Source organism: Catenulispora subtropica (genome assembly GCF_039531675.1).
Classification (GTDB): Bacteria; Actinomycetota; Actinomycetes; order Streptomycetales; family Catenulisporaceae; genus Catenulispora; species Catenulispora subtropica.
The window spans coordinates 55981-112922 of the sequence record NZ_BAAAQM010000020.1 but is presented as its reverse complement, the minus strand read 5'-3'; the positions used below and the strand labels follow the sequence as shown (position 1 = coordinate 112922).

The following is a 56942-nucleotide window of genomic DNA, read 5'->3' as shown; positions in this document are numbered from 1 at the left end:
GGTTGCTGATGACGACGTCCTCGGCGTAGAGGTCGGCGAGGTCGTCACGGGTGCCCTCGGTGATGGTGCGCAGAAGCAGGTCGACGGTCTCGCGGGTGCTGCGGACCGGGCTGGAGACGGGCTCGGACATGCGGATTCCCCTTGTCGAGAGATAAGTGGGGCGAGCGCCCCGTTTCCCGGGGAGGACGATACGGGGCGTGCGCCCCGGTTGTCGAGGGGGATACGCTGAGCTCCGTGAACGCCGAGACCGCGCCCGCCGAACGCCCGCTGCGCGCCGACGCGCGCCGCAACCGCGAACGGGTCCTGGCCGCGGCCGACGAGGCCTTCGCGCTGGAGGGACCCGGGGTTCCGCTCGACGAGATCGCGCGGCGCGCGGGGGTCGGCGCGGGGACGGTGCACCGGCACTTCCCGACGAAGGAGGCACTGCTGGAAGCGGTGCTCGTCGGACGCCTGGAGGCGATGCTGGCCGAGGTCCGGGAGGCTTTGGCCACCGCGGACCCGGGGTCGGCGTTCTTCGGGTTCTTCGAGTCCATGACGGACTACGCGCAGAACAAGATGGATCTGGCCGACGCCCTGGGACGGCACGGGGTCGATGTGATGGCCGCGACGCGGAAGGTGTCCTCGGTGCTCAAGGAGGCGCTCGGCGAGCTGCTGCGGCGAGCGCAGAAGGCCGGAGCGGTGCGCACCGATGTGACCGTCGACGATCTGCACGCACTGGTCGTCGCGACGGTGGCGGCGGTCCGGGCGTCGGCACCGGAGGAGGCGTCGCGTGTGGCCGCTTTGCTGTCCGACGCACTCCGCCCCCGAGCTGCCCGCGCGTAGGGTGAGGTCATTCCCGACAGGAGGGTGGGGCTATGACCACGGATCCGATGTTCACCACGCGTCCGGAGCTGAAGGGCACCTACGGGATGGTCTCCAGCACGCACTGGCTGGCGTCCTCCAGCGGGATGGCGGTGCTGGAACGTGGGGGCAACGCGTTCGACGCGGTGGTGGCCGCCGGATTCGTGCTGCAGGTCGTGGAGCCGCACCAGAACGGGGCCGGCGGCGATCTGCCGGTGCTGTTCGCGCGGGCCGGTGACCCGCGTCCCACAGTGCTGTGCGGGCAGGGTGTGGCGCCGGCCGGGGCGAGTGTGGAGCACTTCCGGTCGCTGGGGCTGGACCTGGTACCGGGATCGGGGTTGCTGGCCGCGGCGGTGCCCGGTGCGGTGCCGGCGTGGCTGACGCTGTTGCGGGACCACGGGACGATGGAGCTGGCGGACGTGTTGGCGTACGCCATCGGATACGCGCGCGACGGGTATCCGGTGACACCCGCGCTGGCGCAGTGCATAGCCGACATCGCGCCGATGTTCCGGGAGCACTGGTCCACCTCGGCCGAGGTCTATCTGGCGGGCGGCGCGGCCCCGGAGGCGGGGTCGGTGTTCCGGAATCCGGTGCTCGCGGCGACGTATCAGAGGCTTGCGGACGCGCCCGGCGCATCGCGGGAGGCGCGGATCGACGCCGCCCTGGCGGCGTGGAGCGAGGGCTTCGTCGCCGAGGCGGTCGACGCGTTCGCGCGGACGGCGTGGCGGGACTCGTCCGGCGCCGATCACGCAGGAGTGATCACGGGTGCCGACATGGCGGCGTGGCGGCCCTCCTACGAAGAGCCGGTCGGCTATGAGTTCGCCGGACACACGGTGTTCAAAACGGGGCCGTGGGGGCAGGGACCGGTGCTGCTCCAGCAGTTGGCGTTGTTGCAGGGACAGGAGCTCATACCGGGCACGGTGGAGTTCGTGCACCGTGTCGTCGAGGGCGCGAAGCTGGCCTTCGCCGACCGGGAGGCCTGGTACGGCGATGGGTCCGATGTGCCTTTGGCGACGCTGCTCTCGCCGCGGTACAACGACGCGCGCCGGGCGCTGATCGGGGCGCGGGCGTCACTGGACCTGCGGCCGGGGTCGCCGGACGGCCGCACGCCGCGGCTGCCGGTGCGGCCGGAGTGGGCGCCGGTGCCGCGCGACGCCTCGACCGGGGAACCGGTCGCAGCCGGCGGCGGCGCGGCGCGCGGGGACACGGTGCACGTGGACGTGGTGGACCGGTGGGGCACCATGGTCGCGGCGATGCCGAGCGGCGGGTGGCTGCACTCGTCGCCGGTGCTTCCCGAGCTGGGGTTCTGCTTGGGGACGCGAATGCAGATGATGTGGCTGCAGGACGGGCTCGCCAGCACCCTGACACCCGGTCTCCGCCCGCGCACCACGCTGTCTCCGACGATGGTGGTGCGCGACGGCGAGCCGGTGCTGGCGTTCGGGTCGCCGGGCGGGGACCAGCAGGATCAGTGGCAGCTGCTGTTCCTGCTGAACCACCTGGTCGGCGGGATGGATCTGCAAGCCGCGATCGATGCTCCGACGTTCCACACGTCGCACTTCCCGGAGTCGTTCTACCCGCGGCCCGCGTACCCGGGACGCGTCGTCGCTGAGGCGCGGCTCGGGGACGCGGTGCTGGACGGACTGCGGGGACGGGGACACGAGGTGGTGGTGTCGGGCGACTGGTCGCTGGGGCGGATGTGCGTGGTCGGGAGGGATCCGGAGCGAGGGCTGCTGCGGGCCGCGGCGAATCCGCGGGGGATGCAGGGGTATGCGGTTGGGCGGTAGTGGTGGGCTTTAGCGGTCGGCTTTAGCGGTCGGCTTTAGTGGTCGGCCTTAGCGGTCGGCGTCCAGACACCGGTTACGCGACAGTCGTCGGCCGCACCGGCTACGCGACAGTCGTCGGCTGCCAGTCCGGCCTACGGCCGAGATAGCGCAGAACGCGGTCGAGTGCGGTGCCGTCCTCACCGCCGTCCAGCGCGGGTACGAAAGCGGCACCGGCGGCCAGCCGGTTGTCCTCGTTGGGCACGGCCAGCGCCACGCGCACCGCCGCGTCCTCCAGCTCGGGCCGCAGGACATACGGCACGCCGAGTGTGGCGGCGACATCCCACGCGTGCACGACGTAGTCGATGAAGTGGAACCCGATGGCCTGCCGCGCCGGGAAGCGTGGCGGATCGATCTTGAACTCGGGCAGGTCGAAGACGAAGTCGAGACTGTCATCGAGCTCTGCGAAAGCGGCGATCACCTCCTCCGACGCCTCCGCATACCGCGCCACCGCGTCCTCGCCGGCCGGCGCGAACTTCCACCGCGCCAGATCCGCGCCCTCGCCCCGTGCCGCCGCTGCGAACCCGTGGTGCTGCACCGTCATGTGCCCCAGCAGATCAGCGAGGGTCCACCCCGCACACGGCGTCTCCCGTCCCAGGTCCGCGACCTGGACCTGCGCGACGATGTCCACGCTGTCCCGCACGGCGACGGCGTTCATGTCCCTGATATCGGTCATGGTCCGATCATCGTGCGGGGCGGGGGTGGTGGTCTACTGGGATTGCTGAGTGCGGTCGACCTCGGCGGCGACACCGACACTGTGGCGGGTTCCGCGATACACGGATCTCGTCGAGATGGCGGAGCGCCTGGCGGCTCAGGCCGGCCCGAGATAGACGCGGACTTCGGCGGGGCGTCCGTTCGGGGCGATCCAGGCCGCGGTCGCGGAGCCCATGTATTGCCAGCCGGTGTTTTCGTACAGGGCGATCGCGGCCGTCGCGCCTGATTCGACTTCGAGTACTGGCTGGAGCTCCATGGCGTGGGCTGTCTGTGCCGCGTGGGCCAGGAGGTCTCGGGCCAGGCCGTGGCCTCGTGCCGAGACGTCGACGAAGAGCCGCGCGACGGCCGCGAGACGCTCCGAGGGTCGGCCCACGGCTTCGGTCAACTCCGGGTCGGGCCGGGAAAGGGCCACGTGCCCGAGCACCGTCGCATCCTCGGCGGCGACCCAGGCGCCCAGCATCCCCCGGGGCGTCAGCCAGCCAGCTGGATCGGCCGGCCAGCGCGCGGGATAACGGTCGGCCTCGTGCACCGTGGCCAACGCCTCGACGCAGGCGGGGAGGTCGGCGTCGGCGCGGGGGCGGATCGTACGGGGGGTGTGGGGCGGGCGGATCGCGGGGGCGGGCATGGGGCGATCATGGCATGGGCGCGCCGACCGGCTTCTGCGCGCCGACCGGCTTCTGCGTGCCGACCGTCTTCTGCGCGCCATGCTCACGCGGCGTTCGGCGAGTTCGGTCAGCAGGTGCGGGTCTTCGACGGCGCGGACCCCGTGGGCGATGCGGGTGGCGCCCAGGGTTTCGACCGCGGTGCGGACGCTGTCGGCCTTCGGCAGGGTTCTGATATCGCGGCGGCGCGGGGGTTCCGGCATCCCGGTATCACCACTGACGCGCCGCCGCGGCAGCTGCTTACCGGGGCATCGGGACCGCCGCCGCGCGGGCCGCGTTCGGCCGGGTCGAGAAGCCGAGCGGAGACGACGCGGCGGCGCGGAGCGCGGCGGACGTCGCGGCCGAAGCGGCGTCCGGCCCCGCGTCGGGCCCGACGGCCGCGGCCGACACCCCCAGCGGGGGAATGGCGTGCCCGCCGACCCGCGTGATCACCGCACGCTCCACGCCCGGGCTCACCGCGTTCGTCCCGCCGAAGATCTCCACGACGCTCACCGTCAGCTTCTCGGACGCCAGGTAGTCGGCGGTCGGGCCGGACAGCTGGAGCGGATCGGTGAGCAGCAGCGGGGAGTCGAGCACCCCCATCAGCGCGCCGCCGGTGAGGGCGTCGGCGTAGGTGGCGCCGGTCGCCACGCCGGTGAAGACCGGCTGCGGCAGCCCGGCGGCGGAGTGGACCGCGGAGATGCAGTCGGCGACGGCGGCGCTGGTGGCGTAGCGGTCGTCGCCGGCCAGGTCGCCGCAGGCGGCGCCGGGGCGGGGTGGGAGGCCGACGGCCCGGTAGGCCGGGCCGCCGACCGGCAGCACCAGTTTCCCGCTCAGGTAGCCCGCGGTCGCCGGGTCGAGCCGGTCGCCGTCCGTCAGCACGATCGGCGCGCCGCCGATGGTGGCCAGGGGCCCGGCGGACAGCGCGTCGGCGAAGTTCTGCCCGGTCGCCACCACCGCGAGCGGGGTCTGCCCGGCCGGTGTCGGCTCCAGGCGTCCCACCTCGCCGGCGATGCGCAGCGAGGTGCCGAAGCGGTCCTGGCCGCCGAGCCGCGTGACGTCGTACCCGGCCCGGACCAGCTGGTCGTCCACCGCGGGGCTGATCGCGCTGGTGCCGCCGAGCACGTACACGGTGCCGTGCGGCCCCAGCACCCGCTGGATCTCCTCGAACGTCTCCAGGGTCAGCGAGCCCGGGTCGGTCAGCAGCAGCGGTCCTCGCGCGGCCGCCGCGAGCGGCCCGCCGGCCAGCGCGTCCGGGAACGCCTTCCCGGTGGCCAGCACCACCGCCTTCGCGTGCAGCGGCGCGTTCTGCGTCGCACTCGGCCACAGCAGCTTCGAGGTCTTGACGCCGGTGTCGTACCGGTCGACGCCCGCGATGCGCTGCACCAGCGGCGCGCCGGGCGGGCGCGTGGGCGGCGGCGACGTCGGCGGTGTGGTGGGCGGGGTCGTCGGCGGCGTAGTCGGCGGCGTCGAGGGAGGGGAGGTGGGCGGAGGAGAGGTGGGCGGAGTGGTGGGAGGGGTCGAAGAAGTCGTCGGCGACGGCGGCTTCGGCGCCGAGGGATTGATCGGCTGCCACGCCGGGTGCACGCCGCTCCCGGCCAGGGGCGTCTCCACGCCGGTCGCGACGTCGAGCACCGAACTGCTGGCGTCGTTCGCGAAGGCGATCTTCGTGCCCGACGGCGACCAGACCGGCGTCTGGTGGTCGACGCTCGCGCCGTTGGTCGTCAGCTGCTTGACGCCGCTGCCGTCGATCGCGGCGGTGAACAGATCCCGCGACCCGGGACGGGTGAACACCAGCGTCGTGCCGTCGGGAGAGATGTCGGCGAACTGCGCGTTGTCGACCGCCAGAGTTGTCGTCCCGGTCTTGACGTTGTGGATCCAGACCTGCGGAACCGCGGAGGCGGTGCGCGCCGTCCGTGTAAAGGAGATGAGATCCCCGGACACCCGGGGGTACGTGTCGTTGAACCCGCTGTCGCCGGTCCCGAGCAGGTAGCTCACCGAGCCGCTGCCTGCCAGGACGGGGACCCGGTACAGCTGTTCGAGCGAGAGGTCGACACCGCCCGGTCCCGTGGCTCCGGGTCCCTGGAACACGATGTGCTGGTTCTGGGCGAAGTACGCGGGCCACGTGCCGTAACACAGCGGCCCGCTCGCGCCCCCCACAGCCCTGGCATCGGTCAGGTCCGGGGCGCTGGTGTCGATGCCACAGGCTCCCGCCATGTTCTCCCACACCGCCCGCGAGCCGTCCGAGGACCAGTTGATCTGGTCGACGTACAGCGCGGTGCCGCCCGCCGTGCCGCCGAGGGTTCGGAGACCGCTGCCGTCGGCGAACTCCTCAACCGTGAGATGGCTCCCGTAGAGGTGGGTCGAGATGTAGCCGTCCGTCCCCGTCTCCGTCGCCCGCGCCGACCCGGCGGACATCGACAGCACTCCCGCGCCGCCGGCGGCCACCACTCCCAGCGCGGACACCGCCGAAGCGGCGATCCGGCGAGAACGTACGCCTGACATCCGTGACCCCCCCATGAGACCCCTGGAAACTGATGAGCGAGCAGGTTGTACAGCCTGGGCACCACGGCGTCAACACACGCCTCAACGGAATATTCTTGGGCCCATGAACGACTTCGCCGCCCCCGGTCCCGTGCAGTTCGCCGACGCCGCCGTCACCGTCGTGGGGGCGCGGGTGGTCGGGTTGTCGGCCTCGGCGGCGCTGCTGGCCCGCGGGGCGCGGGTGACGCTGGTCGACCGCTACGCCGACGAGGCCACCACCGCACGGGCCGCGCGGGCGGAGGCGCAGGGGGCGGTGCTGCGGCTCGGCGACGACGAGACCCTGCCGGAGGGCACCGAGCTGATGGTCGTCACCCCCGGGCTGCCGCCGAGCGCGCCGATCGTGGCCGCCGCGCGCGCGGCCGGGGTGCCGATCTGGGGCGACGCGGAGTTGGCGTGGCGGCTGCGGGCCCCGCTGCCCGACGGCTCCTACGCGCCGTGGCTCGTCGTCACCGGCACCAACGGCAAGAGCACCACCGTGCGGATGGCCGAGGCGATGCTCAAGGAGGCCGGCAAGAACGTGGCAGCCTGCGGGAACATCGGCTACCCGGTTCTGGACGCGGTGCTGCGGGGCCAGGCCGGCGGTGAGGCCGGCGACCCGTTCGAGGTGCTGGTCATCGAGCTGTCCAGCTACCAGCTCTACTGGAGCGCGACCATCTCCGCGCTGGCCTCGGTCGTGCTGAACCTGGCGCCGGATCACCTGGACTGGCACGGCTCCTACGCCGACTACACCACCGCCAAGGGGCGCGCCTACGAGAACTGCCAGATCGCGGCGGTCTACAACGCCGCCGACCTGGAGACCGTGCGGCTGGTGGAGGAGGCCGAGGTGGTCGAGGGCTGCCGGGCCATCGGCTTCACGCTCGGCGCGCCCGGGCTGTCCATGCTCGGCGTCGTCGACGGCATCCTGGCCGACCGGGCCTTCGTGCCGGACCGCCGGACCAGCGCCGCCGAGCTCGGCACCGTCTACGACGTGGAGCCGCACGCCCCGCACAACGTCGCCAACGCCCTGGCCGCAGCCGCGCTGGTCCGCGCCTACGGCGTCGAGCCCACGGCGGTCCGCGACGGCCTGCGCGCCTTCCGCCCCGAGCCGCACCGCATCGCGTGGGTGGCGACGATCGACGGCGTGGACTTCGTCGACGACTCCAAGGCCACCAACCCGCACGCCGCCTCGGCCTCGATCGGCGCCTACGACCACGTGGTCTGGCTGGCCGGCGGCCTGGCCAAGGGCGCGGACTTCGACGAGCTGGTGGAGCGGCACGCCAAGCGGCTGCGCGGCGCGGTGCTCTTCGGCGCCGAACGGCACCTGGTCGCCGAGGCGCTGCGGCGGCGCGCGCCGGAGGTGCCGGTGGTGGACCTCGGCGGGCCGGGGCCGGAGGGGGCCGGCGACGTCATGGCCGAAGCGGTGGCCGTGGCGCGCGGGATGGCCGTGTCCGGGGACACGGTGCTGCTCGCGCCGGCCTGCGCGTCCATGGACATGTTCACGTCCTACGGCGAGCGCGGCGACGTGTTCGCCGCGGCGGTGCGCGAGCTGAAGGACAAGCTGGCGGCAGAGGCAGAGGAAGCCGAGTAAGACTCAGGCCTGCTTCTCGAGGAACATGCGCGCGAACGCGGCGCCGGTCGGCGTCACCTCCGGATCGTTGACGATCATCCGGTAGATGAGCGTCGCGGCCGGCAGGTCGCCGCTCGCGCCGTAGAGCCCGGCCTTGTTCAGCAAGAGCATGGTCTTGGTGTCCGGGTCCGGCCCGCCGGCCAGCCCCCGGTCGAGCGCCTGCATCCGCTGCGCCGGGTCGGTGAGCAGGTTCGCCAGCTCCATCCACGCCGGCGGGAAGTCCGGGAAGTCGCGGGTGACGCCGATCAGGACCTGCCGCTTCCGCTCCGGCTCCATCCACTCCAGCCGCATGAACGCCTGGGAGAAGCCCGCGGGCAGCCGCCCGGCGTGCTCCCGGCGCAGCATGTCCAGTGTGGTGCGGCAGGTGAAGAAACCGCTCGGCGACAGCGCCGCCACGCGTTCGTACATCGCCTGCGCGCCGTGGGTGTCGCCGCTCAGCAGCAGCGTGAACGCGGCGTCGTAGGGCGGGTAGGGCCATTCCGGGGCCAGCTCGGCGGCCCGCGCCAGCAGGGCCAGCGCCTGACCGTAGTCGCCGCGTCCGCCGGCGGCGCGGCCCTCGGCGTGCAGCCGCTCGGCTTCGGGCGGTATCTCATAGGTCATGGTTCGAGAATCTATACGAACTCTGCGACGTCCTGACAGGCCGCGTTGATCCTTCGCGCAGATCAGGCGGGTGCCCGTGCGGCCGCTCGCGACGCCCCGCCCGCGGCCGTGTTCGAACACACCGCCGCATGTCCGCAAAGCTGACGGTCCGTCCGGCGCGTGCTGGCTACCCTAAGGACCATGAGTGAACAGGCCGCGGGCCCGCAGGCGTCGCCGTGGAGGACCGCCGCGCGCGCTCTGCGGGCCCGCCGCGCCACCCTGAAGTCCCTGTTCGACCTCGAACTCACGTCTTACTACCTGCTGGTCGGCTCGGTGCTGCTGCTGCTCGGCATCGGGCTGCTGGAGGTGTTCTCCGCCTCCAGCGTCAACAACCTGGTGAACGGGCGGCCGATGCTGTCCTCGATCCGCAACCAGGCGGTCTCGGCGACGCTGGGGCTGGGCCTGATGTGGACCGCGTCCCGGCTGCCGCCGCGGGTGTACCGGGCGCTGGCCTACCCGGCGCTGGTCGGGACCGTGCTGTTGCTGCTGCTGGTGCTCGCGGTCGGATCGTCGCACAACGGCAACAAGAACTGGCTGATCATCGGCCCGCTGACGGTGCAGCCCAGCGAGTTCGCGAAGCTGGCGCTGGTGCTGTGGGGCGCGGACCTGCTGGTGCGCAAGGAGAAGCTGCTCACCACCTGGGACCACCTGCTGGTGCCGCTGGTGCCCGGGGCCGTGCTGATCATCGCGCTGGTGATGATCGGCGGGGACATGGGGACCTCGATAATCATCGTCGCCATCGTGTTCTGCCTGCTGTGGACGGCCGGGGCGCCGGGGCGGCTGTTCTCGATCCTGCTGGCCTCGGCGGTGGGGCTGGCGGCGCTGGCGATCGTGATGCGGCCCTCGCGGGTGCGGCGCTTCACCAACTTCCTCAGCCCGGACGCCGACCCCGGAGGCACCGGCTACCAGGCCATCCACTCGTTCCAGGCGCTGGCCAGCGGCGGCTGGTTCGGCGTCGGCCTGGGCGCCAGCAGACAACGCTGGGGACAGCTGCCCGAGGTGCAGACCGACATGATCTTCGCGATCGTCGGCGAGGAGCTCGGGCTGATCGGCACGCTGACCGTGCTGGCGCTGTTCCTGACCCTGGCCTACGCCGGCATCCGGATGGCGCTGCGCACGCCGGACCCGTTCGTGCGGCTGGTGTCGGCCTCGGTCACGGTGTGGCTGGCCGCCCAGATGATGATCAACCTGGGGGCGGTGACCGGCGTGCTGCCGATCGCCGGGGTGCCGTTGCCGTTCGTGTCCTACGGTGGATCGTCGCTGCTGCCGTCGCTGACCGCGGTCGGGATGCTGATGTCGTTCGCCCGGAGGCGCCCCGAGCCGCTGGACCCGGTCCGGCTGGCGGGCCCGGCCGGTCCGGTCGGCTCCGTCGGCTCTGTCGGTTCGGTCGGCTCGGCCGGCTCCGGTTCCGCCGGCCCGGCGCGCGGGCGGCCCGCCGCCGAGCCGCGCCCGGAGGGCGCCGAGGGCGCCCCCGCGGACCGATAGGATCGCCGGGTGCATGTGGTCATCGCCGGCGGCGGCAGCGCCGGGCATATCGAACCCGCCCTGAACACCGCGGACGCGCTGCGCCGAGCCGATCCGTCGATCGGGGTCACGATGCTCGGCACCGAGAAGGGCCTGGACACCAAGCTGATCCCGGCGCGGGGCTACGACCTGCGCCTGATCCCCGCGGTCCCGCTGCCCCGCAAGCCCTCCGGCGCGCTGCTCACCCTGCCGTCCCGGCTGCTCGGCACGGTCAAGGCCGCGCAGCAGGTGATCACCGACGTCGACGCCGACGTGGTGGTCGGCTTCGGCGGCTACGTCGCGCTGCCGGCGTACCTGGGCGCCCGCCGGGCCCACCGCCCGATCGTGGTGCACGAGGCCAACATCCGGCCGGGCCTGGCCAACCGGGTCGGCGCGCGCTTCACGCGGAACGTGCTGACCGGCAACCCGGCGGTCCCGATGCGCGGCGCGACCTGCGTCGGCATGCCGCTGCGGCCCGCGATCTCCACCCTGGACCGTGCGGCGCTGCGGGCGCAGGCGCGGGCCGAGTTCGGACTGGACCCGGAGCGCCCCACGCTGCTCGTCTTCGGCGGATCGCAGGGCGCCCGGCGGCTCAACGAGACCATGCAGGCCTCGGTCGCCGCGCTCCGCCGGGCCGGGGTCCAGGTGCTGCACTCGTACGGCGACAAGAACACGGTCGCCATAGCGGAGGACCCGGACGGGCCGCCTTACGTCGCGCGCCCCTACATCGACCGCATGGACCTCGCCTACGCCGCCGCCGACCTGGCGCTTTCGCGCAGCGGGATGATGACGTGCAGCGAGCTGGCCGCGGTCGGCCTGCCGTCGGTGTACGTGCCGCTCCCGGTCGGCAACGGTGAGCAGCGGCTGAACGCCGCGCCGGTGGTCGAGGCCGGCGGCGGGCTGCTGGTCGACGACGCCGCGCTGACGCCGGACTGGTTCGCCGCGAACGTGGTGCCGCTGCTGCTGGACGCGCCGCGGCTGACGGCGATGAGCGAGGCCGCCGGGCGGTTCGGGATCCGGGACGCGGACGACAAGATCGTGGAGCTGGTCTACGCGGCGGCGGGCAAGCAGCGGCCGGCCGCGCCGGCCGGGCAGGCCACGCCGGCCGGACAGAGCGTGCAGGCCGAGCCCACCGAGCCCACTGAGCCCACTGAGCCCACAGAGCCCACCGAGCCCACCGGGCCGATGCAGCCGACCGAGCCCGAGGAGGGTGAGAGCCGATGACCCGCCGCACCCCCCGCTTCCCCGCTCCCGACCAGGTGATCCCGGCCGCCGAGCTGGGCCGCATCCACTTCGTCGGCATCGGCGGGGTCGGGATGGCGCCGTTGGCGCGGGCCATGCTCGGGCGCGGGCTGCCGGTCAGCGGCAGCGACATCAAGGACACCGCGACCGTCCGGGCCCTGCGGGCGCTCGGCGCCGCCATCGCGATCGGTCAGGCGCCGGAGAACCTGGACGGCGTCGACACCGTCGTGGTCTCCACCGACATCCCCGCGACCAACGTCGAGGTCGTCGAGGCCCGCGCCCGCGGCCTGCGGGTGCTGCACCGGGCCTCGGCCCTGGCCTCGCTGATGCCCGGCACGCGGTCGGTCGCGGTCGCCGGCACCCACGGCAAGACCACCACCACCTCGATGATCGCCGTCGCGCTGCGGCACGCCGGGCTGGACCCGACGTTCGTCATCGGCGGGGAGCTCGGCACCACCGGCGAGTCCGGGCACGCCGGGGCCGGCGACGTGCTGATCGCCGAGGCCGACGAGTCCGACGGCACCTTCACGCACTACCGGCCGGACATCGCCGTCATCACCAACATCGAGCTCGACCACCCGGACCACTTCGCCGACGTGGAGCAGGTCCGTGCCGAGTTCCAGGACTTCGCCGACCGCCTCGAACCCGGCGGAACGCTCGTCGTCTACGCCGACGACCCCGCCGCCCGCGCCATCGCCGAGCGCACCGCCGCGCGCGGGGTCCGGGTCCTGACCTACGGGGTCGCCGAGGACGCGGCCATCCGCGTCACCGACGTCGCCAGCGCCGGCGGCTTCCCGACCTTCACCCTGGTCACGGCGGCCACCGATCTCGCTGCGGCGGACACCCACGGCCCGCTCACCCTCGGCATCCCGGCGCGCCACAACGCCCTGAACGCCGCCGCCGCCTTCGGCGTCGCGCTGGCCCTCGGCGTGGACGCCAAGCCCTACCTCGAAGGCGTCGCCGCCTTCACCGGCGCGCGCCGCCGCATGCAGCTGCTCGGCGAGGCCGGCGGCGTCCGCGTCTACGACGACTACGGCCACCACCCCACCGAGATCGCCTCGATCCTGTCCGCCGCCCGCGAACTGGCCGGCGACGGCCGGGTGGTCGCCGCGTTCCAGCCGCACCGCTACTTCCGCACCAACACCTTCCTCCACGAGTTCGGCCCCGCCCTCGGCGCCGCCGACGTGGTGCTGGTCCTGGACGTGTACGCGCACGGTGAGACGCCCATCCCCGGCGTCGGCGGCGACGTCATCGCCGCCGAGACCGGCCTGCCGCCGGAGGCCAGCGTCTTCGAGCCGGACTTCGACCGGGTGCCGGAGCGCCTCGCCGCGCTGGCCCGTCCCGGCGACCTGGTCGTGACGGTCGGCGCGGGTGACGTGACCGAGATCGGGCCCCGGCTGTTGAAGCTGCTGGGGTAGCCGTCGACGGGACTGAAAGAACACCAGCTCAGGGCGTCCTCTTCGGAGGGCGCCCTTCTTCGTCCGCGGAGAACTAGTTGTACTAACACTAGTTTCCATGAGACTATTCAGTCATGTCAGCCATCAAGAGCGCCCTCGTCATCGGCGGCGGCATCGCCGGCCCCGTCACCGCCCTCGCCCTGGCCAAGGCCGGGATCCAGGCCACCGTCCACGAGGCCCACAGCCGCGGCGACGACGTCGGCGCCATGCTGACCGTCGCCCCCAACGGCCTGGCCGCCCTGGAGACCGTGGGCCTGCGGGAAGCCGTCGAAGCCGTCGGCAACCCGCTGCGCACCATGGTCATGGAGAAGGGGAACGGTAAACCCCTGATGAACGTCCCCGGGCTGCCCGGTCTCCCGTTGAGCCGTGTCCTGCGCCGCGCCGACCTGTTCGCCGCGATCCGCGCCGGGGCCGAGGCCCAGGGCGTCGTCGTCCACGACGGCCAGCGCCTCACCCACGTCGAGGAACACCCGGACGGCGTCACCGCCCACTTCGACGACGGCACCACCGCGCACGCCGACCTGCTCGTCGGCGCCGACGGCATCCACTCCACCGTCCGCGGCCTGATCGACCCCGCGGCCCCGGGCCCGGAGTACACCGGCCTGATGAGTTTCGGCTTCGGCGACATGCGGGCCGGCTTCACGCCCGGCGACCTCGACTCCATGCACTTCGCCTTCGGCAAGCGCTCGTTCTACGGGTACTGGACGCAGCCCGACGGCTCCGACGTCTTCTTCAGCAACCACCCGCGGGAGCAGCCGATGACGCTGGCCGAGGCGCGCGCCGTCCCCAAGAGCGAGTGGCTGGCCGAACTGCGGGCCGCGCACGTCGGCGACCGCCCCGGCGAGCGGCTGTTCGGCTCGGTGACCGAGGAGCGGATGCTGGTGGCCGGGCCGATGGAGCGGATGCCCAAGCTTCCGCACTGGTTCCGCGACCGCATGGTCCTGGTCGGCGACGCCGCGCACGCGCCCTCCTCCAGCTCCGGCCAGGGCGCCTCCCTCGCGCTGGAGAGCGCGATCGAGCTGGCGCGCTGCCTGCGGGACATCGACGACCTGCCCGCGGCACTGGCGAAGTACGTGAGCCTGCGGCGGCCGCGCGTCGAGGCGATCTCGGAACAGGCGGTGAAGACCAACAACGGCAAGACCGCCGGCCCGGTGGCGGCGTTCGTGTTCGGTCTCATCATGCCGATCGCCACCCGGACGTTCCTGCGGCCGGAGAAGATGTTCGGCCCGGTGCACCGCTTCCGCGTCGACTGGGACGAGCGGGTCACCGCGTGAACGGGGCCGGCACCCGCGAAGGTGCCGGCCCCGTCCGTCCGTCAGCGTGCTGGTTCACCGGGGTCCGGCGTCAGAACGCCCCGAGCCCGTTCGGTGTCCCCATGCCGGTGGGACCGTCGTACCCGACGGCTCCGTTGCACTGATAGTCGCCGCCGCAGTCCTGGAAGATGCCGTTGTTCCCGCTGACGACGTCGTACAGGCCCGCCTGCGCCGAGGCCGCGTAGAACGGCGAGGCGTCGGCGAACTTCGCCGGGTGCCCGCCCAGCGCGATCACCCCGGCGAGGAACGGCGAGGAGGCGCTGGTGCCGCCGACGATGATCCATCCGGGAGCGCCCTGCGCCACGGTGTAGACCGCCAGGCCGGTGTTCGGATCGGCCACCGCCGAGACGTCGGAGGTCATCCGGCCGGGGCAGTTCGGGTCGCTCTGCCACGCCGGCTTGTCCACCCACGCCGAACAGCCGCTTCCGGCGCCCTGCCACGCGCTCTCACTCCACCCGCGTGCGCTGGAGTCCTTGGTGAGCGACGTGCCGCCGACCGCGATGACGCTGCTGAACACCGCCGGCTCGCTCGGGATCCCGTAGCCGTAGTCGCCCGAGGAGGCCAGGATCGCGGTGCCCGGGTGCTGGTAGTGCTTGGCGTTCCCCGGAGTCAGGCTGGACTCCGTGATGCCGTAGCTGTTCGACACCTCGTCGGCGCCCAGCGCGACGGCTTCGTCCACCGCGGCGGCCAGGTCGGTCCCCAGCGCGTCGTCGGACTCCACCAGCAGGATCTTGCACTGCGGGCAGGCCGCGGAGACCATGTCCAGGTCCAGGGCGATCTCCACGCCCCAGCCCCGGTCCGGGGGCAGCGGGGTCGCCGCGCCGCGCTGGTTCACCTTGTGGAAGCAGCCGTTGGCCGTGGTGCAGGCCGGCAGGCCGTACGTGCTCCGGTAGACCGCGAGGTCCGCCTCGGCGGTGGCGTCGTCCCCGGCGTCCACGATGGCGACGGTCTGGTCCGTGCCGCCGGTGGTCGGCAGGTGGTACGCGGCGTGCAGGTCCGCCGGGCCGAAGCCGTTCGGCGCCGTCGTGGCGTTCGCGGCCGCGTGCTTCGGGGCGGGCGCGTCTGTGCGGATCTCGGCGAAGCACCGCGCGTAGCCCGCGGGCACCTTGCCGCAGACGTCCTTCACGCCGCTCGCCACACTGCTCGCGGCGGTCCTGGTGCCGTGGCCCTCGGTGCTGCCGGCGTTCGCCGGGCCCGCGACCGCAGCCAGGGAGGCCACGGTCAGCGCCGCCGCCCCCAGCACGGCGAACAGCCGGTGGCTGGATATCCGACTCATGATCCTGATCCCCCTCAGCCGATGGTGTAGGCGTTGGCGACGGTCTGCGTGATGGAGCCGCCCAGCGCGTCGGTCGCGCCGACCTTCAACCACGGCGTGCCGCCCTTGGGCCCGCTGTTCGGCCAGAGGGCGAGGAAGTGGTTGTCGAACGTCGGCACCACGGTGGCCTTGGTCCAGGTCGCGCCCTTGTCGAAGGACACCGACACGGTGGCGCCGGTGGCCCGGGCGTTCGCGCCGACGCCGCTGTAGCTCTGGTGGCCCACCTGCAGGTCCAGGGTCTGGACCGGACCGTGCGAGGTGTTGGTGTCGTCCGTCGCCAGGCGGTAGCCGAGGTTCAGCACCGGGAGGATCGAACACGGCGTCGTGCCGCCGCCCTGCGCTCCGCAGTAGTCGGCCGCCGGCAGGTTCCAGTCAGGGTTCGCCTTCGGGGTGTACGGCACGGTGAGGTCGGTGTGCGTGGCCGTGGACTGGGTGATCGGGAACCTGCTCAGGTCCAGGTCGAACACCAGACGGTAGGTGCCGGGCGTCTGGGCCTGGCCGGTCAGCTCGGCGCCCGAGGTGTTGTCCTGGGAGAAGACCTGCGTGCCGTCGCGGTAGATGGTGGTGTGGCCGGTCGCCGGGCCGAGGAACAGCGAGGTGGTGTCCGGCTCGCTGTCGACGAACGGGTTGACGCCCAGGTCCACGGTGGAGCCGTCGGCGCAGGCGCGGCACGAGGTGCCGTCCTTGTACTGGCCGACCTGTGCGGTCATCGGACCGTGGCCCCATGTGCGCCACTGCTCGCCGGGACCGGAGTAGGTCGTGCGGTCCGCCTGCAGCATGATCATCGCCGGGATGTCGTTCCCGGTGGGGCTCGGAAGCGCGGTGAACACGCTGCGGTTCCAGATCCAGCCGTCCTGCGGCGCGCCGATGTACGTGGTGAGGTGCGTCGGCACCGAGTACACGTGGCCCATCTGGAAGCCGCCGGTCGCCGGCGAGTAGGGCCCGAACATGTACTCGCCCATGCGCCGCGGGCTTCCGGCGTCGGTGTCGATCGTGTTGTGCACCGTTTCGAGCTTCGAGGTGTCGACGGCGTAGGTCTGGTTCGCGTCGATGTGGTCGGTGGCCGGGAACATCACGTCGTAGCGGTACGGCTGCGGCGTGCTCGCCGGGCTCGTGGCCCCCCAGGAGAGCAGCTGGAACGTGAACCCGCCGGCCTGCGGCGCGGCCGCGGGGGACACGGCGATCGACGTGTCGCTGATCACGCCGAGCGAACCGGTCACGTGGTTCTGGTCCATGCGGCTGAAGGACAGGTACTCGGAGTCGGTCGCCGTGGGCTTCGGCGCGGTCGCGTTCACCTGTGAGGTGGCGGTCCGCTCGTCCGCGGTCAGGGCGGTGACACCGGTGTCCGCGACCGTGAGGTCGGTCTGCGTGACGACGCGCATGGCGTCGGTCCGGGTCGCCGGGTCGAAGTTGTCGAAGATGGTGAAGGCCGTGTAGTGCCCGGCCGGCACCGCGACCCGGCCCACGCCGCCCGCCACGGCGATCGGCTGGGACCACTTCGTGACGTCGTCGGCGTCGATGAGGAACGTGGTCGCGTCGGCGGGTGCGCCGTCCAGCCCGGTGGTGCCGATCTGCAGGATGTGCAGCGGATAGTGCGGGATCACGGCCGCCGTCTTGACCGCGGTGTGCAGTGCGGGGATGTCGTATAGGGACGGGTCGTAGCTTCCTGAAGCCAGCACCGAGTTCGGGATGACGTAGGCGTGGTCGGCGTTCGGCGCGTAGCGGATCGCCGGGACGCTGTGGCCGTCGGGGGAGAAGACCGCGATGCTCGCGGCCGGGCCCGAGCCGGTGACGGACAGCAGGTCGCCGTTCGGCAGGGTGCTGACCTGGGGGGCCAGGGGCTGGGAGAACGGGGCCGGACCGAGCGGACCGGTCGCCGGGGCGGTGGTCGCGGCCGCGGCCGTGGCGGCGGTGGTTCCGAGGCCGAGGACCGCGGCGGCGGCCAGGGCGGCCGGGACGCGGCGGGCTGGGATTAGCACAAGCGGTTCCTCCGTGTCGTGGGACGGGCTTCGGTCACGCTGGGTGAAGCGGTGAAGCCGAGGCGTTCCACAGGGAGGACGACACGGGGGGCCACTCTAGTTGTACGTGTTCTTAAATTCGTGTCCTGATTCTCATATACTGAGACGCCCTGCCGGGAAATCGCAGGCGAGGGTGGGTGCCGGCGGCTACGGTGGGAGCGATGACTTCCGAGACCACGACTCCCGACCCCCTCGCCGTCGCCCGCGCCCTGCTCGCCGGCGACGACATCGCCGGACTCATCCGCCACCTGCGGGTGGCCGGCGACCAGCTGCCCCTGACCGCCGTGGCCCGGCTGCTGCACGAGGCCGCGCTGCGCTCCGGGTTCGACGACCTCGCCGAGGCCGCGGCCGGCGTGGCGGGCGGGGACGGCGACCCCGGCGAGCGGGCCCAGGCGCTCTTCGACTTCGGATACGCCTGCGTCGAGCGGGGGATCGCGTTCCTGGCGATCCGGCCGCTGAGCGCCGCGGTGGAGCTGGAACCGCGGGTCGTGCCGATCCGCACGGAGCTGGCGGCCGCCTACGAGCGCGAGGGCCGGCACCGGGAGGCGGTCGGCGTGCTGCGCGGATACGACGGCGAGCTGTCGTGGCTCGCGCGGTTCCAGCTCGCGTACAACGCGATCCTGGCCGGGGACCTGGTCGAGGCGGAGACGGCGTACGCGGCGCTCCCGGTCCCGGACGAGGCGGGCTGGGCGCCCGCGCGGGACAAGGTGCGCGCGATGCTCGTGCGTGCCGCCGCGGCGCGTGTCCAGGACGGGGGCCTGGGCCCGGAGGACCTGCGCGGGTGGCACTTCGCGCTGACCGGCGGCGTGCTCCTCACCATCTCACCGTGGGGCTTCGACGCCGGGATGACCGGGCGGTGGGCCATGGTCGGGGACTCCCACGTCAGCTGCCGCGAGGTGCTGCGACGGGTCGGCGTCGTGCTCGCGGCGCGCGGTCTGCGGCCGCGGAGCGTCTCGGTGCTGCCGGACCGGGACAGCGAGATCCTGGGACGGGCGGCGGCCCGGCACTTCGGCCTGCCCGCGGTGCCGTTCGCGGAGGACCGGGCGGACACCCTCGTCGTCGCCTACGACCTGAACGACGCCGACACCGGGACGCTGGGCGCGCTGCGGGAGCGGACGCCCGGCCAGATCCTGTTCGAGCGGGCCACGAACTGGACCGATCCGCCTCTGGTCTCCGCCGACATCTGCGGGTTCCTGCGTCAGGCCGTGAAGACGCCGTGGGACGCGGAACCGCGGATGGCCGACGGGGAAGCGTTCCAGACGGAGGCGGACGCGCGGCGGGTCGAGGAGATCGCCGCGTCGCTCGCCGGAACGGAGCCGGAGGCCGACCCGGGCGACGGGGCGACGCCGCCGGATCCGGACGACGTGCTGCTGGGGTTCGTCAACGGCGTCGCCGAGACGTGGATGATCGCGCCGCGCGAGTACGTCGGCTCGCCGGGGCCGGTGCCGAGCTCACGTTTCCTGTAGGCCCGCCGCCGCTGTCGCGGATCGGTCTGTGAATCCGCCACGGCATTGGACCGTAGCGGTGTTCGATCACTTCCTGGAGTTGTCCACGGAAGCGAAGGAAACGTATTAAAAAGGGGTCAATCCCGTGAAAAGGAACCACCCTTCTCCACCGGCCCTGAAACGGTCGAAGACGACTACCTAAGGCTGAAACGCGGCCACGGCTGATCTGGGGCACGCCCCCCATCTGCGAAACTGGGCCCCATGAACGCCACCGGCACCGACCAGAACCGGGTCAGCAGGGTCCTGGTCGAGCGCTACCTCGACCGGTTGCGCAGGCGGCGCCGGTGGCGGCGGCTCTCGGTGACCATCACCGTGTTCCTGTCGCTGCTCGCGCTGAGCGGGTACGCGGTGCTGTGGCACACCAAGGTCTTCGACGTGCGGAAGACCCCGGTCTCCGGAATCAAGGTCCTGACCAGGCAGCAGGTGCTGGCCACCGCCGCGATCCCGGCGCACGCCCCGGTCGCGGGGGTGGACACGGGGGCGGTCAAGGCCCGGCTGATGACCCTGCCGCGGGTGAAGAACGCGTGGGTGGAGCGCAGCCTGCCGCACACCGTCTCCATCACCGTCGTGGAGCGCGTCGCGGCCGCCGCGCTTCCGGACGCGGACGGTTCGTACGTCATCGTCGACGCCGACGGGGTGGCCTTCGACACAGCGGCGACGTTCTCCGCGATCCCGGCGCACGTTCCGGTCATCCACTTGGAGCAGTTCACCGATCCCCGGCCGAAGATCCGGGCGGCCACCGTCACCGGGGCGCTGGCCGCGCTGCGCGCGCTGCCCGATCCGCTGCGCTCGCGGGTGCTCACCGTGTCCGCGACCGGCCCCTACGCCATCACCCTGACGCTGAAGCCCTCCACCTCGAAGCAGCAGGCGGTGACCGTCGTCTGGGGCGGCCCGGAGCAGCCGGATCTCAAGGCGCGGATACTGGTGGCACTGATCGGCCGACAGGCCGAGCATTATGACGTGAGCGCCCCGGACGCCCCGGCCTATTCCCAGGGTTCCGGCTAACGGTTCGAGTCCGGCAGTCGCAATCCGCTAAGATCGGGCGCGCTATCGGACAACATACGTATTCCCCTCATCGGATCGCGCGGGATCACACGGGGGTCGTCGGACCACGCTGAGAAGTAAAACCTGCCGACAGTTTCGGCGTGTTCGTTGAACCTCACAGGTCGCGGGACCTAATGTCCTGTAAAGACTTCACAGTCGCACGACCCCGCCGTGTCCCCGCCCGCCGTGGGCGGGGCTAAGGTGATCACGGGGTTTTCGATAAACAGTCCAGATTTTCGATAAACAGTACAGATCACCGCACACCACGGAGAGGCCGTCGGACGTGGCAGCACCGCAGAACTACCTGGCCGTCATCAAGGTCGCCGGCATCGGCGGCGGCGGCGTCAACGCCATCAACCGGATGATCGAGGTCGGTCTGAAGGGCGTCGAGTTCATCGCCGTCAACACCGACGCCCAGGCTCTGCTGATGAGCGACGCCGACGTCAAGCTGGACGTCGGCCGCGAGCTCACCCGCGGGCTCGGTGCGGGCGCCAACCCGGAGGTCGGGCGGAAGGCGGCCGAGGACCACGCCGAGGAGATCGAGGAGGTCCTCAAGGGCGCGGACATGGTGTTCGTCACCGCCGGCGAGGGCGGCGGCACGGGTACCGGCGGCGCGCCCGTGGTGGCCCGGATCGCCCGCGAGCTCGGCGCGCTGACCATCGGCGTGGTGACCCGGCCGTTCACCTTCGAGGGCCGGCGCCGGGCGAACCAGGCCGAGGACGGCATCGCGGCGCTGCGCGAGGAGGTGGACACCCTCATCGTCATCCCGAACGACCGGCTGCTGTCGATCTCCGACAAGAACGTCTCGGTGCTGGACGCCTTCAAGGCCGCCGACCAGGTGCTGCTCTCCGGTGTGCAGGGCATCACCGACCTGATCACCACCCCGGGCCTGATCAACCTGGACTTCGCGGACGTGAAGTCGGTGATGAGCGAGGCCGGCTCGGCGCTGATGGGCATCGGCAGCGCGCGCGGCGACGACCGCGCGGTGGCCGCGGCCGAGATGGCCATCTCCTCGCCGCTGCTGGAGGCGTCCATCGACGGCGCCCGCGGCGTGCTGCTGAGCATCTCCGGCGGCTCCGACCTCGGCCTGTTCGAGATCAACGAGGCGGCGCAGCTGGTCAGCGAGGCCGCGCACCCGGAGGCCAACATCATCTTCGGCGCGGTGATCGACGACGGGCTCGGCGACGAGGTCCGGGTCACCGTGATCGCCGCCGGCTTCGACGGCGGGGAGCCGGCCAAGCGCCGCGCCCCGCACGCGGCCCAGGCCGCCGGCGGCACCCGCTACGACGAGACCAGCGTCCGGGACGGCATGCGCGAGCAGGTGCTGGGCACGCTGCCCAAGCCCCCGGAGAGCACCGGGCCGGCGCACGACCCGATGGCGGACACCCAGACGGTGACGGTGATCCCGCCGCAGCCGGCCCCGCTGCCGGCTGACGAGCTCGACATCCCCGACTTCCTGAAGTAGGGCCGGCACCCGTGGCGATATGGCAGCACACCGGTCCGGTCGGCAACGGCGGCACCGCCCGCTTCGCCTTCTCCGACCGCTGGGGCGGCGTCTCGAAGGCCCCCTACACCGCGACCAACCTCGGCGGGCACGTCGGCGACGACCCCGAGGCGGTCGCGGCCAACCGCTCGCTGGTGGCGTTCGAGCTGGGGTTCGCCGACCCCGGCAACGTCGTGTACATGAACCAGATCCACGGTGCGGACGTGGCCTACGCCGCCGCGCAGTGGCAGGGCCGCGCGCCCGACGTGGACGCGCTGGTCACCGACCGCCGGCACCTGGCGCTGGCGGTGCTGGTCGCCGACTGCGTGCCGGTGCTGCTGGCCGACGCCGAGGCCGGCGTGGTCGGCGGGGCGCACGCCGGCCGGCCGGGGATGAAGGCCGGCGTGGTGCCGGCCACCGTCGAGCGCATGCTGGCCCTGGGCGCGGTGCCGGAGCGGATCGTCGCGGTCACCGGGCCGTCGGTGTGCGGGCTCTGCTACGAGGTCCCGGAGCGGATGCGCGCGGACGTGGCCGAGAAGGTGCCGGCCAGCCACGCCGTGACCCGCCAGGGCACCCCGGGCCTGGACGTCGCCGAGGGCGTGTGGTCGCAGCTGGAGGCGGCGGGGATCGATCTGAAGGAGTCGGTGCGGCTGCGGGTGTGCACCCAGGAGTCCGCGGACTACTACTCGTTCCGCGGCGAGGGCACGACCGGCCGGTTCGCCGGCTTCGTCTGGCTGGACTGAGCACGATGGCGGAACCGACGCGCGTGGAGCAGATCCGCGCGAACCTGGCCGTGGTGCGCGAGGAGATCGCCGCCGCGGCGCGCGAGGCCGGCCGCGATCCGTCCGAGGTGACGCTGATCGCGGTCACCAAGACGTACCCGGCCTCCGACGTCCGGATCCTGGCCGAGCTCGGCGTCCTGGACGTCGGGGAGAACCGGGACCAGGAGGCGGCCCCCAAGGCCGCGGCGACGGCCGGGCTCGGTCTGCGCTGGCACTTCATCGGGCAGCTGCAGACCAACAAGGCCGGATCCGTGGCCGCGTACGCGGATTTCGTGCATTCCGTGGACCGGCTCCGACTGGTCTCCGCGCTCTCCAAGGCGGCTGTCCGGTATGACAAAGAATTGACTTGTTTGGTGCAGGTCGATCTGGGTAACGCAGAGCCCATGGACGCAAACGCCGCGCGCGGCGGTGCCCTCCCCGGCGAGGTGCCCGCCCTGGCGGACGCGATCGCCGAAGCCCCCGGTCTCTCCCTCGGCGGACTCATGGCCGTCGCCCCCCTCGGCGAGGAGCCGGGACCGGCCTTCGCGCGGTTGCACGAGCTCGCATTGAGCTTGCGATCAGCACACCCTTCGGCCACCATGATCTCGGCGGGGATGAGTGGGGACCTGGGGGAAGCGGTGGCGGCCGGCGCGACACACGTGCGCATCGGCAGCGCGATACTCGGTATCAGACGGTGATTCCGGTAACGTCGCATCTATCGAACATCGGATACGACGAAGACCGCACGCCTCGCACACTCATCGACCGCGATCGGGAAACCTCCGCGGCACCCATTTACGTTGACAGATGCAAGACAGCCGTAACAGGCCCAGTCCGGAGGCGAACACCATGGCCGGCATGATGCGCAGAGCAGCGGTCTACCTCGGGCTCACTGACGAACAGCGGTTCGAGGACGAGCGGTACTACGACGACTACGAGGACGAGTACGAGCCGGAGCACACCGAGCACGCCGCGGCGGCTCCGGTCGAGCCCCGCCGCGAGCCCGAGGACCCGTCCTCCGGCGCGCTCGTCGTCGCGCAGAACGACCGCCGCGCGTTCGCGGCGCCTTCCAACGTGACGGTGATGCCGGACCGCTCCGAGCGGTCGCCGCGCACCGACCGAACCGACCGAGCCGAGAGAGGTGGACCGGTGATGTACAGCGTCCCGATGGACCGGTCGGCGGACCGCGAAGCGTCCTACCGCATCACCACGCTGCACCCGCGGACCTACAACGAGGCCCGCACGATCGGCGAGCACTTCCGCGAGGGCGTGCCGGTGATCATGAACCTGACCGAGATGGAGGACGCCGACGCCAAGCGCCTGGTGGACTTCGCGGCCGGGCTGATCTTCGGCCTGCGCGGGAACATGGAGCGGGTGACGCAGAAGGTGTTCCTGCTGTCGCCTGCTAATGTCGACGTGACGGCCGAGGACAAGGCCCGGATCGCCGAGGGCGGGTTCTTCAACCAGAGCTGACGCCGGCAGGCGAGCACTTCGGGTCCTCCGGCGTCTCGTGGGCGGTGACGATACCGCACACGGCGGGGCGCCGGAAATGGTGGGAAGGGGAGAGCGCTATGAGCGTTGTGGGGGCGTTGCTCCTGTGGGTGCTCTACCTCTTCGCGCTGTGCATGATCGTCCGCCTCATCATCGGCTGGGTTTTGCAATTCGCCCGGTCATGGGAGCCGCGGGGTGTCATGCTGGTCGTCGTGGAGACGGCGTACACGGTCACAGATCCTCCTCTGAAGCTGCTGCGGCGCTACATCCCGCCGCTGCGGCTCGGCGGGGTGGCACTTGACCTGGCGTTCATGATCCTGGGGATCATCGTCTTACTGCTGATCCGGGTCGCGGCTACGCTGTGACCGGGTAATGTCTGTGCGAATGCCGACGACCACGCCACGCCTGAGGTGAATGAAAGATGCCGTTGACTCCCGAGGACGTCCACAACAAGCAGTTCACGACCGTACGCCTGCGTGAGGGCTACGACGAGGAAGAGGTGGACGCCTTCCTCGACGAGGTCGAGGCCGAGCTCACCCGCTTGATCCGCGAGAACGAGGAGCTGCGCGCGAAGCTGGCCGCGGCCACCCGTGCCGCGGCCTCGGCGGCGGCCGCGCCCGTGCCGATGCGGCGGGAGCCGACCCCGATACCCGCGCCCGCCCCGGTGCCGGCGCCGCTCCCGGCTCCGCTTCCGGCCCCCCTGCCGGTGCCGCAGGCCCCGCAGTACCAGGCTCCCGGCGGTGACTCCGCGGCGCGCGTCCTGGCGCTGGCGCAGCAGACCGCCGACCAGGCCATCGCCGAGGCCCGCAACGAGGCCAACAAGATCGTCGGCGAGGCCCGCAGCCGGGCCGACGGCATGGAGCGCGAGGCCCGCGGCAAGGCCGACGCCCTGGAGCGGGACGCGCAGGAGAAGCACCGCGTGGCGATGGGGTCGCTGGAGACCGCCCGCGCCGCGCTGGAGCGCAAGGTCGACGACCTGCGGGCGTTCGAGCGCGAGTACCGGCAGCGGCTGAAGAGCTACCTGGACGGCCAGATGCGCCAGCTGGAGGCCTCCGGCGGCGACGACATGGCCGCCTCGGCCCCCCGGCCGCAGCTGGGCGCGACCGGCCTGACCCCGCCCCCGCCGCCGCCGTCGGCCCCGCCGATGCCGATGCAGGCCTCGCTGCCGGCCGGCATGTCGGCCGGGATGGCGCCGATGGCGCCGCAGCCGGCCGGGATGAACGGTCAGGGCCTCGGCTCCACCGGCTCCTACCAGGCGCAGGGCGCCGGGTCGAACGCCGCGGCGCTGACCCAGACCATGGCCCCGATCCGGCCGCAGATGCCCCAGCCGCCGATGGGCGCCGGCCAGCAGCCGCCGTTCATGGGCGCCGGGAACGGCCTGGGCCAGCCCTCGGTCCCGTCGCAGCCGTCGCCGATGCGCGGGTTCCTGATCGACGAGGACCCCGACGCCTGACCTTCGGCCCCCGGCGGTGCCACCGGCACCCCACCACCGCACAGACACAATGACGTGGCGTCATAAGCCCCGCTTCCCGGTCTCGGGAAGCGGGGCTCGGCGTTTCGTGCCTCAGTCCAGACCCAGCGAGAACGCCGCCTCCAGGTCCATCGCGCTGTAGGTGCGGAACGAGACGTGCGTCACAGTGTGACTCACGCCGGCGACCTTGTTCACGCCGCCGGGGATCACGTCGGCGAGCTGCTCGTGCTCCCGCACCCGCACCATGGCGATCAGGTCGTACTCGCCGGTGACCGAGTACACCTCGCTGACCCCCGGCAGTTGGGAGATCTTCTCGGCGACCTCGGGGATGGCGTCCACATCCGTCTTGATCAAGACGATGGCAGTGATCACAGCGGCTCCTCTCGCGGGACTGTCTAGCGATGGTATTGGCCGTACGGGTCGTCCGGATCGGCGGTCCGGTAATCCGGCGCCAGCGGAGGCGGCGCCGGCTCCCTCCCGCGGGTGCGCACCGGTCCGCTCGGCCCGCGCCCGATCACCAGCGCCGCGTAGAGCAGGCCGAGCACGAAGCCGGAGACGTGCGCGTAGTACGCCACGTCGCTGGAGCTCGAGACCCCGATCGTCTGCTGGAACTCCGGCAGCTGCATCACGAACCAGAAGCCGAGGACCAGCCACGCCGGCACCCGCAGCGGCAGGAACCACAGGAAGGGCAGCAGCAGCGTCACGCGGGCCTGGGGGAACAGGTAGGCGTAGGCGCCCAGGACGGCCGCGATCGCCCCGGAGGCGCCCACCAGCGGCCCGCCGGCGGTCGGGTTGGCCCACGCGAAGGCGTAGGTGCTCAAGGCCCCGGCCAGGAGGTAGAAGACCAGGTAGTGGATCCGGCCGAACCGGTCCTCGACGTTGTTGCCGAACACGTACAGGAAAAGCATGTTGCCCAGCAGGTGGATCCAGCCGGCGTGCACGAACATCGCGGTGAAGACCGGCCAGACCGCGCTGCCGTGGCCGCCCAGGAGCTGGGACGGGATGGCGCCGTAGTGGTACAGGTAGGCGTTCTCCCGGGCCTTGCGGGCGGCGTCGGGGTCGGGGCCGGCGAAGGCGATGGGACCCAGGAGGAACACCGCGACGTTCGCGATGATCAGACCGTAGGTGACGACGGGGGCCCGGGAGACCGGGTTCTTGTCGTGAATCGGGATCACCACTGTTGCATCATGGCCCATCGCGGCGCGCGCGGGAGATCCGAAACGCGGCCTTCAGGGCCTACCTTTGAGGAAGTGAAGGATCCTTGATGACGCGGTGTGAGGTTCGGCCGATAGGGTCGGCGGATCGGATGCGGTGTGCGGGGTAGGTATCAGGCGAGGGAGTGGGGCAGGTGAGCGCAGCGGAAGGCGGTGAACGGCTCACCATCGTGCTGCCCGACTCCGTGCGCCAGCGCGTCGTCGAGATCGCCTCCGAGGCGCTGGGCCGGATGCCGGCGGCCGAGGTCCCGGTGCCGCTGAAGCCGTTCGCCAAGTTCGCCCCGGCCAAACGGGCCAAGGCGGCCGCGATCCCGATGGCCGCCGCGCTGGAGAGCGACGGGGCGTTCCGGGCCCGGGTCGCCGAGCGGGTGCGGGACGCGTCCCCGGACCTGTCCGAGTCCCTGTTCGCCGGTGTCGTCCCGGCGGCCGCCGACCCGCACGAGATCGCGGCGGTCGCCTACGTGCTGCGGCCGCACGGCTGGACCGGGATCGTCAAGGACGCGCTGGAGGCGGTGTCGCAGGGCGCGCGGACGGCGGCCGGCGAGGCCGCCGAGGGCGAGGTGGCCCGGCTCAACGCGGAGGTCGCGGAGCTGCGGGAGACGGCCCGCCAGGCCGCGGACGCGCTGCGGGCCGCCCAGGAGGAGGCCCGGCGCGAGGGCGACCAGCTGCGGCGCAAGGTGCGGCAGCTGGAGGCCGACATGCGCCGCGCGCAGGCGGCGGCGCGGGCCGGCGCGGCGACGCTGGAGGCGGAGCGGTCGGCGGCCAGGGCGGCGGCGTCGGCCGCGGAGGCCGAGGTACGGCGGCTGCGGACGCGGCTGACGGCCGCGGAGACGGCGCTGGACACCGCACGCCGCTCGGCGCGTTCCGGGCGCTCTGAGGGCGACATGAGGCTGCGGCTGCTGCTGGACACGCTGGCGGGCTCCGTGAAGGGGCTGGAGCGCGAGCTGGCGCTGCCGCCGACCCAGGCGCGGCCCGCGGACTCGGTGACGGCGTCGGAGCCGGACACGGTGGCACCGGCGGACATGTCGATGCAGGGCCGTGCGAAGGACGACCCGGCGCTGCTGGACCAGCTGCTGACGCTGCCGATGGTGCACCTGGTGGTGGACGGCTACAACGTCACCAAGACCGGCTACCCGACGCTGTCCCTGGCCGAGCAGCGGGTGCGCCTGGTCGGCGGCCTGGCGGCGCTGGCCGCGCGGACCGGCGCCGAGGTGACGTGCGTCTTCGACGGGGCGGCGCTGGACGGACCGGTGCGGCTGACGCAGCCGCGAGGCGTGCGGGTGCTGTTCTCCGCGCCGGGCGAGATCGCCGACGAGCTGATCCGGCGGCTGGTGGCGGCGGAGCCGGCCGGGCGGCCGGTGGTGGTGGTGTCGTCGGACCGCGAGGTCGCGGAGGGCGTGCGGCGGTCGGGGGCGCGGCCGGTGCCGGCTTCGATGCTGCTGAACCGGATGGCGCGGTCGTAGGGCGGGGTGGGGCCGGGCGGGGCCGGGCGGCTCCAGGCGCGCTGGCAGATGGCGTGGCGCGGTGCCGTGGTGTCGCCCCCGCGGTGACTTGTCTGCTCTCTGACTTAATCGTCTATTCGAGTGTCCCGGTCTTGCTCGCTCCGGCCCGCGCGGGCTAGGTTCGTGCGCTGTTCTGCCGGTTTCGCCGGGTGTGCCCGGATGCGGAGGTCATTTCAGAATGGCGCATCACAGTACGAGGAGGGCGCGTTCCTCCCACCTGCCGAACAAGATTTCGCGGCTCCCGATCCGGGGCCGCACCACGGCCGCCGCGGCGTTGACGGCCGTGGCCACCGCCACGGGCCTGGTCGCCTCCGCCGCGGCCGCGCCGACGCCGGGCACCACGGGGCCGGGCCCCGACACCGGGGGCCAGACGGCGTCCGTCAAGGCCCAGATCGCCGCGCTGTACCGCCAGGCCTCCGAGCTGACGCAGACCTATGACGCGGCCCAGGAGCAGGCCTCGCACCTGACGATCGCCGTCCAGCGCTCCGAGTCGGCCCTGCGCGAGGCCCGCGACGACTACCAGCGCGAGCGCACCGCCGTCGGCGCCATCGCCGCCGACCAGTACCGCTCCGGCGGCATCGACCAACGCCTGGCCCTGATGCTCGCCGACCAGCCGGACACCTTCCTGGGCAACGCCGCCATGGCCGCCCGCCTCAACGACGAGCAGCGCCGCAAGATCGCCGAAGCGGTCGAAGGCCAGCGCCGCCTCCTGGAACTCCAGCACGCCGCCGCCGACCAGCTCGCCGACCTGGCCCGCACCCGCGACACCGCGGCCCAGTCCCGCCAAGCCGTGAACGACCAGCTCCGCAAGGCCCAGACCCTGCTGAGCACCCTCACCGCGCCCCAGCGCCGCGCCGTGGCCGCCGCCGACCTCGGCCCCGACAGCACCGGCTTCGCCGGCCAGCAGGTCGACCCCGAGACCCTCGCCCACCCGGCCCCACCGGCCAACGCCCGCGCCCGCGCCGCGATCGAGGCCGCGTACGCGGACCTCGGCAAACCGTACGTCTTCGGCGCCGAAGGCCCGGACGCCTTCGACTGCAGCGGCCTGATCCAGCGCGTCTGGCGCCAGGCCGGCGTGGAACTCCCGCGGACGTCGTCGGAACAGGCCGAAGCGGGGCAGCGGGTACCCCTGTCGGAGATCCAGCCCGGCGACCTGGTGATCTATTACTCCGGCCGGAACCACGTCGGGATGTACGTCGGCGACGGGAAGATCATTCACGCGCCGCATCCGGGGACGCAAGTGCGGATCAGCCCATTGATGTCGATGCCGGTGAACATGGTGGTGCGGGTCTGAGGGGTGGTGTCGCCGGCTGTGGGGTCCCGTTGAATCTTTCGAGCCGGTCGATGGTCTGCTGCCGCAGGGCGCTGCATTGGATTCCGCGCTAGGGTCGGACCTTGACCGCGGAGGGAGTCTGGGTTGACGGGCGGGTTTGAAGAGTTCTTCCAAACAGCGACCGGCCGTGCTCCTGCTGCCATACAGGCCACCATCGCCGGCGAGGGTCTTCCGGCAGAGCTCAGGATGCCGATCGGGGCAGACACCGCCGCCACCGCTGTGTTGCCCTGGCTCTTTCGCCGCCTGGTCTGCGCGCCGGAGTCGACGCCGCGCAGGCTGGTGTACGTGCTGCCGGCGCACAGCCTTCCTGAGCACGTCTTCGCGCGGATCGGCGGGTGGCTGGACCGTCTCGGGCGTGCGGGCGAGGTCGGGGTGCATCTGCTCGCGGGCGCGGTCCGGGACAGCGGGTGGCTGCGCCATCCGGAGCGGACCGCGATTCTGGTCGGCGCCCACGATCTGTTGCTCAGCAGGGCCCTGATGCGTGGGTTCGCCGATTCGCGGCGGACGGCGCCGGTGGCGTACGGCCTGCTCCACAACGACGCGCAATGGGTCTTCGATACCGCGCACCTGCTCGGCCCCGGGTTGCCGACGAGTGTCCTGATGCAGCGGATGCGCGATGCCCTGGGCACGTCCGCGCCGACGGCGACGCTGTGGATGTCCTCGGCGCAGGACACGACCGACACGATCATCGGGAAGCTGCTTCCTGCCGCCGACATCGGCTACCTGGCTCAGACCGTCGTGGCTGCCCACGTCGTGGGGACACAGACCGCTGTGGTCCTCGGCTCGGCGGCGCGGGCGCGGGCGCTTCACGTCGCGCTGCGCGCAGCCACGCCCGAGCGTGACGTCGTGCTGATCCACCCCTATTTCCGCTCGGCCGACCGCCTCGACCGACTGGCCGTGCTCGGCGAACGGGACCGCGACCGGATCATCGTCGGGACGCGGGCGCTGGAAGTGGGGATGAACCTCTCGCCCCGCACCCTGATCACCGAGCTCAGGCCCGGGGACTCGGGCGTCCGGCAGCTCGATGATGACTCCGAGGCGCCGGGCCGGACCTGGGGTGAGGCCGATCTGCTGGCGCTGTTCGACACCGCTGTCGACCCGCCGGATCTGGATGTCGGCAGCTGGGTGTGTGAACCCGCCGACCGCACGGCGCTGGTCGCCTGGCGTGCCTGGGAGTCCGGCGAGCCGACGGAGGAGGAGACCGATCCGGGCAGTGACGAGCTGTGCCCGGTCCCGCTGGACGAGCTGCGCCGAGTGCTGGACGGCCGGGCCTGGCTGCGCGACCGCCGCGATGGCCTGTGGCGCCGTGCCACGGCTGAGGACCTGGAGCCCGGCGTACTGATCATGCTGGACGCCCGATGCGGCGGCTACCTCCCCGACCAGGGCTGGTCTCCGGACGGCACCGTGCCGGTCCCGACGCTCGTGCCGGCCCCGGACCCGCCGGCGTTCGCCTGCGTCGAGTGGGTCAGCCTGGACCAGCACCTCACGGAGACCGAGGACGAGGCGCGCAAACTGGTCGACGCCCTGCCGGGCCTGCCCGAGTCGCAGCAGGAGGCTGTCATCCTGGCGGCCCGCTACCACGACCTGGGCAAGTGCCACGAGGTGTTCCAGGAGATGCTGCGCTCCGGCGGCGGCGACCCGCCGGATGTCCTGCTGGCCAAGTCCAAGGCCCCGTACAGCACAGGCCGCTCCAGCCGGCCGGGCTTCCGGCACGAGCTGGTCAGCGCGCTGATGCTGGCGCACGGGAACCACTGGCACGGTGACCGCACCGATCACCGGCTCGTGACGTATCTGGTTGCCGCGCACCACGGCAAGGTACGCATCTCGGTACGCACGGAAGCCGACGAGGCGCCGGCGATCCTGGGTGTCCTCGACGGAGACCGGACACCGGCGTTCACGCTGTCCAGCGGCGAAACCTTCCCCGCCCAGTCCCTGCAGACCGCAGACTTCCGCCCCGAAGCCGGAGGGGCATGGGCCGAGCAGGCACGAGCTCTGCGCGACCGTAGCGACCTCGGTCCGTTCCGACTCGCGTATCTCGAGGCTCTGGTGCGCATAGCCGACTGGCGATCCAGCGCGCGGCACGACGGGCCGGTCGAGGTTCCGCTCTAATACCTGTGGAACACATCAGGCGAAGAACTGATGGGGACTGGACGCGGCGAACCAGGTCAGGCCGGATTGACGCGAAGATTCAACGGGAACCTCCACCGACTGTCGCTTACGACGAATCGATGCGGAGGCTACGCTCCGATCCAGCCTCCCGAGCCGCGTCGCGAGTCAGTCACACGGTGGTGGTGCGAGCCCGGCGTACGCACCACCACGCGAACAGCAGCGAAGCGGCGAACAGACCGAGATTGAGGCCGTTCTCCATCAGGTGGAACGTGCCCATCCGGCTGGCGGGCTGATATTCGATCGCCTTGGCCACGATGTGGTGCGCGTTCAGGCAGTCGGCGAAATCGCCACCCTTCCCGATCTTGCTTCCGGGCGCCGCATTCTGTGGGCCGGTACCGCACCACAGGTCGATGTCGTGGCCGGTGTAGTGCTTGCCCTGGGCATCGACGAATATCTCCGGATGCGAGCTGACGCTCATGCCGTTCTCGGGGATCCGCGCGATACCACCTTGATCGCCCGGCTTCGCTCCCGGCAGGTCGTCGCTTCGGATCGGCCGGTCCCACTGCGCCGGCGCCATGAAGCCGTCCTCGCGGACGTGGGGCATCAGGCTCATGCGACCGACCCACGCGGCGCCGACCACCGCGATCCCCGGCAGCACCCGGCGTGTCGCGGCGCCGGCCGCGATGCCGAAGGCCAGCCAGGCCGGCGCCAGGGTCAGCGGCAGCCAGCCACCGGCCTGGAACGCCGAGCCCTCGAACAGGCTGTCGCCGGTATAGAGGTGGTAGGCGTGCGCCATGCGGGCGACGACTCCGGCGAGCACCGCCGCCATGGCCGCGATCAGCACGGTCAGCATCGCGCTCTTACCGAGCAGCCACTTCTGCCGGCTCACGTCCTGTGACCAGGCCAGCGGCAGGGTTCGCTGCTCGAACTCGCGAGCCAGCAGCGGCACGCCCCAGAACACGGCGACCAGCACCGGCAGGAACGCCACGACGTTCATCTGGTAGGAGGCGAAGGACGCCGTCTTGTCCACGCCGCCGTGCTCGCAGCTTGCCGCCGGACACTGGTCGGCCAGGATCCGGAGCCGGGAGGTGGTCACCAGCATCCAGGTCGCGAGCCCGGCGGTCAGCACCGCGCTCGCGAGGATCGGCCAGCGGTGCTGCCGCCAGGTCAGCCAGATCAGACCCCTCATGAACCCCTCCCCGGTTTCCATCGCGTCCGATAGATTGTTACGGTTAACTAGAACACTAGTCAACCGTAGCGTAGGAGGTCGGCTCGGATGATGCGGTCCGCGCACGCGAAGCCCGGTGAGCGCTTTCCCACGGAGTCTGCGCCTTGCGCCTGCGCAAGGTTGGTGGGACCGATACCTCGGGATCGAGAAGCGGCCGTGAAGAAGGCGGTGTGCCCTACGGCGATGCCGTGAGCGTCGTAATGAGAGTTCGACGGACTGTCGGGTGACGGCCAAACCATTCGTCGAGCCCGTGGTCGGCGCCTGGGAGGACCTGCATAGTGAACCGGGGGTTGGCCCGCATGCTCTGCTCGATCAGTTCGGTCATGGACGCGGGCACCTGCTCGTCGTGCTCGGGTATGAGCAGGAGTGCTTTCCCGCGGAACGCGCTGAGTGCCGCCAGGGCGGGGCTGTCGGTCCAGGTCTGGGGATCGGACAGGAGTTGGAGGAAGGACGGATCGCCGAAGGGCACCTCCCGCAGCGCGCCCGGGTAGATGGCGGGTGCGCCGAGGGCGATGCCGGTAACGCGCTCGCCGAGTATCTCGATCAGGTCGGCCGCGGTCTGGCCGCTCATGCTGAAGCCCACGAGGATCACTGGACGCTGTGCTGGTACGCGGGCTTCGATCAAGGCGGCGGCCTGGTCGCGGCGGCGAGCGAGGGTCAGGTCGGCGAAGTCGCCTGAACTCTCGCCATGGCCGGAGAAATCAAGGCACAGTGCCCGGTGCCCGAGGTCTGCGAAGTCCTTCGCGAACGCTTGGTTCATGCTCTTGGTGCACCCGGATCCGGGCAGAATGACGACGTGTTCCTCTCTCGCGGCTGCCTGCTCTGGCGCTGCGTCGAGGTAGCTGATCACCTCCTGCGATACCGCAAGAGCCCCCTTGTCGATCACACTCACATCCGTCCCCGTCCAGTAGGCTGTCCAGCTCCGAGTCGCCACGAACCAATATACGAATTTGTTCCGACTGGCGCCGTGGCCTGCCCTGATTCTGTTGTGCGGGATCTCGAAGGAACACCGTCCGTCTGCTCGTAATCGACGGTCATGATGCCGTCGCGTCGATGGGAGTCCAGCCGAGTGGATGGTTACCCGGTTGCCTGCTAGTTCGATTGGTCTGAGGGTGCGACGGTCTCGGCGGACGGCTCTTGGAAGCCCTCGGCGGCGTCGAAGGCGGGTGACAGAGGAGCCAGTGTCGCGCGGAGCAGGTCGGGCAGCGAGCCGGAGGGTACGACCAGCCCCGCGGCGCCGACTTCGCTGACGTTCGCGGTGGTCCCGCTTGGCTGAAGCCAGCCTTGCAGGGCGATGCGCACCGCTGCTGCCACGCTCGCGGCGAGGACGGGGGCGGTGTGCGGATCGGCACCGTCGAGACGTTCGGCGATGATCGCCGTGAGCGGCTGCTCGATGTCGGCGGTGGCGTCGAGGAAGGCGTCGCGCAATGCGGTCTTGGCGGTGATCAGCAGGAGAGTCTCCTGTGCATGCTCGCCGGTATCCGTGTATTGCTCGACCACCGCCTCGGTGACGGCGTCGGCCAGTCGTGTTCCGGCGGGCCGGGCCGCCACCGCCTCTGCGATCCGGGTCTGACGGTCCGCGGTGATCGCGGCGACGATCGCCTGTTCTCGGCTGGCGAAGTAGTTGTTGTAGGTGCGCGGCGAGACCCCGGCCGCCTCGGCGATCTCCTCGATCCGCACTCGGTCCGGGCCGCGCTCAATAGCCAGCCGCAGGGCTGCCTCGCGCAGCGCCTCGCGTGTGGCCTGCTTCTTACGCTCCCGGAGTCCCGGCGGTGGAGTCGCCATGTTGCCAGGCTTCCATGGTGAACTGCGCGTCCGCAAACTTGCGTCCTCGCAAAATTGCGTGCACGCATTTTTTCTGTCAGGCTCGGCTCCGACCAGACGCCAACGGAAGGGAGCGCGCGTCATGCGAGCCCGAGGAATGACCTACGACACCGGATTCGTCGTGGACGGCCGGATGTCCCGCGAGCACTTCGAGCCCGACGTGGTGCGGCGGGAGCTTGAGATCATCCGCGACGACCTGCACTGCAACGCCGTACAGATCATCGGCGGCGACCCGGACCGCTTGGAGACGGCTGCGAGCGCCGCCGCCGACCTCGGCCTGGAGGTCTGGTTCTCGCCCTATCCGCTGGAGCTGGACCCGCAGCAGATCCTCGCGCTGCTGAGCGACTGCGCCGAGCGAGCCGAGCGGCTCCGGCGCCGCGGTGCCGAGGTCGTGCTCGTCACCGGCGTCGAGCTGAGCGTGATGAGCCGTGGATTCCTGCCCGGTGCCAGCCCCGAGGAGCGGGTCGCCGCCCTTCTGGACCGGCCCGAACTGCGTGCCGAAGCGGTCCGCGACCTCGCCGTGCGTATCAACGCGTTCCTCCGCGACGCCGTGGCGGCAGTCCGCGAACGCTTCGGAGGAAAAGTGACCTATTCGTCCATCCAGTTCGAGCAGATCGACTGGACGCCCTTCGACTTCGCGACCTACGAGCTGATCCGCTCCGCTGAGGTCGCCGACCGGTTCCGCGACGCCGTCCGTACCCTGGCCCAAGGCCCGAAGCCCCTCGCCTTCACCGGATTCGGCACCGCGGCCTACCGCGGCGCGGGTGACCGGGGCGGACGAGTCCTGGAGGTGGTCGAGCATGACCCGCAGACCAAAGCCCCGGTCCGGTTGGACGGCATATACGAGCGCGACGAAGCCGGCCAAGCCGCGTACCTGAGCGAACTACTGGAAATCTTCGATACAGAAGGCGCAGACAGCGCATTCGTGTACCTGTTCGCGCTCCCCGGCTACCCGCACCGCCCCGACGGCGACCCCCGGCACGACCTGGACCGCGCCAGCCTCGGCATCGTCAAGCTCCTCGAACGGCGCAGGGGACAGACCTACCCCGACATGGAGTGGGAACCCAAGGCGGCCTTCGCCGCGGTGGCGGAGCAGTACCGCAGGCAGCGCTGAGGAAATCTGTGGGCGGAGTTCAGAAGCACTACGGGAGGCTACTTCGACGCGGTAGTCAGAGTGCTGCGCAGAGTAAACACCGTACTCCTGCAGTGACTCAGCCGGCCGAAACGGCGGGGCTCCACCAGGGACGGCCAAGATGTGATGGGATCGAAGCCATGCTGATCTACTCGATGAGTGTCTCAGTGGACGGCTTCATCGCCGACCGCGACGGTGGGTTCGCGTGGACGGGCCTCAGCGAGGAGCTGTTTCGCTTCCACCTCGAGCAGGTGAGCGCGCTCGGCGGGTATCTGTTGGGCCGCAGGCTCTACGAGACCATGCTGGTGTGGGAGACGGATCCGTCCCTGCGCGACAGCGAGTCCAGGGCTGAGTTCGCCGACGTCTGGAGTGCCCTCCCGAAGGTCGTCTTCAGCCGTACGCTCGGCAGCGTACAGGGCAACGCGCGGCTTGCTGAGGCGTCGGTGGCTGAGGAGATCGCCGCGGCGCTCGACGCGACCGACAAGGACGTCTCGATCGGCGGGGCAGGGCTGGCCGCCGTGGCTTTCGAGGCCGGCCTCGTCGACGAGCTGCGTATGTTCCGCTACCCGGTGGTCGTCGGGGGTGGTACGCCGTTCCTTCCGCCGGTTGCCGAGCAGGTTCAGCTGGAACTCGCCGAGACCAGGACGTTCGGCTCGAGCGTGGTCTACGAGCGCTACCTACGGAGCCCTCGCTAGCGACGCGAGACGTTCCGCGAACGCGACGACCAGGTCTCGAAGCTCGGCGGGGCCCTCGATCACGAACGGGAGATCCAGGGCGGCGAGGGTCGGCGGGAGCCATTCGAGCCGTTCGGCCCGGATGTGCAGACGGTGCCACGGGGGCGTGGCCTCGGGTGCGGACGGCTCGATGGTCGCGACGCTGGCCGGGAAGCGGGTGCGAATCTGCTCGGCTGACCCCTGCACGCGCACCGTCACCTCGTAGCGGTAGTCCGCTGCGGCGAAGCCCGTCAGAACGCTCTGGGCCGCGTCGTAGCCGGCGGGTGGCACGAAGCCGCCCGGCTGCGTGCGGGCGTCGGTGATGCGGTCGAGGCGGAAGGTGCGCTCCTCGTTCAGGGCGGGATCCAGGCCCCTGACATACCACCGCTCCTCGTGGCTCACGATGCCGTACGGGTGCAGAGTCCGGTCGGTGCGGGAGCCGTCGCGGTCAGTGTAGGCGATGGTGACCGGCCGGTGGTGGGCGACGGCGTCGGCGACGACGAGCAGCACGGTGGGGTCCGGGGCGGCGGCTCGGCCGGCCCGGTCGGGTGCGCCGGTGAACACGACGGAGTCGAGCACGGCCTGGAGCCGGTCGTCCAGACGGCTCGGCAGCACGCGGCGGATCTTGGCGGTCGCCGTCTCGCCCGCCACGCCGAGGGCCGCCGTCAGCCCTCCGCGCTGTCCGGCGAGCAGGCCGAGCAGGACCGCCAGCGCCTCGTCGTCGCCCAACATCAGCGGCGGCAGCCGGAAGCCGCGAGACAGGCGGTAGCCGCCGTAGCGGCCGCGGACGGACTCCACCGGGATGCCGAGGTCGAGCAGGTGCTCCACGTACCGGCGCACGGTCCGGACGTCGACGTCCAACCGGTCGGCCAGCTCGGCCGCGGTGCGCACGCCTCCGGACTGCAGGAGCTCCAGCAGGGTCAGCACGCGGCCGGTCGGACGGTTCACTCCACCAACCTAGCGCGAATACCGGACCGATTCTGTCCGGTATCGGCTTTACGCTGCGAAGTACCGACCGAGTCTCTGAAGGAGAACGCCATGAACTTCGCCTCGACCCGCATCATCACCGCGGACATCAACCGCCTGGTCGCCTTCTACGAGAAGGCCACCGCCACCCCCGCGGCATGGTCCACCCCCGACTTCGCCGAGCTCACCACCCCCAACGGCGTCACTCTCGCCGTCGGCAGCACCCGCACCGTCCCGCTCTTCGCGCCGGGCAGCGCCGCCCCCGCCGCGAACCGCAGTGTCATCGTCGAGTTCCTCGTCGACGACGTGGACGCCCTCTGGGAAGAGCTCGGCGGCTGGTTCACCGACGTCGTGGCCGGACCGAAGACCATGCCCTGGGGCAACCGCTCGCTGCTGGTCCGCGACCCCGACGGGAACCTGGTGAACTTCTTCACCCCCGGTAGGCGAACCGCGGCATGAAGAACTGCGTGATCGGCCCCACGGCCAGCGAGTACATCACCGTTCCCACGCCGACGCCTCCACCGAGCAGCCAGCCGGCGGCCAGCACGCAGAGCTCCATCGTGGTGCGAATGGAGCGGATCGAGCGGCCGGTGCGGGCGGCGGTGCCGGTCATGATGCCGTCGCGGGGGCCCGGGCCGAGGCGGGCTCCGACGTAGACGGCCACTGAGAAGCCGTTGAGCAGGACGCCGCCGAGGAGGAGCGCGGCGCGGACGGCGAGTGTCGCGGGGACGGGGATCAGGGCCAGGCCGGCGTCGGAGGCGAAGGCCAGCACCAGGATGTTCGCGAACGTCCCGAACGTCGGCCTCTGCCTCAGCGGGATCCACGCCAGCAGCACCGCGGCGCCGATGACGCCGCTGATGGTCCCGAAGCTCAGCGGCGTGTGCTTCTCCAGCCCTTCGTAGAGCACGCTCCACGGGTTGACGCCCAGTGCGGCGCGGACCATCAGGGACAGGCTGAACCCGTACAGCGCCAGCCCGGCGAACAGTTGGGTAAGGCGGCGGGCCGGACGTTCGCGGACCGGGACGAAGGTGATCGGAGGCAGGGGCTTGTGGCTCACCTGCGCCACCGTAGGAGTCGTGGACCGGCCCGCACCTGATCCAATCATGGGAAAGTGGACCGGTGAGAGTCACCGAAGGGCAGATCGCCAGAGCGCTCGCGGGCTGGCGGGGTGCCGGCGTCCCCCTGACCACCGCGCTCGTCGGCGCCATTCGGGACGGGGTCCTCGACGGCCGCCTGCGTCCCGGCGACGCGCTGCCCGCCGAACGCCGCCTCGCCGCCGCGCTCGGCCTCAGCCGCGGCACCGTGGTCGCCGCGCTGGACACGCTGCGCGCCGAGGGCTGGGTCGTCACCCGCCACGGCAGCGCCAGCGTCCTGCGCCTGGCGCCCTCCGCCGCCGAGCGGCTCGCGCCGCGCGCCGCCACCGGCGAGGACGGCGTCGTCGACCTGCGCCGCGCGGTGCCCGCGGCCCCGGCCGAGGCGTATCAGGCCGCGATGACGAGCGCGATCACCCGCTCGGGACGGCTGCTGGCGGAGGACGGCGTCCCCGGGCCCGGCCTGCCGGAGCTGCGCGAGCTCATCGCCCGCGACCACACCCGCACCGGTCTGGCCACGCGGCCCGAGAACATCTTCGTGACCACCGGTGCCCGCGCGGCCTTCGCGCTGCTGTGCGCGTACCTGCGGCCCCGGAGCGCGGCGGTGGAGGTCCCCACCTACCACGGCGGCCTGGACCTGCTCCGCGACACCGGTGCCCGGCTGAGCGGCTTCGGCGTCACGACCGCGGGCTGGGACCTCGACCAGCTGGCGGAGGCGTTCAGCGCGGCGCGCGGCGGCATCGCGTATCTGACCCCTGACTTCCACAATCCGACCGGCGCCCTGATGGACGGGGCCACCCGGCGCCGCGTCGCCGACCTCGCCGCGCGCCACTCCGTGACGGTGATCGCGGACGAGACCATGCGCGACCTCGACCTGCGCGCGGATCCCGGCCCGTCGCCGAGGATCCGCGGCGCCGTGCTGGTCGGATCCACCAGCAAGACGGTGTGGGCCGGCCTCCGGGTGGGCTGGATCCGGGCCTCGGCCGACATGATCACGGCGCTGCAGTCGGCCCCGCTGAGCGCCTCGCTCTCGGCCGCTCCGATCCAGCAACTGGTCGCGGCCGAGCTGTTGGCCGGCAACGAGGACCGGCTCCGATCGCGCCTGGCGCGCCTCCGGGCCCAGCGCGACCATCTCAGTACCCTGCTGGCCGGCGACCCGCGCTGGCACTTCACCGTTCCGGACGGCGGCCTCTCGCTCTGGCTCCGCCTGACCGCCGGGCGTGCGGACCAGCTCGTCGCCCGGGCGGAGAGCGCCGGACTCCGCTTCAGCCCCGGCTCCCGGTTCGCCGCGGACGCGACGCTGGCCCGGTTCCTGCGGGTGCCGTTCACTCCGCCGGTCGAGGTGCTGGACCGGGTCGCCGAGACGCTGCGCGGCGTCGCCTGAGCCACCGCATCCCGGCACCGACAAAAAATTTTGTCTTGACAAGAATGATTGTCGGCGGCAGGCTGGGCACCATGTTGGACGTCGCCGTCATCGAAGAGCCCGCCGCGGCCGAGGCCTCCCTGGACCCGATCCGGTCCCGGATCCTGGCCGCGCTGGCCGAGCCGGGTTCGGCCGCCATGCTGGCCGCGCGCATCGGGCTTCCGCGCCAGAAGGTGAACTACCACCTGAAGGAACTGGAGCGGCACGGACTGGTCGAGTTCGTCGAGGAGCGGCGGAAGGGCAACGTCACCGAGCGGGTGTACCAGGCCACCGCCGAGTCCTACGTCATCTCGCCGAGTGCGCTGGCGGCCGTCAGCCCGGACCCGTCGCGGGCTCCGGACCAGCTGTCCGCCCGGTGGCTGCTGGCGCTGGGCGCGCGGCTGGTGCAGGAGGTCGGGTCCCTGCTGACCGGCGCGACGCGGGCACAGCGGCGGGTGGCGACGTTCGGGATCGACGCGCGGGTGCGGTTCGCGTCCGCGGCGGACCGGGCGGCGTTCGTCGAGGAGCTGACGCAGGCGGTGGCCGGCCTCGTCGGGCGCTATCACGACGAGGCCGCGGCGGGCGGCCGGACGCACCGGCTGGTGGTCGGGCTGCATCAGGTGCCGGGCGACGGCGGCATGACGGCCGCCCCGGCCGGCCCACCGCCGATGGCTGGGACCGCCCCGGAGTCCGACCCTGAAGCTGGACAGGAGGATCAGCGATGACGCATCCGTTCGAGATCGAGGTCGAGGTGGCGCTGCCCGCCGACCCGGAGCGCGTCTGGGAGGCGATCGCCACCGGGCCCGGGATCGACTCGTGGTTCATGGGGCGCAACGAGGTGGAGCCCCGCGTGGGCGGCACCGCCGCCATGGACACCGGCGGGCGCCGGGAGGAGGCGCTCATCACCGCCTACGAGCCCGGCCGGCGCCTGGCGACGCGGATGCCGACCGCCGACGACGGCCGGTTCATGGCCTTCGAGTACCTGCTGGAGGGCCGGGACGGCGGCGGCACCGTCCTGCGTGTCGTGCACAGCGGCATGCTCGGCGACGACTGGCAGGACGAGTACGACGCGCTGCGCCGCGGGTGGCCGTTCCATCTCAACACCCTGCGGGAGTACCTGGAGCACTTCCCCGGCCGCGTCGCGGTCCCCGTGTTCGGCTTCGTCCCGGCCGCGGGGCGCAGCGCGCAGCAGATCCGCTCCCTCCTGGCGGCGGCGCTGGAACTCCCGGCCCTGGTCTCCGTGGGCGATCAGGCGAACGGCGGCCCGTCCGGGCTGCCGGTGGTCGACGGCGAGGTGGTCTGGGCGGACGACGAGCGCTTCGAGCTCCGCACCGATGACGCGCTTTACACGTTCCACCACGGCGGCGGGGTGGCGGTGATGTTCCACCACCTGTTCGGGCCGAACACCGACGCGGCCGAGGGGGCCTGGCAGCGCTGGCTGTCCGAGGCTCTCGGCTGACTCCGCACTCACTCCCACCGATACAGAAACCGAGGATAAGAAAATGCGTACTCTGATCAGCACCGCCTTCATCTCGGCCGACGGCGTCGCGGAGGCCCCGGGCGGCGAGGCCGGTTACCGCAACGCCGGCTGGACTTTCAAGAACATGGAGTTCGTCCCCGAGGCCTACGAGCTCAAGGGCGCCGAGCAGAAGGAGGCCACGGCGATCCTCATGGGCCGCAAGAGCTACGAGGCCTTCAGCCCGGTGTGGCCGGACATGGCGGAGTTCAGTGACTACAAGTCGATGCCGAAGTACGTCGTCTCCACCACCCTCACCGAGGAGCAGCTGGTCTCGAACTGGGGCGAGACGATGATTCTGCGGTCGCTGGACGATGTCGCGGCCTTGAAGCAGACCGACGGCGGCCCGATCATCGTGCACGGCAGCATCGACCTGAACCACGCTCTGGAAGAGGCCGACCTGATCGACCGCTACCACCTGCTGGTCTTCCCGCTGCTCCTGGGCGCCGGCCGCCGGCTGTTCGGCACCGCGGACATGGACGCGCGGAAGCTGAAGCTGGTCGAGTCCCAGGCCTACAGCAACGGGATCCAGAAGAACGTGTTCGACGTCGTGCGGTGAAGCCCGCCGGGACCGATCGTCGTGACGCCGCCGAGATCCTCGGCGGCGTCATCGCGTCATCGCAAAACAGCGTTACGGCGTCATCGCGTCACGGCTTCCGGTAGAACTCCTCGATCGGCACCCGCGCCTCCTCGAACAGCGCCGGCCCGTCCTGCGGCACGACCGGCCACTCCGAACCCGGGTTCAGCCCGATGAGCTGGTCGGTCGCCAGCGCGTACACCACGCGGCCGAGCCCGGAGCGCACGATGCCGCCGGTGCACATGCCGCACGGCTGGCAGCTGGTGTACATCGTGGTCTTGGCGGCGGCCTCGGGGGAGAGTTCGCGGGCGGCCCAGCGGGCGAGCTTCAGCTCCGGATGCGCGCTGATGTCGTTGTCGCGCTTCACGGTGTTGTGCTCCTCGATCAGGATCGTGCCGTCCGCGTCGGCGAGGAGCGAGCCGTAGGGCGCGTCGCCCAGGGTGACGGCGTGGGCGGCGATGGCGATCGCACGGCGCAGCAGGGTCTCGTCGGCGGGCGTGAGCACGGGGTCCTCCGGTGGTTCGGTGGTCGACGCTGCGGGCGGCGGGCCGCCCGGTCGTAGAGCATTCTGCCGGGCCGGCCGCGGCTGGGGCGGGTCCGGCGTCGTCAGCCCGGTCCCTCGATCGGGAACAGGATCGGGCTGAGCAGGTACAACCCGCGTTCCGCAGAAGGCTGGTTCCCCATCCGCGCCATGATCCCGGCCCGGAACTCCTCGACCATCTCCGCCAGCTCCTCCTTGCTGAGCCACAGCGGGATCTGCGTGTAGCCCACGGAGTCGGCGGTGGGATCCGCGTCGGGGCGGTCGAGGTAGGCGCCGAAGTCGGCCAGCAGGGCGGCCACGGCGGCGGCGAAGGCCTGGCGGTGGTCCTCGACGCTCATCGCGGCGGCGTCGGCGGGGTCGACGCGGGGGCGGCCGCGCAGACGGTAGTGGCGCTCGACCGCGCCGTGGACGCGCTGCTCGTCCACCACTTCCAGCAGGCCGGCGTCGGCGAGCAGGCCCACGTGGCGGTACACCGTGGTCTTCGGCACGTCGGGGAGCCGCGCGCACAGGTCGCCCGTGGTGCGGATCAGGCCGCCGGTCATGGCGTGCACGATGCGCAGGCGCACCGGATGCAGCAGCAGGGTCAGGGTGTCCACGGACCCTATATTCCCATCTCTGGTACCGTTCCCATAGTTGGGAATGCAGTTGGAGCGCAGCCTCCGGAGGGGAGACCGCCGTGTCTGATCTGAACGCGCCCGCCGAACAACCCGTGCCGCTGGGCCGGTCTTTCGCTGTTCAGGGCCGCAAACTGCTCGCGTACAGCGCGGGTACCGCTGCCCGTCCGCCCGTCGTGCTCCTGCCCGGCGGAGGCTCCGTCGGCCTCGACCTGTGGCCGGTCCTGGACGGGGTCGGACAGTTCGCCACCGCCATCACCTACGACCGCGGCGGCACCGGCTGGAGCGACCGCGAGGTCCGTCTCCCGCGCTCGCTCGCGGCCGTGACCGAGGAGCTGCTGGAGCTTCTTCGCGTCGCCGACGTCGCAGGGCCCTACATCTTCGTCGGCCATTCCCTCGGCGGCTTCTACGCGCGCTACCTGGCGGCCCGCCATCCCGAGCACGTCGCGGGCATGGTGCTGCTCGAAACCGGTCATGAGGACCTTCGCAAGTACATGCCGAAGGAACTGACCGACCGCTGGGACGCCTTCGACCCGGACCAGGAGCTCCCGGATGTACTCCCGCAGGAGGTCGCCGACTTCTACCGCGGCCTGTTCGAGCAGGAGATGACCGCTTGGCCCGCCGAGATCCGCGAACCCCTGATCGCCAACCACGTGCATCCGGACTGGCTCCGGGTCGGCATGCGCGAGGCCGCCAACATCAGCGCCCTCAACGACGAGATGCGCGCGGCCGGGCCGGCGCCGGCGGAGCTCCCGATGATCTCCCTGACGGCGATGGACATCGACCCGTTCAAGCGCGCCGTCTCGATGGGTGTCTCCGACGAGCTGCTCCAGGCCGAGACCGAAGCCAAGCTCCGCCTCTACGACGAACTCGCCGCGACGTTCACGCGGGGCGAGAACCGGCGGATCGCCGGTGTCGGGCACGCGACGCTGCCGATGCGGCGGCCGGACGCGGTGGTTCAGGCAGTCAGGGACCTGATGGCTCGATAGCCGCATCCGCTCCACCGCCGGCCCGAGCGCCTCGCCGGAGTGGTCCCTTCTCTCGGCTGTCCAGACGGCCAAGGAACGGCCGCATCATTGGCCCACTATCTAATAGGGTTACGGCCATGAAGCCACTCGGCCCGTCCGATCCGCGGCAGGTCGGACCCTACCGGGTGTTCGGCGAGCTGGGCCGTGGCGGCATGGGGCGGGTGCTGCTCGCCGGCGGGCGGGACGGCCGGCTGGTGGCGTTGAAGCTCGTCCACGCCCAGCATGTCGAGGATCCCGGGTTCCGCGAACGGTTCCGGCGGGAGGTCAACGCGTCGCGGCGGGTGTCGGGGGCGTATACGGCCGCGGTCGTGGACGCCGACGCCGAGGCGGAGCTGCCGTGGCTGGCGACGGTGTTCGTGCCGGGGCCGTCGCTGAGGGAGGCGGTGGACAGCGGAGGCCCGTTGCCGGGGCCGGCGGCGATGCGGCTGGCGGCCGGGCTGGCCACGGCGCTGGGCGAGATCCACGGCGCCGAGCTCGTGCACCGGGATCTGAAGCCGTCGAACGTGTTGCTGGCCGCGGACGGGCCACGGGTCATCGACTTCGGGGTGGCACGGGCGACGGACGGCGGGACGAGCGAGCTGACGCACACCGGGTGGCTCGTCGGGTCGCCGGGATACATGTCGCCGGAGCAGGCCGAAAGCAAGGCCCTGACACCGGCGAGCGACGTGTTCTCGCTGGGCGCGGTGCTGTATCTGGCGTGTACCGGGATCGATCCGTTCATGGGCGCCTCGACGCCCGCCACGCTGTACAACGTCGTGCATTCGGAACCCGATCTGGCACCGCTGCCGGAGCCGTTGCGCGACGTCGTCGAAGCCTGCATCGCGAAGGCGCCGGGGGAGCGGCCGACGCCGGCGGAGGTGCTGGCGCGGATCGGGACGGTGCCGCTCGCCGCGCGGCCGTGGCCGGAACCGGTGTACGAGCTGATCGCGCGGCAGGACGCGGCGGTCGCGGCGGCGATGGAGAACACTGTCGCGGTGACGGAACAGCTGCCGGTGGTGCCGCCCGCTCCGGGGCAGTGGCCGGCGCCGTCGGCGTCGGGGCAGCCGTCGGCACCGACGCAGGCCGCCCCCACTCAGGCCGCGGCGCAGTGGCCTCCGCCGGCGAACCCGCAGCCGACCAGCACCGCGACGCCCTATCCGCCCTCCGTGGCCGAGTCGCCGACGCAACCCGGCCTCCGCCGGCGGCGCACGCTGGCGTCCGTCGGCGGCGCGGCGGCGGTGGCGGCGATCGGCGTCGCCGTCGCGCTGCTGATGGACGACCACTCGCCGGCCGCGTCGAGTGCGAGCCCTCCCGCGTCCTCGGCCGCCGACTCCGTTCCGAGCTCCGGAACGAGCTCTGAGGACGCCACCACCCCGGACTCGTCCACCCCGGAAAGCAGTTCGGAGGCCATGACGTCCAGTTCGAGCTCCGCCCAACCCCCGAGCAGTGAATCGGCGTCGAGCAGTTCCGTCGAGCCTCCTCCGCCGCCGGCCACCACCTCCACGCACAGCTCGGCGCCGTCCTGCCCCACCAACCAGCAGGCTTTCGCCCTGGCCAAGCAACTCAACGCCGGGTCGCTCCCTTCCGACGCCGGCATCAGCGTCCTCAAGTGCGACGGCGGCTGGGCCGTGGCCCGCCTGACCTCCGCCAGCGTCGGCAACGCGAAAGTGGTCTACGCGCTCCAGGACGGCGCGTGGAAGGCCGTCGACCTGGGTTCCGACGTCTGTTCCGGGCCTGTCAGCGCCGCGCCCGCCGACGTCCGCGGCGCGGTGAACTGCTAGACCGGCCCGGCCTCACATCAGCTTCAGCACCGCCTGTTTCGCGACCGCGAACTCTTCCTCGGTCAGCACGCCGTCGCGATGAAGGTCGCCCAGTTCGCGCAGCCGCCGCAGCAGAGCGTCGTGATCGCCGCCGTGGGCCGGAGTTTCAGCCGGAGCCGGAGCCGGAGCCGCAGCCGGAGCCGCAGCTGGAGCCGCGGCCGCATCGCCACTTGCGTTCGGATGGGCCATCCGCCCCACGATCGCCGCGGCGAGCACCGCGCTCGTCCCGCTCTCCTTCTTCGTCCCCCACAGCGTCAAGCAGTTCGGGTCCAGCCGCGGGTTCGGCGACACGGTCCCGGCGTCCCCGCGGATCCGGAACCGCACCCATCCCCAGTCCATGCCGACCGCGGGCCGCCACTCCACGGCCTCCAGCGCGGCCAGCGGCCACTGCCGGTTCCCCGCTGCACGCTTCTTCTGGTCCGCCAGCCAGTTCCATTCCAGCCGGATCGTCTCGCCGTCGAACGAGCCCACCCCGTCCTGCCCGTTCGCCGTCACCGGCACCGGCGGAGGCGCGACCAGGTACCGGTCGGTCGGCTCGCTGGGGACTCGCGCCACCGTCAGCGTGTCGCGCACCTCGTCCGCGAAGTACTCCGCCACGCCGCCACGCTCCAGCGGGATCTCCAGCTGGTACGGATCCGCGTCGTCGGCGACGCGGCCCCCGCAGGCCTGCAGGAACGGATCCGCCCCGGAACGCAGCCGCAACCGCAGCCGCCCCGCACCGTGCTTCGCCTTCTTCCCGCCCTCCGGCGCCGCCTCGAACGCGACGCCCGCCACCGCCTCCACCGGCACGACGATCTCGCCGAGCGCGGCCCGGATGCGCGAGACCTCCTTGTCATGCCCCGGAACGATGCGCAGCAGGCCCCCGTCGAAGGTCCAGGTCCCGTTCTTCCCCATCACCTCGGCCATGGCCTCGATCCTACGGCCGGCCACCCAGCATGTACCGCAGCACTTCGAGGTACTCGTCCTTGACCCGCGCCCGGTCGGCCTCGGCCGTCAGCGCCAGGTCGATGCCCGCCGACCCGAGCAGGTGGATCACCGTGCGGGCGAACGTCGTCACCGGCAGCGGTGGCAGTTTGCCGACGTCGATGAGGGTCCTGATGGTCCGCTCGATCATCCCGAACGCGTGCTGCTCCTCGCTGGCCCGCCACTCCCGCCAGCCCAGCGCGACCGGAGCCTCCTGCCACACCAGCCGGCTGTAGACGGGTTCGCAGCAGCACTCGAGGAACATCTCCAGCGCGGCGTCGGCGGCCGCGCCCGGGTCGTCGGCGTGGAGCGCCGCGGCCGCCTCGACCCGCTTGAGCATCGCCGTCTCGGCGTCCTCGTACACGGCGCGGAACAGAGCGGTCTTGTTGGCGAAGTGGTGGTAGACCGCGCCGCGGGTGGCCTGGATGTCGGCCGCGACGTCCTCGAGCGCGGTGGCCGCGAAGCCGTGCTCGGCGAACCGGCGGGCGGCGGCTTCCAGCAGTGCTGCGCGGGTCGCCTCGGAGTACTGCTCTCGCCTGCTCTTGACGCCGGACATGCTACGAGTATACGAACATACACAGAGTATGTTTCCGACGTAGAGCAGGTGAGTCCGCCATGGCCGACCCCGAGATACTCTTCGACCCCTTCGCCCCCGGGTTCACCGACGATCCGTACCCCGCCTACCGCGCGCTGCGCGAAGGCGACCCGGTGCAGGAGCACCCCTTCGGCTTCTGGATCCTGTCCCGCCACGAGGACGTGTCCGCTTTGCTCCGCTCCGGCCACTCCGTCGACTACCGCAACACCGAGGAGAACAGCGTCGCCCGCCTCCAGGCCGACGCCATGCTCCAGGCCGACCCGGAGTACAGCGAGACGATCGACACCTACGGCCTGTCCATGCTCGACCGCGATCCGCCGGACCACACCCGGCTGCGGGGCCTGGTCGCGAAGGTCTTCACCCCGCGCTCCGTCGCGGCGCTCGAACCCTTCGTCGCCGAACTCGTCGACGACGCGCTGGAACGCCTGGCCGACGCCTCCGGCGGCGACCTCATCGACATCCTCGCCTTCCCGATCCCCTTCGCCGTCATCTCCCGCATGCTCGGCATCCCCGCCGCCGACCACGACCGCATCAGGGAGCTGAGCGGCCTGCTGGTCCGCACCCTGGAGCCGATCGGCGACCCGGAGCAGCTGGCCCCGATCAACCGCGCGCGCCTGGCGATGCAGGAGATCGTGACCGGCCTCATCGACGCCAAGCGCGCGCACCCCGGCGACGACCTGCTGACCGCGCTCATCGCCGCCGAGTCCGACGGCGACCGGCTCACCGACGAGGAACTGGTCGCGCAGGTGATCCTGCTCTACGTCGCGGGCCACGAGACCACGGTGAACCTGATCGGCAACGGCACCCTGGCCCTGCTGCGCACCCCCGGCGAGCTGAAGAAGCTGCACGACACCCCGCAGCTGGCGGTGAACGCGGTCGAGGAGATGCTCCGCTACGACGCGCCGGTCCAGCAGTCCCGGCGCATTACGCTGTCGCCGTACGAGGTCGGCGGCAAGACCATCCCGCGCGGCGCGTTCGTCATCGCCGGCCTGGCCTCGGCCAACCGCGACGAGGCGGTGTTCGGCCCGGACGCCGCCGAGCTGCGCGTGGACCGCGCGAACGCCCGGAACCACGTCTCGTTCGGCGGCGGGCCGCACCACTGCCTCGGCGCGGCGTTGGCCCGGCTGGAGGCCCGCGTCGCGGTGGAGCGGCTGGCCGCGCGCTTCCCGGGACTGGCGTTGGCCGGCGAGCCGGCGTGGAACGGCCGGATCAACTTGCGCGGCCTGGACACACTACCGGTGATCGCCGGGTAGCTCGCCGCTATATCAGCATGTGAAAGCCTTGAAAGGTGCCGGGACAAGCTCGGCCGGGTTTGGCCGAATGTTCGACTCCACCCTCTAGCATTGTCGCCTGTGCGCCCATCCGTCTCCCACCACCGCCCGTTAAGGAGACGCTACGCGTCGCAGCATTTTCGGCTGATAGCGCGGCTCGGACAAAGAGTCCCAGCCTCCCAGTGGCTCCAGAGCGGCCCGCTGCGCGTGGGCGCCGCGGTGCTGGCTGTGGCGGTCGCGCTGCTCGCCGCGCGCTGTGCCGCCCCATCGCCGGCCGCCGCCCCCACCGAGGAGGAGGTCCGGGCCGGCGCCACCGCCACCCTGGCCTCCCGCGCGATCGCCGTCACGAACCACGACAAGGCCGCCTACCTGTCGACCGACGCCGCCGGCTGGTTCAAGGACGCCGACGCCCAGCGCTTCGACAACCTGGCCGCGCTGCCGGTCGCCGAGTGGAGCATGCAGCTGGCCGACACCCAGCCCGAGGCGCTCGCCAAGGCCGGGGTCCCGCACGTCTACCAGGTCACCGAGACCTACGAGCTGTCCGGCGTCGACTTCCAGCCGGTCACCGTGACCCGCTACCTGACCTTCGTCCAGCACGGCGGCAAGTGGCTGCTGTCCTCGGACCGCGACGGCGCCAAGGCCGGCCTGCGCGCCGACACCCAGATCTGGGACCAGGGCCCGGTCTCGGTCGTGCGCGGCTCCCGCTCGCTGGTCATCGGGCTCGGCGGCGAGCAGCGGCTGAAGCCGTTCGCGGACCTGGCCGACCACGCCGCCGGCAAGGCCGCGAAGGTGTGGGGCGCGGCGGGCTGGAGCGGGGACGTGCTGGTGCTCGTGCCGAACACCCAGGACCAGGTGGAGACACTGCTGAACGCGAGTCCCGGGAGCCTGCGGGGCGTCGTCGCGATCACCGCGGGGGAGGGCGGCAAGTCGCTGACCGGCGCCCCGGCCAGCCGGGTGCTGATCAACCCGGACGCGTTCAACGCCGAAGCGCCGGACGCGTGGCAGTTCTTCTTCGACCACGAGCTCACCCACGTCGCCACCCGAGCCTGGACCACCGCCGCGGTGCCGCTGTGGCTGTCCGAGGGCGCGGCCGACTACACCGGCTACCTGAGCTCGACCATCTCCGCCGACCGCAAGTTCCTGGAACTGGCGAACGCCGTGGGCGGGGGATGGAAACCGGAGGAGCTGCCGGTCACGGACGACTTCCACGGGGACGGCGCCGCGGTGTCGCGGACGTACCAGATCAGCCACCTGGCCTGCGCGTACATCGCCGAGAAGTACGGCCAGGCGAAACTAGTCGCTTTCTACGACGCCGTCGGCAGCGCGCCGGAGGGGACGGCTGATCCGGTGGATCAGGCCTTCCGGACGGTCCTCGGCACCACGACGAAGGATTTCACGGTCAAATGGCGCGCTGACGTTCTCGCCGAGGCCACGAGTGTCCAGTCCCTGCTCAAGAAGAAGTCCTGAAGCCGGCCCGGTCGCCCGCCACAGCGCTCGCAGGGCCAGGATCGCGGCCGTCACCAGGACCGCGTTGCGGCCGAGCAGGATCAGGCCGGAATAGACCTGGCCGCCGCGCAGCGAGTGGTAGAACAGCGGGAAGATCAGCTGGGTCACCGAGACCGCGCCGAGGACCAGCCAGGCCGGGGTCCGCATGAGCGTGGCGCGCCGGGTCAGGCACACCGCCGCCACCCCCAGCAGCCACACCAGGTACTGCGGCGACAGCACGCGGCTGGTCACGACCGCCACCAGCACGGCCGCGAGGCCGACGTCGGCCAGCATCGCGGGGAACGGGAACCCGCCGCGCACCGCCGCCCGCCGCCGGATCAGCAGCAGCGCCGCGAACCCGGCCGCCGTCGCGACCAGCGCCGCCTTCCCGGCGGCCGTGACACCCGTGCCGAAGTACTCGAACGCGCCGAACTCGGTGGGCCGGGCGGTCCCGGACCAGCCGAACCACTTCCCGACCAGGAACGGCGAGGCGAACACCGACTCCACCTGGATGCCGCGGCTCTTCTGGTTGGTCAGGAAGGACAGCACGCCCGGGGAGAACAGCTGGAGCAGCAGCGTCGGGACCACGGCCGCGGCCGCCGCCACGCCGACCAGCAGCCGGCCGTTGCGCCGCTTCGGCGCGCCGAACAGCAACGCCGCCGGCCACAGTTTGAGGAACGCTCCGACGCCGATCAGCGCGCCGCGGGTGATCGCCGTGGCGCGCTTGGAGCGCAGCGTCACGGTGAGCGCGGCGACGGCGGTGGCGGTGACGACCAGGTCGTAGCGGCCGTAGGCCATGGGGCCGATGGCCGCGACGCCGAGCGTCCACAGCCACGGACCGGCCGGGCTCGGCTGGTCCGGGTCGGCGGCGCGCGCGGCGCGCAGCAGGAGCACGAACACGAGCACGTCCGCCGCGAGGCACATCAGGAAGAACATCACGAAGTAGCTGCCTGGCAGCCAGTGCGGCAGCAGCAGCGGCCCGGCCGCACCCGGCGGGTACTGCCACTTCTGATCGTCCAGCGGGTACTCGCCGTGGTCGAACGAGCCGGTGATCCACTGGTGGTACAGCTGGACGTCGCCGATGATCGCGCCGCGGTTGAAGTAGTGCAGCACGTTCAGGGCCAGCAGGAGAAGCAGCAGCCTGGTTGCGGCGTACCAGGGCACGACGCGCTGGCGGCGGGCGATCTTCATGGTGGACGACATCCTAGTGTCCTGCGCCGGAAATCCGGTGCCCGACGGCTGAGGCGAGCTTGTGGTGTGAAGGTGATGGAAATCGGCTTCAGGGGCGGGCCTGGCAAGCCGGATGAACTGCCTCGACCTGGTTGGTCGTGGCTGTTCAGCTTGGCCGCGCAGCGGTCAAGGCATCGGCGCCGCCAGGGTCGTTCCTGGAGTCGATTTCCGCAGCGGATTTCCGGCGCAGGACACTAGTGTCGAGCGCCGGTGCGCCCGGTGCATCAAGGGCCGACGGTCGCGGCTACACTCCAGTAAGTTACGGGCCAACGCCGAGTGACCTGGGATGGAAGGCTGGACTTTGACGATTCTCGTGGTCACCAACGACTATCCGCCCAGGCCCGGCGGGATCCAGCAGTTCGTGCAGAACATGGTCGAGCGGCTCCCGTCCGAGCAGACCGTGGTCTACGCCTCGTCCTGGCACGGCGACCCGGCGCGCTGCCGCGAGTTCGACGCCGCGCAGCCGCACCGGGTGATCCGCGAGAGGACCGGCGTGCTGCTGCCGACACCGGATCGGACGAAGCGGGCCGTCGCCATCGCCAGGGAGATCGGCGCGGAGGCGGTGTGGTTCGGCGCCGCGGCGCCGCTCGGGCTGATGGCCCCGGCGCTGCGCAAGGCCGGGGTGCGGCGGCTGGTCGCCACCACGCACGGGCACGAGTCCGGCTGGGCCAAGCTGCCCGGCGCGCGCGACCTGCTCCGGCGCATCGCCGACGAGGTGGACTGCGTCACCTACCTGAACGAGTACCACCGCGCGCGGATCGCCAAGGCGCTGACGCCGGCCGCCGCGGCGCGCATGGTGCAGCTGACGCCGGGCGTCGACGTCGACATGTTCCACCCGCACCCCGAGGGCGCCGCCGAGCTGCGGGCCTCCCTCGGCCTCGCCGACCGGCCGGTGGTGGCGTGCGTGTCGCGGCTGGTGCCGCGCAAGGGCCAGGACACCCTGATCAGGGCCCTGCCGCTGATCCGCCGTGCGGTCCCGGACGCGGCGCTGCTGATCGGCAGCGGCGGCCCCTATGCCGCGGACCTGAAGAAGCTGGCCGAGTCCGAGGGCGTGGCCGAGCACGTGGTGTTCACCGGCTCGGTGCCGTGGGAGCGGCTGCCGACGCTGTTCGCGGTCGGCGACGTCTTCGCGATGCCGTGCCGGACCCGGCGCTTCGGGCTGGACGTCGAGGGACTCGGGATCGTGTACCTGGAGGCGTCGGCCGTCGGGCTGCCGGTGATCGCGGGCGACAGCGGCGGGGCGCCGGAGGCCGTGATCGAGGGCGAGACCGGCTACGTCGTGCCGGGGGACTCGGTCGAACGGTGCGCGGCGCGGTGCGTGGAGCTGCTCAAGGACCCGGTGAAGGCCAAGGAGATGGGGGAGCGCGGCCGGGCGTGGGTCGAGGAGAAGTGGCAGTGGGACTCGATCGCGCAGACGTTGCGGCGGTTGTTGGACCCCGGCGTGAGGGTCGGGGTCTGACGGGGCGTCGAGCTGGGTGACGCGGCGGCCGGGCGAGTCGCCCGGCCGCCGCCGCGTTCTGCGAGTCCTCCTGCTCCGCCGACCTGCCTAGTCGTGGTGGCCGCGCACCGGATGCGGCCGGTACGGAGCCTCCAGGGCCGCCACCTCCGCCTCCGTCAGCTCCAGCTGCTCGGCGGCGATCGCGTCCTCGATGTGGTGCGGCTTCGTGGCCCCGAAGATCGGCGCCGTCACACCCGGCTTGCCGAGCAGCCACGCGAGCGCCACCTGCGCCATCGGCACGCCCCTGGCCTCGGCGACCGCCTGGGCGGCGTCGACGACCGCGTGGTCGCTCTCGTCGTAGAGCTCCGCCGCGTAGGGGTCGCTGGTCGAACGGGTCGTGGTCGCGCCGCCGTCCTTCTTCCGCACGCCGGCCAGCAGGCCGCGGGCCAGCGGGCTCCACGGCACCACACCGACGCCCTGGTCGAGGCAGAAGGGGATCATCTCCGTCTCCTCCTCGCGGTACACCAGGTTGTAGTGGTTCTGCATGGAGACGAAGCGGGTCCAGCCGCGCAGGTCCGCCGTGTACTGCGCCTTCGCGAACTGCCACGTGAACATGCTGGACGCGCCGATGTAGCGGACCTTGCCGGAGCGCACCACGTCGTGCAGCGCCTCCATGGTCTCCTCGATCGGCGTCTCGTAGTCCCAGCGGTGGATCTGGTAGAGGTCGATGTAGTCGGTGCCGAGCCGGCGCAGCGAGGCGTCGACGCCGGACAGGATGTGCTTGCGGGACAGGCCGGAGTCGTTCGGGCCGGGACCCATCGGGAAGAAGACCTTCGTCGCCAGGACGTACTCGTCGCGCCGCGCGAAGAGCCGCCGCAGGATACGGCCCGTCACTTCCTCACTGGCGCCGCCGGAGTACATGTCGGCGGTGTCGAAATACGTGATCCCGCCCTCCGCGGCCCGGGTGACCAGGGGCAGCGCGTCGTCCTCACGCAGGATCCAGGCGCGGGACTCGGGGCTTCCGTAGCTCATCATGCCCAGGCAGAGGCGGGAGACTTTCATACCGGTGTTGCCAAGCCGTACATATCGCAACAGATTGCATCCGTTCTATGAGACGTACTCGGCCAAGAATCGCGCAGTCAGTCCGGTGCCGCCAGCGAATACTCCGGCGGGGGCACCCTCGGCGACGACCCGCCCGCCGGCCGCCCCGGCGCCGGGGCCGAGGTCGAGGAGCCAGTCGGCGGCGGCCGCGATGCGCAGGTCGTGCTCCACGATGACGACCGTGTTGCCGTGGTCCACCAGGTCCTGGAGCCGGGCCAGGAGCAGGTCGGCGTCGGCCGGGTGCAGTCCGCTGGTCGGCTCGTCCAGGAGGTAGAGGGTGTGGCCGCGGCGCGCGCGGTGCAGTTCGCTGACGAGTTTGATGCGCTGGGCCTCGCCGCCGGACAGGGTGGTCGCGCTCTGGCCGAGGGTGAGGTAGCCGAGGCCGATGTCGTCGAGCAGGGTCAGGATGCGGTGCGCGGTGGGCAGATCGTGCAGGAAGGGCACCGCGTCCTCGACGCTGAGGGCCAGGACGTCGGCGATCGACTTGCCGTCCACCAGGACTTCGAGCGTCTCAGGGTTGTACCTCGCGCCCGAGCACACCGGGCACGGCGCCGACTCCGTCGGCAGGAACAGCAGCTCCACGCTGACCTCACCCTCGCCCTGGCAGTTCGGGCAGCGGCCGTCGGGGAGGTTGAAGCTGAAGCGGCTGGCGGTGTAACGGCGTTCCCTCGCCAGCGGCTGGGCGGCGAACAGCTTGCGGACGGAGTCGAAGAGCCCGGTGTAGGTCGCCAGGTTCGAGCGCGGTGTCCGGCCGATCGGCTTCTGGTCCACCTGGACCAGGCGGTGCACCGCGTCGAGGCCGTCGGCCTTGGGGACGGCGATGATGCGGTCGTCGCCCAGGGCCCCGGCTTCGTCCTCGGGCGCGTCGGCGTCGGCCGCCTGGTCGTCGGCGGCACCGAGGTGGTCACGGATCGTCGCGGCGAGGACTTGTCCGACGAGGGTCGACTTGCCGGAGCCGGAGACGCCGGTGACCGCGGTCAGCGTCCCGAGCGGAAAGCGGACGGTGAGGCGGTCGAGGTTGTGGCGGGTGACGTCGTACAGAGTGAGCCACGAGGAGGGCTCGCGGGTCCTCGCGGGCCGGATGTCCGGCGCGCGGCCGAAGAGGTAGCGGGCGGTCACCGACTCGGCCACGTCGGCGAGCCCGGCCCCCTCCCCGCTGTAGAGCACGCGGCCGCCGTGCCGCCCGGCACCGGGACCGAGGTCGACGAGCCAGTCGGCGTCGGCGACCACGGCCGGGTCGTGCTCCACCACGAACACCGAGTTCCCGGCGGCGCGCAGGCGGCGCAGGGCGGTGAGCAGCAGCTCGGTGTCCGCGGGATGCAGGCCCGCCGAGGGCTCGTCGAGGACGTACAGCACCCCGAACAGACCGCTGCCCAGCTGCGTCGCCAGATGCAGGCGCTGGAACTCGCCGCCGGACAGGGTGGTGGTGGCGCGGTCCGTGCTCAGGTAGCCGAGACCGAGTTCGATCAGCGTCTTGAGGCGCTCGTCGAGGTTGCCGATCAGCGCCTCGGCGGCCTGGCGCCGCGCGGGGGACAGCGCGGCGGTGTCGGGGTGCGCACGGGCGCGCTGAAGCAGGTCAGCGAGGTCGACGAGGGGAAGCGCGCCGGCCCGGGCGATATCGGCCCCCGCGACCGTGACACTCAGCGCGAAGGGGTTCAGGCGGCGTCCATCGCACGTCGGACACGCCTCCGCGGTGAGGAAGGACGCGGCCTTGGCCCGCAGCGGGGCACTCTTGGTGGTGGCGTAGGTGTGAAGGACCCAGCTCTTCGGCGACATGTAAGTACCCTGGTAGGGCCGGGTGATGCGGTGCGCCTCACGGACCGGGTGCACCGTGACGACCGGCTGCTCCTCAGTGGTGAGCAGCCAGCGCCGCTTGTCGGCGGGCAGGGAGCGGAAGGGGGCGTCGATGTCGATGCCGAGCTCCCCGAGGATGTCGCGGTAGTTCTTGCCCTGCCACGCCCCCGGCCAGGCGGCGACGGCACCGTCCCGGATGCTCAGCGAGTCGTCCCCGACGAGTCGGTCTTCGTCGACGGTGTAGCGGCGGCCGAGGCCGTGGCAGGTGGGGCACGCGCCCACAGCGGTGTTGGGCGAGAACCAGTCGGAGTCGACCGGCTCGGCACCGGCGGGGTAGGTGCCCGCGCGCGAGTAGAGCATGCGGAGAACGTTCGACACGCGACTGACGGTCCCGACACTGGACCGCGCGCTTCCGCCGCCGTGGTTCTGCCGCAGGGCGACGGCGGGCGGCAGCCCGGTGATGCTGCCGACGTGCGGCGCCGCACCCTGGTCGAGGAGCCGGCGGGCGTAGGGCGCCACGGATTCGAGGTAGCGGCGTTGGGCCTCGGCATAAATGGTGGCGAAGGCCAGGGAGGACTTGCCGGAGCCCGAGACGCCGGTGAAGGCGACGACGCGGTCGCGGGGAATGGCGACGGTGATGCGCTGGAGGTTGTGTTCGGCGGCGTCCTGAACGTGGATGCTTCCCGAACTTCCCAGCTCAGGAGGGTTGTCGACCATGGAGGTAACGGTAGCGGGGCGGGGGTGGCCACGCACGTTCGCCGGCCGCCGGCCCGTGCCCGGCTGTCCACCTGCCCCCCACCACCTACTACGCTCACGACCGTGGCCCCAGTACCACCCGCCCGCCACCTCCAGCGCGCCAAAGACCTCGCCGACGCCCGCTTCGCCGACCCGCTGACCGTCGCGGACCTCGCCGCAGCGGCGCGCCTGTCGCGGGCGCACTTCTCGCGGGAGTTCCGCCGCGCGTTCGGCGAGTCGCCGCACGCCTACCTGCTCACGCGGCGGCTGGAGCGGGCGGCCGCGTTGCTGCGGCACACCGACTACGCCGTCGCCGACATCTGCTGTGCCGTCG

51 protein-coding genes (2 of these 51 only partly in view) are annotated in these 56942 nt (G+C 71.8%); 30 read left to right on the top strand and 21 right to left on the bottom strand.

The window, feature by feature from the left end:
* Positions 1 to 130, bottom strand: the 5' portion of a protein-coding gene (locus ABD466_RS19030; RefSeq protein ID WP_344658425.1) for a nuclear transport factor 2 family protein. 311 nt of this gene lie to the left of the window's left edge; only the first 130 of its 441 coding nucleotides appear in the window; it begins with the start codon at positions 128 to 130; its stop codon lies off the left edge, out of view.
* A 104-nt stretch (positions 131 to 234) separates the two neighbouring features.
* Here ABD466_RS19030 and ABD466_RS19025 point away from each other — a divergent pair, with 104 nt between their 5' ends.
* Complete coding sequence (locus ABD466_RS19025) at positions 235 to 822, top strand: TetR/AcrR family transcriptional regulator (RefSeq protein WP_344658424.1); 588 nt, start codon at positions 235 to 237, stop codon at positions 820 to 822.
* 32 nt (positions 823 to 854) lie between these two features.
* Positions 855 to 2624: a gamma-glutamyltransferase family protein gene (locus ABD466_RS19020; protein WP_344658423.1), complete on the top strand. Its 1770-nt coding sequence runs from the start codon at positions 855 to 857 to the stop codon at positions 2622 to 2624.
* 100 nt (positions 2625 to 2724) lie between these two features.
* On the opposite strand, the gene ABD466_RS19015 is transcribed toward ABD466_RS19020, so the two are convergent.
* The 3 genes from ABD466_RS19015 to ABD466_RS19005 form a co-directional block, all read right to left on the bottom strand.
* Positions 2725 to 3336, bottom strand: a complete 612-nt coding sequence (locus ABD466_RS19015; protein WP_344658422.1) for a TIGR03086 family metal-binding protein — start codon at positions 3334 to 3336, stop codon at positions 2725 to 2727.
* Between the two features lie 135 nt (positions 3337 to 3471).
* Complete coding sequence (locus tag ABD466_RS19010; RefSeq protein WP_344658421.1) at positions 3472 to 4239, bottom strand: GNAT family N-acetyltransferase; 768 nt, start codon at positions 4237 to 4239, stop codon at positions 3472 to 3474.
* Between the two features lie 37 nt (positions 4240 to 4276).
* A complete protein-coding gene (locus ABD466_RS19005; RefSeq protein WP_344658420.1) occupies positions 4277 to 6520 on the bottom strand; it encodes a cell wall-binding repeat-containing protein in 2244 nt (747 codons plus the stop codon).
* Between the two features lie 103 nt (positions 6521 to 6623).
* Between ABD466_RS19005 and murD the strand changes: the two genes are divergently transcribed.
* Positions 6624 to 8126 (top strand): UDP-N-acetylmuramoyl-L-alanine--D-glutamate ligase, encoded by a 1503-nt coding sequence (murD, locus tag ABD466_RS19000; RefSeq protein ID WP_344658419.1) that lies wholly within the window; start codon positions 6624 to 6626, stop codon positions 8124 to 8126.
* 3 nt (positions 8127 to 8129) lie between these two features.
* Here the strand turns inward: murD and ABD466_RS18995 are convergent, their stop codons facing one another.
* On the bottom strand, positions 8130 to 8765 hold the full coding sequence (locus tag ABD466_RS18995; RefSeq protein ID WP_344658418.1) for a hypothetical protein: 636 nt from the start codon (positions 8763 to 8765) through the stop codon (positions 8130 to 8132).
* 180 nt (positions 8766 to 8945) lie between these two features.
* Here ABD466_RS18995 and ftsW point away from each other — a divergent pair, with 180 nt between their 5' ends.
* The 4 genes from ftsW (at position 8946) to ABD466_RS18975 (ending at position 14280) form a co-directional block, all read left to right on the top strand.
* Entirely contained in the window at positions 8946 to 10289 is a 1344-nt protein-coding gene (gene ftsW / locus ABD466_RS18990) for a putative lipid II flippase FtsW (protein ID WP_344658417.1), read from the top strand.
* A gap of 9 nt (positions 10290 to 10298) precedes the next feature.
* Complete coding sequence (gene murG / locus ABD466_RS18985) at positions 10299 to 11531, top strand: undecaprenyldiphospho-muramoylpentapeptide beta-N-acetylglucosaminyltransferase (RefSeq protein ID WP_344658416.1); 1233 nt, start codon at positions 10299 to 10301, stop codon at positions 11529 to 11531.
* On the top strand, positions 11528 to 12967 hold the full coding sequence (gene murC, locus ABD466_RS18980; protein WP_344658415.1) for a UDP-N-acetylmuramate--L-alanine ligase: 1440 nt from the start codon (positions 11528 to 11530) through the stop codon (positions 12965 to 12967). Before murG ends, murC begins: the two co-directional genes overlap by 4 nt.
* A 113-nt stretch (positions 12968 to 13080) precedes the next feature.
* Positions 13081 to 14280 (top strand): FAD-dependent monooxygenase, encoded by a 1200-nt coding sequence (locus tag ABD466_RS18975; protein ID WP_344658414.1) that lies wholly within the window; start codon positions 13081 to 13083, stop codon positions 14278 to 14280.
* Positions 14281 to 14350: 70 nt separating this feature from the next.
* Here the strand turns inward: ABD466_RS18975 and ABD466_RS18970 are convergent, their stop codons facing one another.
* Together ABD466_RS18970 and ABD466_RS18965 are read right to left on the bottom strand one after the other, a co-directional pair.
* Positions 14351 to 15595 carry a S53 family peptidase gene (locus tag ABD466_RS18970; protein WP_344658413.1) on the bottom strand — a complete coding sequence of 415 codons (1245 nt, stop codon included), beginning with the start codon at positions 15593 to 15595 and terminating at the stop codon, positions 14351 to 14353.
* Positions 15596 to 15609: 14 nt separating this feature from the next.
* A complete protein-coding gene (locus ABD466_RS18965; protein ID WP_344658412.1) occupies positions 15610 to 17613 on the bottom strand; it encodes a hypothetical protein in 2004 nt (667 codons plus the stop codon).
* 200 nt (positions 17614 to 17813) lie between these two features.
* Between ABD466_RS18965 and ABD466_RS18960 the strand changes: the two genes are divergently transcribed.
* The 8 genes from ABD466_RS18960 (at position 17814) to ABD466_RS18925 (ending at position 25389) form a co-directional block, all read left to right on the top strand.
* Positions 17814 to 19118: a tetratricopeptide repeat protein gene (locus tag ABD466_RS18960; RefSeq protein ID WP_344658411.1), complete on the top strand. Its 1305-nt coding sequence runs from the start codon at positions 17814 to 17816 to the stop codon at positions 19116 to 19118.
* A gap of 240 nt (positions 19119 to 19358) precedes the next feature.
* A complete protein-coding gene (locus ABD466_RS18955) occupies positions 19359 to 20162 on the top strand; it encodes a cell division protein FtsQ/DivIB (RefSeq protein WP_344658410.1) in 804 nt (267 codons plus the stop codon).
* A 322-nt stretch (positions 20163 to 20484) separates the two neighbouring features.
* Positions 20485 to 21666, top strand: a complete 1182-nt coding sequence (gene ftsZ, locus ABD466_RS18950; RefSeq protein ID WP_344658409.1) for a cell division protein FtsZ — start codon at positions 20485 to 20487, stop codon at positions 21664 to 21666.
* A gap of 11 nt (positions 21667 to 21677) precedes the next feature.
* Entirely contained in the window at positions 21678 to 22427 is a 750-nt protein-coding gene (pgeF, locus tag ABD466_RS18945) for a peptidoglycan editing factor PgeF (protein WP_344658408.1), read from the top strand.
* Between the two features lie 5 nt (positions 22428 to 22432).
* A complete protein-coding gene (locus ABD466_RS18940; RefSeq protein ID WP_344658407.1) occupies positions 22433 to 23143 on the top strand; it encodes a YggS family pyridoxal phosphate-dependent enzyme in 711 nt (236 codons plus the stop codon).
* Between the two features lie 151 nt (positions 23144 to 23294).
* Positions 23295 to 23918: a cell division protein SepF gene (locus tag ABD466_RS18935; protein WP_344658406.1), complete on the top strand. Its 624-nt coding sequence runs from the start codon at positions 23295 to 23297 to the stop codon at positions 23916 to 23918.
* Positions 23919 to 24016: 98 nt separating this feature from the next.
* The gene (locus tag ABD466_RS18930) at positions 24017 to 24301 is read left to right on the top strand and encodes a YggT family protein (protein WP_344658405.1); all 285 of its coding nucleotides are present in this window, start codon (positions 24017 to 24019) and stop codon (positions 24299 to 24301) included.
* A gap of 56 nt (positions 24302 to 24357) precedes the next feature.
* On the top strand, positions 24358 to 25389 hold the full coding sequence (locus ABD466_RS18925) for a DivIVA domain-containing protein (RefSeq protein ID WP_344658404.1): 1032 nt from the start codon (positions 24358 to 24360) through the stop codon (positions 25387 to 25389).
* A 111-nt stretch (positions 25390 to 25500) separates the two neighbouring features.
* Here the strand turns inward: ABD466_RS18925 and ABD466_RS18920 are convergent, their stop codons facing one another.
* Positions 25501 to 25779, bottom strand: a complete 279-nt coding sequence (locus ABD466_RS18920; RefSeq protein ID WP_344658403.1) for an Lrp/AsnC family transcriptional regulator — start codon at positions 25777 to 25779, stop codon at positions 25501 to 25503.
* 23 nt (positions 25780 to 25802) lie between these two features.
* The gene (locus tag ABD466_RS18915) at positions 25803 to 26585 is read right to left on the bottom strand and encodes a rhomboid family intramembrane serine protease (protein WP_344658402.1); all 783 of its coding nucleotides are present in this window, start codon (positions 26583 to 26585) and stop codon (positions 25803 to 25805) included.
* 170 nt (positions 26586 to 26755) lie between these two features.
* On the opposite strand from ABD466_RS18915, the gene ABD466_RS18910 reads away from it, so the two are divergent.
* From ABD466_RS18910 to ABD466_RS18900, 3 genes are all read left to right on the top strand, one after another.
* Positions 26756 to 28084, top strand: coding sequence for an NYN domain-containing protein (locus tag ABD466_RS18910; RefSeq protein ID WP_344658401.1), 1329 nt, complete (start codon positions 26756 to 26758; stop codon positions 28082 to 28084).
* A 217-nt stretch (positions 28085 to 28301) separates the two neighbouring features.
* Entirely contained in the window at positions 28302 to 29417 is a 1116-nt protein-coding gene (locus ABD466_RS18905; protein WP_344658400.1) for a C40 family peptidase, read from the top strand.
* 225 nt (positions 29418 to 29642) lie between these two features.
* Entirely contained in the window at positions 29643 to 31565 is a 1923-nt protein-coding gene (locus tag ABD466_RS18900) for a CRISPR-associated endonuclease Cas3'' (RefSeq protein WP_344658399.1), read from the top strand.
* 169 nt (positions 31566 to 31734) lie between these two features.
* Here ABD466_RS18900 and ABD466_RS18895 read toward each other — a convergent pair whose 3' ends face one another.
* The 3 genes from ABD466_RS18895 to ABD466_RS18885 form a co-directional block, all read right to left on the bottom strand.
* Positions 31735 to 32754 carry an ABC transporter permease gene (locus ABD466_RS18895; protein ID WP_344658398.1) on the bottom strand — a complete coding sequence of 340 codons (1020 nt, stop codon included), beginning with the start codon at positions 32752 to 32754 and terminating at the stop codon, positions 31735 to 31737.
* Between the two features lie 214 nt (positions 32755 to 32968).
* Positions 32969 to 33679, bottom strand: a complete 711-nt coding sequence (locus ABD466_RS18890; RefSeq protein WP_344658397.1) for an alpha/beta fold hydrolase — start codon at positions 33677 to 33679, stop codon at positions 32969 to 32971.
* Positions 33680 to 33885: 206 nt separating this feature from the next.
* A complete protein-coding gene (locus tag ABD466_RS18885) occupies positions 33886 to 34578 on the bottom strand; it encodes a TetR/AcrR family transcriptional regulator (protein WP_344658396.1) in 693 nt (230 codons plus the stop codon).
* 136 nt (positions 34579 to 34714) lie between these two features.
* Here ABD466_RS18885 and ABD466_RS18880 point away from each other — a divergent pair, with 136 nt between their 5' ends.
* Together ABD466_RS18880 and ABD466_RS18875 are read left to right on the top strand one after the other, a co-directional pair.
* Positions 34715 to 35731: a glycoside hydrolase family 113 protein gene (locus tag ABD466_RS18880; RefSeq protein ID WP_344658459.1), complete on the top strand. Its 1017-nt coding sequence runs from the start codon at positions 34715 to 34717 to the stop codon at positions 35729 to 35731.
* A gap of 158 nt (positions 35732 to 35889) precedes the next feature.
* A complete protein-coding gene (locus ABD466_RS18875) occupies positions 35890 to 36444 on the top strand; it encodes a dihydrofolate reductase family protein (protein WP_344658458.1) in 555 nt (184 codons plus the stop codon).
* Here ABD466_RS18875 and ABD466_RS18870 read toward each other — a convergent pair.
* Positions 36427 to 37410 carry a helix-turn-helix transcriptional regulator gene (locus tag ABD466_RS18870; RefSeq protein ID WP_344658395.1) on the bottom strand — a complete coding sequence of 328 codons (984 nt, stop codon included), beginning with the start codon at positions 37408 to 37410 and terminating at the stop codon, positions 36427 to 36429. The two genes, ABD466_RS18875 and ABD466_RS18870, sit on opposite strands and share 18 nt — an antisense overlap.
* Before the next feature lie 90 nt (positions 37411 to 37500).
* Between ABD466_RS18870 and ABD466_RS18865 the strand changes: the two genes are divergently transcribed.
* A complete protein-coding gene (locus ABD466_RS18865; protein WP_344658394.1) occupies positions 37501 to 37887 on the top strand; it encodes a VOC family protein in 387 nt (128 codons plus the stop codon).
* Here ABD466_RS18865 and yczE read toward each other — a convergent pair.
* Positions 37859 to 38485, bottom strand: coding sequence for a membrane protein YczE (gene yczE / locus ABD466_RS18860; RefSeq protein ID WP_344658393.1), 627 nt, complete (start codon positions 38483 to 38485; stop codon positions 37859 to 37861). The genes ABD466_RS18865 and yczE overlap by 29 nt on opposite strands.
* 62 nt (positions 38486 to 38547) lie before the next feature.
* Here yczE and ABD466_RS18855 point away from each other — a divergent pair, with 62 nt between their 5' ends.
* The 4 genes from ABD466_RS18855 to ABD466_RS18840 all read left to right on the top strand — a co-directional run bounded on the left by ABD466_RS18855 (position 38548) and on the right by ABD466_RS18840 (position 41996).
* Positions 38548 to 39903: an aminotransferase-like domain-containing protein gene (locus tag ABD466_RS18855; protein WP_344658392.1), complete on the top strand. Its 1356-nt coding sequence runs from the start codon at positions 38548 to 38550 to the stop codon at positions 39901 to 39903.
* Between the two features lie 71 nt (positions 39904 to 39974).
* Positions 39975 to 40646, top strand: a complete 672-nt coding sequence (locus ABD466_RS18850) for an ArsR/SmtB family transcription factor (RefSeq protein ID WP_344658457.1) — start codon at positions 39975 to 39977, stop codon at positions 40644 to 40646.
* On the top strand, positions 40643 to 41380 hold the full coding sequence (locus ABD466_RS18845) for an SRPBCC family protein (RefSeq protein WP_344658391.1): 738 nt from the start codon (positions 40643 to 40645) through the stop codon (positions 41378 to 41380). Before ABD466_RS18850 ends, ABD466_RS18845 begins: the two co-directional genes overlap by 4 nt.
* A gap of 43 nt (positions 41381 to 41423) precedes the next feature.
* Complete coding sequence (locus ABD466_RS18840; protein ID WP_344658390.1) at positions 41424 to 41996, top strand: dihydrofolate reductase family protein; 573 nt, start codon at positions 41424 to 41426, stop codon at positions 41994 to 41996.
* Positions 41997 to 42084: 88 nt separating this feature from the next.
* Here the strand turns inward: ABD466_RS18840 and ABD466_RS18835 are convergent, their stop codons facing one another.
* Together ABD466_RS18835 and ABD466_RS18830 are read right to left on the bottom strand one after the other, a co-directional pair.
* Positions 42085 to 42519, bottom strand: coding sequence for a nucleoside deaminase (locus ABD466_RS18835; RefSeq protein WP_344658389.1), 435 nt, complete (start codon positions 42517 to 42519; stop codon positions 42085 to 42087).
* Positions 42520 to 42620: 101 nt separating this feature from the next.
* Positions 42621 to 43151, bottom strand: coding sequence for a helix-turn-helix domain-containing protein (locus ABD466_RS18830; protein ID WP_344658388.1), 531 nt, complete (start codon positions 43149 to 43151; stop codon positions 42621 to 42623).
* A gap of 80 nt (positions 43152 to 43231) precedes the next feature.
* On the opposite strand from ABD466_RS18830, the gene ABD466_RS18825 reads away from it, so the two are divergent.
* Together ABD466_RS18825 and ABD466_RS18820 are read left to right on the top strand one after the other, a co-directional pair.
* Complete coding sequence (locus tag ABD466_RS18825; protein ID WP_344658387.1) at positions 43232 to 44158, top strand: alpha/beta fold hydrolase; 927 nt, start codon at positions 43232 to 43234, stop codon at positions 44156 to 44158.
* Between the two features lie 116 nt (positions 44159 to 44274).
* On the top strand, positions 44275 to 45957 hold the full coding sequence (locus ABD466_RS18820; RefSeq protein WP_344658386.1) for a serine/threonine-protein kinase: 1683 nt from the start codon (positions 44275 to 44277) through the stop codon (positions 45955 to 45957).
* 12 nt (positions 45958 to 45969) lie between these two features.
* On the opposite strand, the gene ABD466_RS18815 is transcribed toward ABD466_RS18820, so the two are convergent.
* Positions 45970 to 46902: a DUF4429 domain-containing protein gene (locus ABD466_RS18815; RefSeq protein ID WP_344658385.1), complete on the bottom strand. Its 933-nt coding sequence runs from the start codon at positions 46900 to 46902 to the stop codon at positions 45970 to 45972.
* A 10-nt stretch (positions 46903 to 46912) separates the two neighbouring features.
* Entirely contained in the window at positions 46913 to 47515 is a 603-nt protein-coding gene (locus ABD466_RS18810; RefSeq protein WP_344658384.1) for a TetR/AcrR family transcriptional regulator, read from the bottom strand.
* 59 nt (positions 47516 to 47574) lie between these two features.
* Here ABD466_RS18810 and ABD466_RS18805 point away from each other — a divergent pair, with 59 nt between their 5' ends.
* Positions 47575 to 48807 (top strand): cytochrome P450, encoded by a 1233-nt coding sequence (locus tag ABD466_RS18805; RefSeq protein WP_344658383.1) that lies wholly within the window; start codon positions 47575 to 47577, stop codon positions 48805 to 48807.
* Positions 48808 to 50118: 1311 nt separating this feature from the next.
* Here ABD466_RS18805 and ABD466_RS18800 read toward each other — a convergent pair.
* Complete coding sequence (locus ABD466_RS18800) at positions 50119 to 51513, bottom strand: glycosyltransferase 87 family protein (RefSeq protein WP_344658382.1); 1395 nt, start codon at positions 51511 to 51513, stop codon at positions 50119 to 50121.
* A gap of 313 nt (positions 51514 to 51826) precedes the next feature.
* On the opposite strand from ABD466_RS18800, the gene ABD466_RS18795 reads away from it, so the two are divergent.
* The gene (locus tag ABD466_RS18795) at positions 51827 to 52999 is read left to right on the top strand and encodes a glycosyltransferase family 4 protein (protein ID WP_344658381.1); all 1173 of its coding nucleotides are present in this window, start codon (positions 51827 to 51829) and stop codon (positions 52997 to 52999) included.
* Between the two features lie 87 nt (positions 53000 to 53086).
* Here the strand turns inward: ABD466_RS18795 and ABD466_RS18790 are convergent, their stop codons facing one another.
* Entirely contained in the window at positions 53087 to 54070 is a 984-nt protein-coding gene (locus tag ABD466_RS18790) for an aldo/keto reductase (protein ID WP_344658380.1), read from the bottom strand.
* Between the two features lie 15 nt (positions 54071 to 54085).
* The gene (locus tag ABD466_RS18785) at positions 54086 to 56590 is read right to left on the bottom strand and encodes an excinuclease ABC subunit UvrA (RefSeq protein WP_344658379.1); all 2505 of its coding nucleotides are present in this window, start codon (positions 56588 to 56590) and stop codon (positions 54086 to 54088) included.
* Between the two features lie 102 nt (positions 56591 to 56692).
* Here ABD466_RS18785 and ABD466_RS18780 point away from each other — a divergent pair, with 102 nt between their 5' ends.
* Positions 56693 to 56942, top strand: partial view of a helix-turn-helix transcriptional regulator gene (locus tag ABD466_RS18780; protein WP_344658378.1) — the 5' portion only. Its footprint extends 191 nt past the window's final position; only the first 250 of its 441 coding nucleotides appear in the window; it begins with the start codon at positions 56693 to 56695; its stop codon lies off the right edge, out of view.

Bases quoted from the DNA above. Each gene is read 5' to 3' on its own strand.
- ABD466_RS19020 (WP_344658423.1), top strand. From the start codon at position 855: ATGACCACGGATCCGATGTTCACCACGCGTCCGGAGCTGAAGGGCACC.
- ABD466_RS19015 (WP_344658422.1), bottom strand. From the start codon at position 3,336: ATGACCGATATCAGGGACATGAACGCCGTCGCCGTGCGGGACAGCGTG.
- ABD466_RS19010 (WP_344658421.1), bottom strand. From the start codon at position 4,239: ATGCCGGAACCCCCGCGCCGCCGCGATATCAGAACCCTGCCGAAGGCC.
- ABD466_RS19005 (WP_344658420.1), bottom strand. From the start codon at position 6,520: ATGTCAGGCGTACGTTCTCGCCGGATCGCCGCTTCGGCGGTGTCCGCG.
- murD (WP_344658419.1), top strand. From the start codon at position 6,624: ATGAACGACTTCGCCGCCCCCGGTCCCGTGCAGTTCGCCGACGCCGCC.
- ABD466_RS18995 (WP_344658418.1), bottom strand. From the start codon at position 8,765: ATGACCTATGAGATACCGCCCGAAGCCGAGCGGCTGCACGCCGAGGGC.
- ftsW (WP_344658417.1), top strand. From the start codon at position 8,946: ATGAGTGAACAGGCCGCGGGCCCGCAGGCGTCGCCGTGGAGGACCGCC.
- murC (WP_344658415.1), top strand. From the start codon at position 11,528: ATGACCCGCCGCACCCCCCGCTTCCCCGCTCCCGACCAGGTGATCCCG.
- ABD466_RS18975 (WP_344658414.1), top strand. From the start codon at position 13,081: ATGTCAGCCATCAAGAGCGCCCTCGTCATCGGCGGCGGCATCGCCGGC.
- ABD466_RS18970 (WP_344658413.1), bottom strand. From the start codon at position 15,595: ATGAGTCGGATATCCAGCCACCGGCTGTTCGCCGTGCTGGGGGCGGCG.
- ABD466_RS18960 (WP_344658411.1), top strand. From the start codon at position 17,814: ATGACTTCCGAGACCACGACTCCCGACCCCCTCGCCGTCGCCCGCGCC.
- ABD466_RS18955 (WP_344658410.1), top strand. From the start codon at position 19,359: ATGAACGCCACCGGCACCGACCAGAACCGGGTCAGCAGGGTCCTGGTC.
- ABD466_RS18940 (WP_344658407.1), top strand. From the start codon at position 22,433: ATGGCGGAACCGACGCGCGTGGAGCAGATCCGCGCGAACCTGGCCGTG.
- ABD466_RS18935 (WP_344658406.1), top strand. From the start codon at position 23,295: ATGGCCGGCATGATGCGCAGAGCAGCGGTCTACCTCGGGCTCACTGAC.
- ABD466_RS18930 (WP_344658405.1), top strand. From the start codon at position 24,017: ATGAGCGTTGTGGGGGCGTTGCTCCTGTGGGTGCTCTACCTCTTCGCG.
- ABD466_RS18925 (WP_344658404.1), top strand. From the start codon at position 24,358: ATGCCGTTGACTCCCGAGGACGTCCACAACAAGCAGTTCACGACCGTA.
- ABD466_RS18905 (WP_344658400.1), top strand. From the start codon at position 28,302: ATGGCGCATCACAGTACGAGGAGGGCGCGTTCCTCCCACCTGCCGAAC.
- ABD466_RS18900 (WP_344658399.1), top strand. From the start codon at position 29,643: ATGCCGATCGGGGCAGACACCGCCGCCACCGCTGTGTTGCCCTGGCTC.
- ABD466_RS18895 (WP_344658398.1), bottom strand. From the start codon at position 32,754: ATGAGGGGTCTGATCTGGCTGACCTGGCGGCAGCACCGCTGGCCGATC.
- ABD466_RS18885 (WP_344658396.1), bottom strand. From the start codon at position 34,578: ATGGCGACTCCACCGCCGGGACTCCGGGAGCGTAAGAAGCAGGCCACA.
- ABD466_RS18880 (WP_344658459.1), top strand. From the start codon at position 34,715: ATGACCTACGACACCGGATTCGTCGTGGACGGCCGGATGTCCCGCGAG.
- ABD466_RS18875 (WP_344658458.1), top strand. From the start codon at position 35,890: ATGCTGATCTACTCGATGAGTGTCTCAGTGGACGGCTTCATCGCCGAC.
- ABD466_RS18865 (WP_344658394.1), top strand. From the start codon at position 37,501: ATGAACTTCGCCTCGACCCGCATCATCACCGCGGACATCAACCGCCTG.
- ABD466_RS18850 (WP_344658457.1), top strand. From the start codon at position 39,975: ATGTTGGACGTCGCCGTCATCGAAGAGCCCGCCGCGGCCGAGGCCTCC.
- ABD466_RS18845 (WP_344658391.1), top strand. From the start codon at position 40,643: ATGACGCATCCGTTCGAGATCGAGGTCGAGGTGGCGCTGCCCGCCGAC.
- ABD466_RS18840 (WP_344658390.1), top strand. From the start codon at position 41,424: ATGCGTACTCTGATCAGCACCGCCTTCATCTCGGCCGACGGCGTCGCG.
- ABD466_RS18820 (WP_344658386.1), top strand. From the start codon at position 44,275: ATGAAGCCACTCGGCCCGTCCGATCCGCGGCAGGTCGGACCCTACCGG.
- ABD466_RS18815 (WP_344658385.1), bottom strand. From the start codon at position 46,902: ATGGCCGAGGTGATGGGGAAGAACGGGACCTGGACCTTCGACGGGGGC.
- ABD466_RS18810 (WP_344658384.1), bottom strand. From the start codon at position 47,515: ATGTCCGGCGTCAAGAGCAGGCGAGAGCAGTACTCCGAGGCGACCCGC.
- ABD466_RS18805 (WP_344658383.1), top strand. From the start codon at position 47,575: ATGGCCGACCCCGAGATACTCTTCGACCCCTTCGCCCCCGGGTTCACC.
- ABD466_RS18800 (WP_344658382.1), bottom strand. From the start codon at position 51,513: ATGTCGTCCACCATGAAGATCGCCCGCCGCCAGCGCGTCGTGCCCTGG.
- ABD466_RS18795 (WP_344658381.1), top strand. From the start codon at position 51,827: ATGGAAGGCTGGACTTTGACGATTCTCGTGGTCACCAACGACTATCCG.
- ABD466_RS18785 (WP_344658379.1), bottom strand. From the start codon at position 56,590: ATGGTCGACAACCCTCCTGAGCTGGGAAGTTCGGGAAGCATCCACGTT.